68 protein-coding genes (1 of these 68 running past the window's edge) are annotated in these 57,671 nt (G+C 28.1%); 57 read left to right on the top strand and 11 right to left on the bottom strand.

What is annotated here, in order from left to right; translation table 11 throughout:
- The 14 genes from KGF45_RS12095 to KGF45_RS12030 form a co-directional block, all read left to right on the top strand.
- Positions 1–316: the 3' end of a MinD/ParA family protein gene (locus KGF45_RS12095; RefSeq protein WP_227827758.1), read on the top strand. 563 nt of this gene lie to the left of the window's left edge; 316 of the gene's 879 nt are visible here — the last part of the coding sequence; its start codon lies beyond the left edge, outside the window; the stop codon is at positions 314–316.
- 13 nt (positions 317–329) lie between these two features.
- The gene (locus tag KGF45_RS12090; RefSeq protein ID WP_227842631.1) at positions 330–1,031 is read left to right on the top strand and encodes a FliA/WhiG family RNA polymerase sigma factor; all 702 of its coding nucleotides are present in this window, start codon (positions 330–332) and stop codon (positions 1,029–1,031) included.
- A 12-nt stretch (positions 1,032–1,043) separates the two neighbouring features.
- Positions 1,044–1,469 (top strand): DUF6115 domain-containing protein, encoded by a 426-nt coding sequence (locus tag KGF45_RS12085; protein ID WP_227827756.1) that lies wholly within the window; start codon positions 1,044–1,046, stop codon positions 1,467–1,469.
- A gap of 2 nt (positions 1,470–1,471) precedes the next feature.
- Positions 1,472–1,639, top strand: coding sequence for a flagellar protein (locus KGF45_RS12080; protein WP_227842630.1), 168 nt, complete (start codon positions 1,472–1,474; stop codon positions 1,637–1,639).
- A 40-nt stretch (positions 1,640–1,679) separates the two neighbouring features.
- Positions 1,680–2,453, top strand: coding sequence for a flagellar hook-basal body complex protein (locus KGF45_RS12075; RefSeq protein ID WP_227827754.1), 774 nt, complete (start codon positions 1,680–1,682; stop codon positions 2,451–2,453).
- A gap of 20 nt (positions 2,454–2,473) precedes the next feature.
- Entirely contained in the window at positions 2,474–3,235 is a 762-nt protein-coding gene (locus KGF45_RS12070) for a flagellar hook-basal body complex protein (protein WP_227827753.1), read from the top strand.
- 22 nt (positions 3,236–3,257) lie between these two features.
- On the top strand, positions 3,258–4,139 hold the full coding sequence (locus KGF45_RS12065; protein WP_227842629.1) for a FliM/FliN family flagellar motor switch protein: 882 nt from the start codon (positions 3,258–3,260) through the stop codon (positions 4,137–4,139).
- Between the two features lie 2 nt (positions 4,140–4,141).
- Positions 4,142–4,516: a FliM/FliN family flagellar motor switch protein gene (locus KGF45_RS12060; RefSeq protein WP_227827751.1), complete on the top strand. Its 375-nt coding sequence runs from the start codon at positions 4,142–4,144 to the stop codon at positions 4,514–4,516.
- Positions 4,517–4,547: 31 nt separating this feature from the next.
- Positions 4,548–5,918: a tetratricopeptide repeat protein gene (locus KGF45_RS20480; RefSeq protein ID WP_227842628.1), complete on the top strand. Its 1,371-nt coding sequence runs from the start codon at positions 4,548–4,550 to the stop codon at positions 5,916–5,918.
- A gap of 112 nt (positions 5,919–6,030) precedes the next feature.
- Positions 6,031–7,971, top strand: coding sequence for a molecular chaperone HtpG (gene htpG, locus KGF45_RS12050; RefSeq protein ID WP_227827749.1), 1,941 nt, complete (start codon positions 6,031–6,033; stop codon positions 7,969–7,971).
- Positions 7,972–8,278: 307 nt separating this feature from the next.
- Positions 8,279–9,409 (top strand): iron-containing alcohol dehydrogenase, encoded by a 1,131-nt coding sequence (locus tag KGF45_RS12045; protein WP_227827748.1) that lies wholly within the window; start codon positions 8,279–8,281, stop codon positions 9,407–9,409.
- Positions 9,410–9,607: 198 nt separating this feature from the next.
- Positions 9,608–10,630: a spore photoproduct lyase gene (splB, locus tag KGF45_RS12040; protein ID WP_227827747.1), complete on the top strand. Its 1,023-nt coding sequence runs from the start codon at positions 9,608–9,610 to the stop codon at positions 10,628–10,630.
- Between the two features lie 181 nt (positions 10,631–10,811).
- The gene (locus KGF45_RS12035; RefSeq protein WP_227842627.1) at positions 10,812–11,720 is read left to right on the top strand and encodes an AraC family transcriptional regulator; all 909 of its coding nucleotides are present in this window, start codon (positions 10,812–10,814) and stop codon (positions 11,718–11,720) included.
- 17 nt (positions 11,721–11,737) lie between these two features.
- Positions 11,738–12,154, top strand: a complete 417-nt coding sequence (locus KGF45_RS12030) for a DUF3788 domain-containing protein (RefSeq protein WP_227827745.1) — start codon at positions 11,738–11,740, stop codon at positions 12,152–12,154.
- A gap of 128 nt (positions 12,155–12,282) precedes the next feature.
- On the opposite strand, the gene KGF45_RS12025 is transcribed toward KGF45_RS12030, so the two are convergent.
- Positions 12,283–12,891 (bottom strand): TetR/AcrR family transcriptional regulator, encoded by a 609-nt coding sequence (locus KGF45_RS12025; RefSeq protein WP_227842626.1) that lies wholly within the window; start codon positions 12,889–12,891, stop codon positions 12,283–12,285.
- A 286-nt stretch (positions 12,892–13,177) separates the two neighbouring features.
- On the opposite strand from KGF45_RS12025, the gene KGF45_RS12020 reads away from it, so the two are divergent.
- Positions 13,178–14,146, top strand: a complete 969-nt coding sequence (locus tag KGF45_RS12020) for an aldo/keto reductase (protein WP_227827743.1) — start codon at positions 13,178–13,180, stop codon at positions 14,144–14,146.
- Positions 14,147–14,242: 96 nt separating this feature from the next.
- Here the strand turns inward: KGF45_RS12020 and KGF45_RS12015 are convergent, their stop codons facing one another.
- Positions 14,243–14,635, bottom strand: coding sequence for a winged helix-turn-helix transcriptional regulator (locus tag KGF45_RS12015; protein WP_227827742.1), 393 nt, complete (start codon positions 14,633–14,635; stop codon positions 14,243–14,245).
- A gap of 141 nt (positions 14,636–14,776) precedes the next feature.
- Between KGF45_RS12015 and KGF45_RS12010 the strand changes: the two genes are divergently transcribed.
- A complete protein-coding gene (locus tag KGF45_RS12010; protein WP_227842625.1) occupies positions 14,777–15,172 on the top strand; it encodes a pyridoxamine 5'-phosphate oxidase family protein in 396 nt (131 codons plus the stop codon).
- A 413-nt stretch (positions 15,173–15,585) separates the two neighbouring features.
- Entirely contained in the window at positions 15,586–15,792 is a 207-nt protein-coding gene (locus KGF45_RS12005) for a hypothetical protein (protein WP_227827740.1), read from the top strand.
- A 408-nt stretch (positions 15,793–16,200) separates the two neighbouring features.
- Here KGF45_RS12005 and KGF45_RS12000 read toward each other — a convergent pair whose 3' ends face one another.
- Together KGF45_RS12000 and KGF45_RS11995 are read right to left on the bottom strand one after the other, a co-directional pair.
- Positions 16,201–16,410, bottom strand: a complete 210-nt coding sequence (locus tag KGF45_RS12000; RefSeq protein WP_227827739.1) for a helix-turn-helix transcriptional regulator — start codon at positions 16,408–16,410, stop codon at positions 16,201–16,203.
- Positions 16,411–16,414: 4 nt separating this feature from the next.
- Complete coding sequence (locus KGF45_RS11995; protein ID WP_227827738.1) at positions 16,415–16,726, bottom strand: DUF6442 family protein; 312 nt, start codon at positions 16,724–16,726, stop codon at positions 16,415–16,417.
- 213 nt (positions 16,727–16,939) lie between these two features.
- On the opposite strand from KGF45_RS11995, the gene KGF45_RS11990 reads away from it, so the two are divergent.
- Both KGF45_RS11990 and KGF45_RS11985 read left to right on the top strand, forming a co-directional pair.
- Entirely contained in the window at positions 16,940–17,059 is a 120-nt protein-coding gene (locus KGF45_RS11990) for a helix-turn-helix transcriptional regulator (RefSeq protein WP_227827737.1), read from the top strand.
- Positions 17,060–17,080: 21 nt separating this feature from the next.
- Positions 17,081–17,299 (top strand): hypothetical protein, encoded by a 219-nt coding sequence (locus KGF45_RS11985; protein WP_227827736.1) that lies wholly within the window; start codon positions 17,081–17,083, stop codon positions 17,297–17,299.
- A gap of 524 nt (positions 17,300–17,823) precedes the next feature.
- Here the strand turns inward: KGF45_RS11985 and KGF45_RS11980 are convergent.
- Both KGF45_RS11980 and KGF45_RS11975 read right to left on the bottom strand, forming a co-directional pair.
- Entirely contained in the window at positions 17,824–18,123 is a 300-nt protein-coding gene (locus tag KGF45_RS11980) for a hypothetical protein (protein ID WP_227827735.1), read from the bottom strand.
- A gap of 75 nt (positions 18,124–18,198) precedes the next feature.
- Positions 18,199–18,942: a phosphatase gene (locus KGF45_RS11975; RefSeq protein ID WP_227827734.1), complete on the bottom strand. Its 744-nt coding sequence runs from the start codon at positions 18,940–18,942 to the stop codon at positions 18,199–18,201.
- A 165-nt stretch (positions 18,943–19,107) separates the two neighbouring features.
- Here KGF45_RS11975 and KGF45_RS11970 point away from each other — a divergent pair, with 165 nt between their 5' ends.
- The 27 genes from KGF45_RS11970 to KGF45_RS11840 all read left to right on the top strand — a co-directional run bounded on the left by KGF45_RS11970 (position 19,108) and on the right by KGF45_RS11840 (position 44,112).
- Entirely contained in the window at positions 19,108–21,675 is a 2,568-nt protein-coding gene (locus tag KGF45_RS11970; RefSeq protein WP_227842624.1) for a sigma 54-interacting transcriptional regulator, read from the top strand.
- A gap of 182 nt (positions 21,676–21,857) precedes the next feature.
- Positions 21,858–22,310 (top strand): PTS sugar transporter subunit IIA, encoded by a 453-nt coding sequence (locus KGF45_RS11965; protein ID WP_227842623.1) that lies wholly within the window; start codon positions 21,858–21,860, stop codon positions 22,308–22,310.
- Positions 22,311–22,333: 23 nt separating this feature from the next.
- Complete coding sequence (locus KGF45_RS11960) at positions 22,334–22,831, top strand: PTS sugar transporter subunit IIB (RefSeq protein ID WP_227842622.1); 498 nt, start codon at positions 22,334–22,336, stop codon at positions 22,829–22,831.
- 2 nt (positions 22,832–22,833) lie between these two features.
- On the top strand, positions 22,834–23,235 hold the full coding sequence (locus KGF45_RS11955) for a PTS sugar transporter subunit IIA (protein ID WP_227827730.1): 402 nt from the start codon (positions 22,834–22,836) through the stop codon (positions 23,233–23,235).
- Positions 23,236–23,252: 17 nt separating this feature from the next.
- On the top strand, positions 23,253–23,741 hold the full coding sequence (locus KGF45_RS11950) for a PTS system mannose/fructose/N-acetylgalactosamine-transporter subunit IIB (protein ID WP_227827729.1): 489 nt from the start codon (positions 23,253–23,255) through the stop codon (positions 23,739–23,741).
- Positions 23,742–23,767: 26 nt separating this feature from the next.
- The gene (locus KGF45_RS11945; protein WP_227827728.1) at positions 23,768–24,523 is read left to right on the top strand and encodes a PTS mannose/fructose/sorbose/N-acetylgalactosamine transporter subunit IIC; all 756 of its coding nucleotides are present in this window, start codon (positions 23,768–23,770) and stop codon (positions 24,521–24,523) included.
- Complete coding sequence (locus KGF45_RS11940) at positions 24,523–25,386, top strand: PTS system mannose/fructose/sorbose family transporter subunit IID (protein WP_227827727.1); 864 nt, start codon at positions 24,523–24,525, stop codon at positions 25,384–25,386. The genes KGF45_RS11945 and KGF45_RS11940 overlap by 1 nt, the downstream gene beginning before the upstream one ends.
- Positions 25,387–25,432: 46 nt before the next feature.
- Positions 25,433–25,912, top strand: a complete 480-nt coding sequence (locus KGF45_RS11935) for an L-2-amino-thiazoline-4-carboxylic acid hydrolase (RefSeq protein WP_227842621.1) — start codon at positions 25,433–25,435, stop codon at positions 25,910–25,912.
- A 64-nt stretch (positions 25,913–25,976) separates the two neighbouring features.
- Positions 25,977–27,284 (top strand): M20 family metallopeptidase, encoded by a 1,308-nt coding sequence (locus KGF45_RS11930; protein ID WP_227842620.1) that lies wholly within the window; start codon positions 25,977–25,979, stop codon positions 27,282–27,284.
- A gap of 16 nt (positions 27,285–27,300) precedes the next feature.
- Positions 27,301–27,894: an L-serine ammonia-lyase, iron-sulfur-dependent, subunit alpha gene (locus KGF45_RS11925; protein ID WP_227842619.1), complete on the top strand. Its 594-nt coding sequence runs from the start codon at positions 27,301–27,303 to the stop codon at positions 27,892–27,894.
- A gap of 211 nt (positions 27,895–28,105) precedes the next feature.
- Positions 28,106–28,252 carry a DUF2185 domain-containing protein gene (locus tag KGF45_RS11920; protein WP_413926592.1) on the top strand — a complete coding sequence of 49 codons (147 nt, stop codon included), beginning with the start codon at positions 28,106–28,108 and terminating at the stop codon, positions 28,250–28,252.
- Between the two features lie 143 nt (positions 28,253–28,395).
- Complete coding sequence (locus KGF45_RS11915; RefSeq protein ID WP_227827722.1) at positions 28,396–28,599, top strand: hypothetical protein; 204 nt, start codon at positions 28,396–28,398, stop codon at positions 28,597–28,599.
- A gap of 240 nt (positions 28,600–28,839) precedes the next feature.
- Positions 28,840–29,934, top strand: a complete 1,095-nt coding sequence (locus KGF45_RS11910) for a helix-turn-helix domain-containing protein (RefSeq protein ID WP_227842617.1) — start codon at positions 28,840–28,842, stop codon at positions 29,932–29,934.
- A gap of 4 nt (positions 29,935–29,938) precedes the next feature.
- Positions 29,939–30,139: a PLD nuclease N-terminal domain-containing protein gene (locus KGF45_RS11905; RefSeq protein ID WP_227827720.1), complete on the top strand. Its 201-nt coding sequence runs from the start codon at positions 29,939–29,941 to the stop codon at positions 30,137–30,139.
- Positions 30,136–31,056 (top strand): ATP-binding cassette domain-containing protein, encoded by a 921-nt coding sequence (locus KGF45_RS11900; RefSeq protein ID WP_413894764.1) that lies wholly within the window; start codon positions 30,136–30,138, stop codon positions 31,054–31,056. The genes KGF45_RS11905 and KGF45_RS11900 overlap by 4 nt, the downstream gene beginning before the upstream one ends.
- Complete coding sequence (locus KGF45_RS11895) at positions 31,053–31,811, top strand: ABC transporter permease subunit (RefSeq protein WP_227827718.1); 759 nt, start codon at positions 31,053–31,055, stop codon at positions 31,809–31,811. The genes KGF45_RS11900 and KGF45_RS11895 overlap by 4 nt, the downstream gene beginning before the upstream one ends.
- A gap of 404 nt (positions 31,812–32,215) precedes the next feature.
- A complete protein-coding gene (locus KGF45_RS11890; RefSeq protein WP_227840052.1) occupies positions 32,216–33,289 on the top strand; it encodes a DUF362 domain-containing protein in 1,074 nt (357 codons plus the stop codon).
- Positions 33,290–33,357: 68 nt separating this feature from the next.
- Complete coding sequence (locus KGF45_RS11885; RefSeq protein WP_227827716.1) at positions 33,358–33,621, top strand: hypothetical protein; 264 nt, start codon at positions 33,358–33,360, stop codon at positions 33,619–33,621.
- Between the two features lie 196 nt (positions 33,622–33,817).
- The gene (gene bioB, locus KGF45_RS11880; protein ID WP_227842616.1) at positions 33,818–34,795 is read left to right on the top strand and encodes a biotin synthase BioB; all 978 of its coding nucleotides are present in this window, start codon (positions 33,818–33,820) and stop codon (positions 34,793–34,795) included.
- 219 nt (positions 34,796–35,014) lie between these two features.
- On the top strand, positions 35,015–36,037 hold the full coding sequence (locus KGF45_RS11875; protein ID WP_227840054.1) for a LacI family DNA-binding transcriptional regulator: 1,023 nt from the start codon (positions 35,015–35,017) through the stop codon (positions 36,035–36,037).
- 41 nt (positions 36,038–36,078) lie between these two features.
- A complete protein-coding gene (gene rbsK / locus KGF45_RS11870) occupies positions 36,079–36,972 on the top strand; it encodes a ribokinase (protein ID WP_227827713.1) in 894 nt (297 codons plus the stop codon).
- A gap of 47 nt (positions 36,973–37,019) precedes the next feature.
- Positions 37,020–37,976 (top strand): substrate-binding domain-containing protein, encoded by a 957-nt coding sequence (locus tag KGF45_RS11865; RefSeq protein ID WP_227827712.1) that lies wholly within the window; start codon positions 37,020–37,022, stop codon positions 37,974–37,976.
- Between the two features lie 50 nt (positions 37,977–38,026).
- The gene (locus KGF45_RS11860; RefSeq protein ID WP_227840056.1) at positions 38,027–39,538 is read left to right on the top strand and encodes a sugar ABC transporter ATP-binding protein; all 1,512 of its coding nucleotides are present in this window, start codon (positions 38,027–38,029) and stop codon (positions 39,536–39,538) included.
- A complete protein-coding gene (locus KGF45_RS11855) occupies positions 39,522–40,520 on the top strand; it encodes an ABC transporter permease (RefSeq protein WP_227827710.1) in 999 nt (332 codons plus the stop codon). Before KGF45_RS11860 ends, KGF45_RS11855 begins: the two co-directional genes overlap by 17 nt.
- Before the next feature lie 18 nt (positions 40,521–40,538).
- A complete protein-coding gene (locus tag KGF45_RS11850; RefSeq protein ID WP_227842615.1) occupies positions 40,539–41,801 on the top strand; it encodes a M20 family metallopeptidase in 1,263 nt (420 codons plus the stop codon).
- 19 nt (positions 41,802–41,820) lie between these two features.
- Positions 41,821–42,564 (top strand): glutamine amidotransferase, encoded by a 744-nt coding sequence (locus KGF45_RS11845; protein ID WP_227827708.1) that lies wholly within the window; start codon positions 41,821–41,823, stop codon positions 42,562–42,564.
- A gap of 162 nt (positions 42,565–42,726) precedes the next feature.
- Positions 42,727–44,112, top strand: coding sequence for a M20 family metallopeptidase (locus KGF45_RS11840; protein ID WP_227842614.1), 1,386 nt, complete (start codon positions 42,727–42,729; stop codon positions 44,110–44,112).
- 367 nt (positions 44,113–44,479) lie between these two features.
- Here the strand turns inward: KGF45_RS11840 and KGF45_RS11835 are convergent, their stop codons facing one another.
- On the bottom strand, positions 44,480–45,124 hold the full coding sequence (locus tag KGF45_RS11835; protein WP_227842613.1) for a nitroreductase family protein: 645 nt from the start codon (positions 45,122–45,124) through the stop codon (positions 44,480–44,482).
- 264 nt (positions 45,125–45,388) lie between these two features.
- On the opposite strand from KGF45_RS11835, the gene KGF45_RS11830 reads away from it, so the two are divergent.
- The 3 genes from KGF45_RS11830 to KGF45_RS11820 all read left to right on the top strand — a co-directional run bounded on the left by KGF45_RS11830 (position 45,389) and on the right by KGF45_RS11820 (position 46,482).
- Positions 45,389–46,003 (top strand): TetR/AcrR family transcriptional regulator, encoded by a 615-nt coding sequence (locus tag KGF45_RS11830; protein WP_227827705.1) that lies wholly within the window; start codon positions 45,389–45,391, stop codon positions 46,001–46,003.
- Positions 46,004–46,026: 23 nt separating this feature from the next.
- Entirely contained in the window at positions 46,027–46,179 is a 153-nt protein-coding gene (locus KGF45_RS20475) for a helix-turn-helix domain-containing protein (RefSeq protein WP_413841441.1), read from the top strand.
- Positions 46,180–46,341: 162 nt separating this feature from the next.
- The gene (locus KGF45_RS11820) at positions 46,342–46,482 is read left to right on the top strand and encodes a hypothetical protein (protein WP_227842612.1); all 141 of its coding nucleotides are present in this window, start codon (positions 46,342–46,344) and stop codon (positions 46,480–46,482) included.
- Between the two features lie 323 nt (positions 46,483–46,805).
- Here KGF45_RS11820 and KGF45_RS11815 read toward each other — a convergent pair whose 3' ends face one another.
- Positions 46,806–46,898 carry a helix-turn-helix domain-containing protein gene (locus tag KGF45_RS11815; protein ID WP_227842692.1) on the bottom strand — a complete coding sequence of 31 codons (93 nt, stop codon included), beginning with the start codon at positions 46,896–46,898 and terminating at the stop codon, positions 46,806–46,808.
- A 127-nt stretch (positions 46,899–47,025) separates the two neighbouring features.
- On the opposite strand from KGF45_RS11815, the gene KGF45_RS20470 reads away from it, so the two are divergent.
- The 4 genes from KGF45_RS20470 to KGF45_RS11795 all read left to right on the top strand — a co-directional run bounded on the left by KGF45_RS20470 (position 47,026) and on the right by KGF45_RS11795 (position 49,267).
- A complete protein-coding gene (locus KGF45_RS20470) occupies positions 47,026–47,097 on the top strand; it encodes a helix-turn-helix domain-containing protein (RefSeq protein WP_227842691.1) in 72 nt (23 codons plus the stop codon).
- 392 nt (positions 47,098–47,489) lie between these two features.
- Positions 47,490–48,329, top strand: coding sequence for a DUF5685 family protein (locus tag KGF45_RS11805; RefSeq protein WP_227842611.1), 840 nt, complete (start codon positions 47,490–47,492; stop codon positions 48,327–48,329).
- Positions 48,319–48,759 (top strand): hypothetical protein, encoded by a 441-nt coding sequence (locus KGF45_RS11800; protein ID WP_227827700.1) that lies wholly within the window; start codon positions 48,319–48,321, stop codon positions 48,757–48,759. Before KGF45_RS11805 ends, KGF45_RS11800 begins: the two co-directional genes overlap by 11 nt.
- Before the next feature lie 10 nt (positions 48,760–48,769).
- The gene (locus KGF45_RS11795) at positions 48,770–49,267 is read left to right on the top strand and encodes a hypothetical protein (protein ID WP_227827699.1); all 498 of its coding nucleotides are present in this window, start codon (positions 48,770–48,772) and stop codon (positions 49,265–49,267) included.
- 457 nt (positions 49,268–49,724) lie between these two features.
- Here the strand turns inward: KGF45_RS11795 and KGF45_RS11790 are convergent, their stop codons facing one another.
- On the bottom strand, positions 49,725–50,453 hold the full coding sequence (locus KGF45_RS11790; RefSeq protein WP_227827698.1) for an HAD family hydrolase: 729 nt from the start codon (positions 50,451–50,453) through the stop codon (positions 49,725–49,727).
- 125 nt (positions 50,454–50,578) lie between these two features.
- On the opposite strand from KGF45_RS11790, the gene KGF45_RS11785 reads away from it, so the two are divergent.
- Positions 50,579–51,667, top strand: a complete 1,089-nt coding sequence (locus KGF45_RS11785; protein ID WP_227842610.1) for a hypothetical protein — start codon at positions 50,579–50,581, stop codon at positions 51,665–51,667.
- Between the two features lie 323 nt (positions 51,668–51,990).
- On the opposite strand, the gene KGF45_RS11780 is transcribed toward KGF45_RS11785, so the two are convergent.
- A complete protein-coding gene (locus KGF45_RS11780; RefSeq protein WP_227842609.1) occupies positions 51,991–52,776 on the bottom strand; it encodes an EFR1 family ferrodoxin in 786 nt (261 codons plus the stop codon).
- A 122-nt stretch (positions 52,777–52,898) separates the two neighbouring features.
- Here KGF45_RS11780 and KGF45_RS20465 point away from each other — a divergent pair, with 122 nt between their 5' ends.
- The gene (locus KGF45_RS20465; protein WP_413841461.1) at positions 52,899–52,949 is read left to right on the top strand and encodes a hypothetical protein; all 51 of its coding nucleotides are present in this window, start codon (positions 52,899–52,901) and stop codon (positions 52,947–52,949) included.
- 328 nt (positions 52,950–53,277) lie between these two features.
- Here KGF45_RS20465 and KGF45_RS11770 read toward each other — a convergent pair whose 3' ends face one another.
- Positions 53,278–54,126: a hypothetical protein gene (locus tag KGF45_RS11770; RefSeq protein ID WP_227842608.1), complete on the bottom strand. Its 849-nt coding sequence runs from the start codon at positions 54,124–54,126 to the stop codon at positions 53,278–53,280.
- A 202-nt stretch (positions 54,127–54,328) separates the two neighbouring features.
- Between KGF45_RS11770 and KGF45_RS11765 the strand changes: the two genes are divergently transcribed.
- Positions 54,329–54,694 (top strand): ArsR/SmtB family transcription factor, encoded by a 366-nt coding sequence (locus KGF45_RS11765; protein ID WP_227827694.1) that lies wholly within the window; start codon positions 54,329–54,331, stop codon positions 54,692–54,694.
- 22 nt (positions 54,695–54,716) lie between these two features.
- Entirely contained in the window at positions 54,717–57,107 is a 2,391-nt protein-coding gene (locus KGF45_RS11760; protein ID WP_227827693.1) for a heavy metal translocating P-type ATPase, read from the top strand.
- Positions 57,108–57,671 lie beyond the last annotated feature (564 nt).

The following is a 57,671-nucleotide window of genomic DNA, read 5'->3' as shown; positions in this document are numbered from 1 at the left end:
CGGTATAAAGAGAAGTGCAAACATAATAATCAACAGAGTAATAAATTTAGAAGAGGCAAAATCTACATACAACAGAATAAAGATGGTTGTAGACAAATTTTTAAATCTTAATTTAGAGCTATATGGATATATAATAGATGATAAAAAAGTAGGAATATCTGTAAAAAAGCAGATACCATTTATTCTGGAATATCCTACAAGTAGCGCTTCAAAGTGTATTATATCTATAGCAAAGAGAATGGTAAGTCAGTCAAGAGAAGATATTGATGAGAGTAAGGGTCTACTAAGAAAAATGTTTAGTATATTTAAAAGCTAAGGAGGCGTAGTTAATGAATAGAGAAGAATTAATAAAAGAGAATATGCCTCTTGTAAAGAGTATAGCAAGAAAATTTTTTATACCTGGGAAAGGCTTTGAATATCAAGATTTAGTAAATAGTGGAGTTATTGGATTGATTGATGCAATAAATAAATTTGATGTTGAAAAAGGAGCAAAATTTTCTAGTTACTCTTATATAAAAATAAAATCAGCTATATTAGATGAAATTAGAAATCAAAGTCCAATCTCTAAGCACAATTTAACTAAAGTAAATAAATATAATAGAGTAGTAGAAAAATTACAGGCTGAGTTATTAAGAGAGCCAACTTCATATGAAATTGCAAATGAATTAAATATTTCAGAAAAGGAACTTTATGATATTGAAAATAATATAGATATGATAAATATTGTGTCATTAAACCATGTAATCTTTGAAGATACAAATGAAACTGTACAAGATACAATAAGTGACAGAGAGGAAGATATTCCAGCAAATGTAATAGAGGAAGAAGAAAAACTAGAAATTTTATCTCAAGCAATTTGTAATTTAAGGGAAAAGGAAAAATTGATACTTTCACTGTACTATTATGAAGATTTAAATCTAAAGGAAATAGGGAAAGTGCTGGGTGTTTCAGAATCAAGAGTTTCACAACTCCACAGAAAATCAATAAGAAACCTAAGAAACAAAATAAAAGAACTTAAATATTCTATATAGATGGTGATTGATGTGAGGATACAAATTATATTAATAGTAGTGTCTATTTTGATAATAGTAACTATAATTGCAAATTTACATAAGGAATCAAAAAATAAAGATAACAGATATTTTGACAAAATATTTGAACAGGAATATGAGGCAAATGATAGATTGATAGTTGCAGAAAAAAGAAGATTCTTTTTAGATAAAGTACTTGCTGAAATAAGAAGTAATAATCATATAAAAATTTATGAAAATTATAGCTTAATGAAAACCAATGAAGAAAAAAAAGAAGATATATTTATAGAATCAAAACAGGAAATAAAACAAGAAAATGAGCTATCTCTTAAAGTGAAACATCTTATAAATTCTGGTTATGATGATGTGGAAATATGCAAGATGCTAGATATTGGAAAGGGTGAACTGTCATTAATAAGGAGTTGTTACAAAATATAAGAATGTTATTATTTGATAAAAAAGTACTTTTAGGAATAGGGATTGGTATATTAATATCAACTTTATGTATAATGCTTTTTAGTAATAATGATATGAGTAAAGCAGAGATAGAAAAAAAGGCCAGAACACTAGGTATGAAATATGCAAGTGAGATGAAAGTTTTAGAATAAATAGTCTTGTTGAACAATTTACAAAAAAGGAGGTCATAATATGATAAGAGGATTATATACAGCAGTTTCTGCTATGATAACAAATCAACAAAAGCAAAATGTTGTTGTCAATAACCTAGCCAACATGGATACTAATGGATATAAAAGTAAACAGCTTTTAACCAAAAGTTTTGATGAATTGAAATTAGAAGGTTACAATAACTATGCAAATGGAACTAAACAAAAGCAAGAGATAGGAAAAATAAGTCCAGGTGTTTCTATGGATGAAACTATTACAGATTTTAACCAAGGTCCTATAAAACAGACTGATAATAAAATGGATGTAGCTATTCAAGGTAAGGGGTTCTTTTTGGTTAGTGATGCAGCTGGGAATCAGTTTTATACTAGAAATGGGAATTTTAGGACAGATAATCAAGGAGACCTTATAACTAGTGAAGGATACTATGTTCTTGGAACAAATACTGTTACTGGTGCTGTGGGTCATATAAATGTAGGAAATAAAAAATTTGAAGTAGCAAAGGATAATACAATATCACTGGACGGAAATGCTATGTACAAATTTAATATGGTAGATTTTAATGACTATAATAAGCTAAAAAAAGAAGGCGATAACCTATATTCTGGAGAAGGAGCTATAAAAGCAAATAATGCATATACAATACAAAATGCTATAGAGTCATCTAATGTGGATATGGTATCTGAAATCAACAATATGATGACAATTTCAAGAGAATATGAAGCAAATCAAAAGATAATTCAAGCTATGGATTCTAAATTAGCAAAAATAGCAAGCGAGATTGGTTCAGTAAGATAAATAATAGGAGGTGAATTTTTATGTACACAATGTTTTATACTAGTAAAACAGCTTTATCAGCAAATCAAAGTAAACTAGATATAATATCTAATAACATAGCAAATAATGATTCCACAGGATATAAAAAGCTAAATATAGAATATTCTGATTTAGTAGATGAAGTATTAAATAGACCATCATATCCCACAAATGGTAAAGATATATCAACTGGAACTGGTTCTAAAGTCTCAGCTCCTATGAGAAATTATGAACAAGGAGCATTAGCTCCAACAAATAGTAAAAGCGACTTGGCAATAGATGGAGAAGGGTTTTTTAGAGTAATAAGAAATGATGGTACATATGCATATACAAGAAATGGTGGATTTAATGTAGATGCTTTAGGTAAGATTGTAGATGATAATGGAAATATATTAGACGTTCAATTTGATGCAGGTTATAACTACAATAATACAAATATAAATAATACAAACTTAACAGTTTCAAGAAATGGAGATTTATCTGTAGATAATAAGAAAATAGGAAAGATAAACTTATATGAACCTATAGGAACTCAAAATTTTATATCTGAAGGAGATAGCCTATTTGTTGCAACTGATGCAGGACAAGTCAAACAAGTTGGAAAAGTGGATATAGTTCAGGGCTACAGAGAAAGGTCAAATGTTTCTTTACAAGACGAATTTGTTGACTTGATAGCTACTCAAAGGGCATTTCAAATGAATTCAAAAGGCATAAAGACAGCAGATGAAATGTGGCAAATAGCTAATAATTTAAGAGCTAAATAATTATGTAAGGTGAGGAATATTCATGTATGATATGAAAGATTATGATTTCGGCAAACCTCAGAGTTATTCAAGAGAAAATTTAACTTGTTTAAATTTTTTATTAGCTGAATTCTGTAAAAAATATAAAAACTATATAGTTTATGAACTTAAGTGTAATTCTAGTATGGTGGTTGAGAATATAGACCAAGTAAATTATCAAACCTTTTTAGATAGGGTAACATCTTCATGTTTAGTAGTACAAAATTCGATGGAACCTATTATGAAAAACTTTTCTTTTAGAATAGATAGAAGTGTAGCTGATATGTGGATTGATATAACATCTGGAGGAAATGGAGTTATAATAGATACTAAAAGAGAACTTACAGAACTTGATAAGAAATTACTTTTACATCTTATGGAGGATTTAGTAAGAAATATGCATTTATTTGAAGGCTTTGAAAACATACAAGTATTAGATACACACACACATATTAATTTACCACAATTGTGTTCACCAACTGCACCTGTATGTGTTGTAGATTTAAAAGTGCTAAATGATAATGAGTATATTGGTACGGTTTCACTTTGTTTCCCATACAATGGTTTAGAGGCCATGTTGGAAAATATTTCTGTAGTAGAATTTTTAGATATGGATGCAGGAGATAATTCAGAAGAATTCACTAAGAAAATCTATGATAGTGTATCTAATATAGAATTATCAGTTATTGCAGAGATAGGTAAAGTATCAATTAATGTTGAGGATTTACTTAAACTAGAAGTTGGAGATGTAATAGTAACAAATAAAAAGATAAATGATTATATAGATGTATATGTAGAAAATTCAAAATCATACACAGCAACACCAGGATTTATATCAAGTAAAAAGGGTGTGAAAATAAATGATGCTGTCAAAAAAGAGGTGTAATTATGGATAATAGCAATCTTATTTCAGATGAAGAAGCAAAAATGTTATTGAATGATAAAAGTGAAAAAGAAATTGGTGGAGATGATGAATTAGCTTTAGAAATTTCTGAAACTAATAGAAATAATATAGAGAGAATACTTGACCTTAAGTTAGAGTTATCTGTAGTTATAGGAAGAACTAAGATGAGTTTGAGAGATATTTTAAATTTAAATAAAGGTTCTCTTATTGAACTTGATACTTTAGCAGACCAAGATGTAGAAATACTAATAGACAATAAAGTACTGGCTTATGGAAAAGTGGTAGTGGTAGACTTAAACTTTGGTGTAAAAGTAACAAGTATAGTAAGTGAAGAGGACATGGTAAAATCTCTTGTTTAGAAACAAAATCAATTAATACTTATGGCATGAGGTGGTATTTATTTTAAACTTAAATGATGTAAAGAAAGATATATTAAAACTCAATAAAAAAGACTCATGTGCTCTATATAATGAATCTATTGATAATATAAATAATAATTGTATATCAAGTGGATTAAAATTTTTAAAAGAAGCAAGAGATTTAAGCCCAAATGATGTAGATATTTTAAATCTTATAGGTCTTATAAACCTACTAAAATGTAATTTTGATGAGGCTGTAGAAAGTTTCTATAAGAGTTCCATTTGTGAAAAAACTGCTCTGTGTGAAAAGTATATAAATATGCTTACATCTGAGGAGTTTTTAATTTTCTTTGAAAAATATAATCAGCTTATAAGATTCATAAACAAAGGAATGTACAAAGAAGCTATACAAGGTTTTAAATTTATAACTGAACAATACAGCGATTTAATAGAGCCTTATGAGTTGCTTGCTTTGATTTATGATAAAGAAGAAGAGTACATAAAATTTGATGAATGTTTAGAAGTGTTAAAAAGGATTGATAAAGAAAATCATTTATTAAACCAAGAGAATAATATATTAGATACATATAATAAACAAATCAAAAGTAATGCAGATGTAGATATTGATGAGAGTGAATTTTCACATAGAAATATTAAACACTCTAAATTTGATGAAACTAAAGATGTAGTTAAGAAAGATAATAGAACTGAAAAACAGAAAAATTTAACTTCTAATAAGAAAAAAAGTATTAAAAAAAATAAATATCTACATTTAGCAATAATATTAGGTATATTATTAATAGGACAAAATATATATAGTTCTTATAAGGTGAATAATTTAAAAAAGCAGATGTCTGAAAATACTAGTATTAAAAATGAAGAAAAACTAAATTCTAGCTTAAATGATAAAGAAAATAAGGATAAGACTTCTAATTCAAATAATAATGATAGAAGTGATGATAAAGAAGATGTAAACTCTGAAAAAAATACTGTAGATAATGAAAATGATAAAAATACTGATTTATTTACAGAAGATGAATTGATGTCTAAAGCGAATAATTTAAAGAAGGAAAAGAAAACAAAGTCTTCTATACAGTTATATAAAAAGGTAGTAGATACTGGTGGAAATAAAGGGAACACATCAGAAGCAACTTATCAAGTAGCTACTCTTAGTGAAAAATTAAAAGACTATAATACTGCTGAAGAATATTATAAAATGTATGTAGAAAATTACTCAGAAGAAGATGCCTATTTTGATGAATCATATTATAATTTAGGTATGATGTATTATAATAAAGGTGATTTAAAAAATTCTAAATTGACATTAAAAAAACTAGTTAATAAGGTTCCTAATAGTATGTATAATAACTCAAAGGTAAAGGAAATTTTAAAAGAAGAATAAAAAATAAATAAGAAAAATAAACTATTTCATTTTAAAATAATTTATTTATAATATATTGACATACTATTTTAAAAAATTTAAAATAATAATTATAAAATGAGGAGGGATAAAAATGGAGTTTGAAAAAGGAAGTATTTCAATTCATACAGAAAATATTTTTCCTATAATTAAAAAATGGTTATATTCTGATAAGGACATATTTATAAGAGAGCTTATCAGTAATGCATGTGATGCAGTAAGTAAATACAAAAGACTTGTATCATTAGGAGAAATATCAGAAAATAATCCATCAGAGTATAAAATTACTGTATCTGTAAACAAGGGTGAGGGTACACTTAAATTTATTGATAATGGAATAGGTATGACTGAGGAAGAAATAAAAAAATACATAAACCAAGTTGCCTTTTCAGGTGCAGAAGATTTCTTTAATAAATATAAGGATAAAATGGAAGAGTCAAATGACATAATAGGTCATTTTGGGTTAGGGTTTTATTCTGCATTTATGGTGTCTAAAAAAGTACAAATAGATACACTTTCATATGTGGAAGGAGCAACTCCTGTAAGATGGATATCTGAAGGTGGTACAGAATATGAAATATCTGAATCAGATAGTAGACATGACAGAGGAACTACTATAACACTATTTATTGATGATGATAGTAAGGAATTTTTAGATGAATTTACTGTAAGAGGAGTAATAAACAAATACTGTTCTTTCCTACCAGTAGAGATATATTTAGAAGATGTTGAAAGATTAGAAAGAGAAGCTAAGGAAGCTGAAGAAAAAGCTAAAAAGCAAAAAGAAGATGGAAAAGAAGAAGAAGTTATAGATTCAAAGGTAATTGAACCCTTGAATGATACTAATCCTTTATGGCTTAAATCTCCAAAGGATTGTACTGATGATGAGTATAAAGAGTTTTATAGAAAAGTATTCAATGTATTTGATGAACCTTTATTTTGGATACATCTAAATGTTGATTATCCTTTCAATTTAAAGGGTATACTTTATTTCCCTAAATTAAAAAATGAATTTGAATTGACAGAAGGAAAAGTAAAATTATATAACAATCAGGTCTTTGTAGCTGACAACATAAAAGAAGTTATACCAGAGTTTTTACTTTTATTAAAAGGTGTAATAGACTGCCCAGATTTACCACTAAATGTATCAAGAAGCTTTTTACAAAATGATAGAGATGTAAGTAAAATTTCTAAACATATAATTAAAAAAGTAGCAGATAAGTTAAAATCTCTTTGTAAAAATCAAAGGGAAGAATATAACAAGTTCTGGGATGATATACAAATATTTATTAAATATGGTTGTTTAAAAGATGAGAGCTTCTATGAAAAGGTGAAAGAATGTATATTATTTAAAACTATTGATGACGAGTATATAACACTTCAAGATTACTTAGAAAAATGTAAAGAAAAACATGAAAATAAAGTATTCTATGTAAGTGATAAAGAGCAACAATCACAATATATTAAACTATTTAAGGAATATGACCTAAATGCTGTGGTATTAAATTCATCAATAGACACTCATTTTATTTCATTTATGGAATACAAAGAAAATGGTGTTAAATTTAACAGGATAGATGCAGACCTTTCTGATGTATTAAAAGACAAAAATGAAAATAAAGATAGTGAAGAAAATAAAGAAGAGATAGCCAAGATAGAAGGATTATTTAAAGAAGCTGTTGGAGAAAGAGTAAAAAATTATTCTGTAGAAGGATTAAAAAACGAAGAAACTCCAGCTATGATTTTAGTATCTGAACAATCTATTAGAATGGCAGAAATGCAGTCAAGATTTGCTGGAATGGATTTAGGAATGAGTTTTGAGGAAGAAAAGACTCTTGTAATAAATGAAAACAGCCTGATTATCAAAAAATTAGTTTCTCTTAAAGATGATGAAGAAAAGAAAGATAAAGTAGCACTTATATGTAATCAAATAGCTGATTTAGCTTTACTTTCTAATAAAGAATTAAATCCAGGAGAATTAGATTCATTTGTACAAAGAAGTAATAAACTTATGAATATGTTAATAGAACTATAGACTTAAAATATAGAAAAATAAAGTTTTAAAAATGTGTAAAATAGAACAATGAGAAGAGTTATCTTAAGATGATTGAAATTATCTTTAGGTAACTCTTTTTTGTTTTTATAATTTTTAGTTAAGTTTTAAACAGTTAACTGTACTTCAACAAGAAATATATTTGATTAAATAGAGTTAACTTGATATGAAAGAAGATAATACATATAATTAAGTAAAAGATTATTTTATAAATTATGTTTCAATACATAATTACACTTTTATTAAAAAATAAAGTTATTACTAAAGTAGAAAAATAGGAGGTTTTAGCATGAATTTTAATTATAATTTGCCAGTAAATATTTTATTTGGAAGAGGGAGAATTAATGATGTAGGTATAGAAGTATCCAAATATGGTAAAAAAGTATTAATTGTAACTGGGAAAAACAGTACAAAGAAAACAGGGTTACTTGATAAGACAATAGATTTGCTAAAAGGTGCTAAAGTAGAATATGAAGTTTTTGATAGAGTAGAGCAAAATCCTCTTATAACTACTATATATGCAGGAGTAGAAGCTATAAAAGAAACTGGTTGTGATTGTGTTTTAGGCCTTGGTGGTGGAAGTATAATGGATGCAGCTAAAAGTATAGCTTTTTCTTATAAAAATCCAGGAGATTTGAATGATTACATATTTGGAATTAAACAAGGTGAAGAGGCCCTACCTATAGTTTTAGTCCCAACAACATCAGGCACAGGTAGTGAAGGGAATTGTTTTGCAGTGCTTACAAATTCAGATACTAAAGATAAAAAATCTATAAAAAAGAATAGCATGTATGCAAAAGCCTCAATAATTGACCCAGAGCTTATGGTAACAATGCCAAAACATATAATTGCATCAGTTGGATTTGATGCACTTGCTCACAACATAGAAGCATATCTTTCGAATGGAAGAAATCCTCTTGCAGATGTACAAGCTATCTATGGGATTGAACTTATATCAGAAAGCTTAGTAAATGTATACAATAATTCTGATGATTTAGAAGCTTGGGAGAGAATAACACTTGCAAGTACTATTGGTGGGATGACAATTGGTACAGCTGGAACAACTCTTCAACATGGCATGGAGCACCCTGTAAGTGGTCTTAGAGATGTAATGCATGGAAAAGGACTTGCAGCTTTAACTCCAACTATTATAGAAAGTTCATGGGATAGTGATATTGAAAGGTTTGAAAATATATCAAAAATATTGGGCGGAACTTGTGCAGAAGACTGTTCAGATGCAATCAAAAATTTCCTTAAAAAGATAGATTTAGATATAAAACTAAGTGACCTAGGTATTGTAAAATCAGATATTGATTGGTTAACTGATAATTGTATGAAAATATCTGCTGCAAATATTAAGAGACATCCAAAGACTTTTAATAAGGAACAAATAAGAGAAATATACTATAAATCTTTATAGATTAAATTTTAGATAAAAATTGGTTGTGTTGGTTGTTATAAGTAAATAAACTTATAATTAGTTAATGCAAAAAAATAAATTTATCTCAAATGTTTATTTTACTTTCTGATAAATAAAGGAACTTAAAAAAGGGAAGATTAACTAAGTAATATTTTATAAAAATCTTCATTTTAAAAACTTTAAGTAGAGGTGAAATAAATGTTTAATCCTAAAAGAATAATATTTGAAAAAGGCACCCTAGATACAAATATTGGGAAAAACATATACGATAAATTTAAGGATAAAAAAGATGTAGAAATAATTAATATATCATCAAATAGGATTAAGGAACATATTCCAGGTGAAAATCTATATGAACAATATAGGAGTGGAAAACAAACTATGGTAGTTGGGATTAGAAAAAGTCTAAAGTTTCAAACATGTAAACCTTCTGCTAACTATCAATTGCCACTTGTCAGTGGATGTATGGGAAGATGTGAATATTGTTATCTAAATACACAGTTAGGTGATAAGCCATTTATAAGAGTGTTTGTAAATCTAGATGAAATACTTGAACAAACAAAGAAATATATTGAAGATAGAAAACCACAGGTAACTATATTTGAAGGAGCAGCTACATCAGACCCTGTTCCAGTAGAACCATATACTAATTCACTTAAAAAGACAATAGAGTTTTTTGGAAAAGAAGAAAAGGGAAGATTTAGATTTGTTACTAAATACAGTGATATAGATAGCTTGTTGGATGCTGAGCATAATAATCATACAGAGATAAGATTTAGTATAAATACACCTAGAATTATAGATGGGCATGAACATTATACGGCTTCTGCAAATAAAAGAATAGAATCAGCCGTAAAACTTGCAAAAGCTGGATATCAGATTGGATTTATAATAGCTCCTGTATTTTTATATGAAGGTTGGAAAGAGGAATATAGAAGTCTGATTAGAAGCATAAAAGAAGCTCTTCCAAAAGATTTTGATAGAAAAATTATATTTGAAGTTATATCACATAGATATACAACTAAAGCAAAGAATAGAATATTAGAAATTTATCCAGACACATTATTGCCAATGGAAAATGATAATAGAAAGTTTAAATATGGTCAATTTGGATATGGAAAATATGTATATACTAAAGAGCAATTAGATGATATGAAAGAGTTCTTTCATAAGGAAATCAATGAAGTATTTAAAAATAGCTTAATAAAATATATAATATAGCAAATCTTATCTAAAGATTTGCTATATTTTATTTTTATATATTCTATGTTTATAATAAAGTGATAGGATTTAGTACTGTCATATGAGAAAATAAAAAAGGCACTGTCTATCAAGACTATTTTTTTAAGTTTTGATAATATAAAAATATAGGATTAATAAAAATATCAGGAGGAGTTATGATATGCATGCATGGGAATCTATTCAAATTACATTAGATTTAATAGAAGCAAACTTATCAGAAGAAATATCAATCAATGAATTAGCAAATAAAGCAAATTTATCACCATTTTACTATCAAAGACTATTTAAAAGATTAGTAAATAAGACTGTAATGGAGTATATAAAACTTCGTCGTCTTGCAAAAGCTTCTGAATACTTAGCAGAACATAAGAATCGTATACTTGATGTAGCTTTAAATTTTGGATTTGATAGCCATGAAACATTTACACGTTCCTTTAAAAAAGCATATGGATTAACTCCAGAAAAATATAGAAAAAATCCAGTAAAACTCAATCAATTTGTTAAGCCAGAGTTAATTTTAAATTATGTCATGGTGGATGAAGGTGTACCATTGATTACAGATGGTATAGTAATTGAAGTAAATCGTAAAAAATTAAGTAAACCAAGAACTTTTGTTGGTCTTGAAGGAGAAATACCTATTTGCCAACTAATGGGTGGCGAAACAACAGGTATTGCAATAGCAAAGGAATTATGGATGAAATTTGGTAGCCAAAAACATAATATACCAAATCAAATTCCAGGTGGAAATGATTTTGGTGCTCTTTATATGGGTAATGCAAAAGAAGGAAATTGTATTTATATGGCAGGAGTAGAGGTAGAGCCAGGTACATCAGTAGAAGGATATAGTTCTTTTGAGTTACCTGCTAGAGAGTATTTAGTATGTGGGTTTGAAGCAGAAAATTTTGATGAGTTAGTTGACTCAGCTGTTTTTAAAGCTGACAAGTTTATGGAGAGATGGATGAAGAAACATAATCTAACAACAACTGATTTTGCAATTGAAATGTATTATCCATCTACATCTGAAGTAGCATATCTGGAACATTGGATTGTTCCAGTTCCTATTAAATAGGGGAAAGGGTGGTAAATATGGATTGGCAAGATACATTTTTCCAAGATAATAAACCAACACTTGAACAAATTAAAGAATTTATTAATAGCCCATTATGGGACAAGTTAAATAGTGTATTAAGTTCAACATATAATGTGGAACCAAAACTTGAGTATAGTAAATGTTCAATGCAAAGAGGTTGGAATGTAAAATACAAAAAAAGAGGAAAGTCATTATGTACTTTATATCCTCAAGAAGGTTCTTTCAAAGCTTTAGTCATTGTAAATGAAAGTAATAGAGTAGAAGTTGACTTATTTATTAATACTTGTTGTGATTATATAAAACAATTGTACAATGAGATAAAATTTTTTAATGGAAGTAAGTGGTTAATGATTCAAATAGATAGTATGTCGACATTAAATGACACACTTGAGCTTATTAAATTTAGAGTTTAATATATAAAACAGGGTGACTTATATACTCATCCTGTTTTTATATATTAACTTTTAATAGCTTGTATGAATTTGAGAAGCTTTTGTATTTCAATTTTTAATGATATTATATAACTTATGTTTATCAATTATTATTGAAATTGATTTAAGATAGAGTTTAAATATATACTTTTTCCTTTATCAGTAAGAAACATAAAAATAATGCTCCATAAACAGTTTAGAGTGTTTTTTATACTATCATGTTCATCAAGTTCTTTAGTGCCAACTGGTTTATATATAAGTATTGTTAAAATACATTCAATAATATTTTCTATCTGATTAGGAATTGTACATTCTTGAATTAAATTAGAATTTTGTAAATTAAGAAAACTTTCTTTCAAGAATTCTTTAAGTTCTTTTATGAAGTCAAGTTGAAATTTATATATTTTAGGGCTTATTTGAGATAGTTGGTCATAGTGCTTAAAATAATATGCATTTTCATTTTGAATACTCAATGAATTTAAAAATAGCTCATTTAAATCCTGTAATGACTCAGGGATATCTATTTTCTTATAATTTTTATGTTTGTATGCAACTACTTCCTCAATTAAATCTTCCTTTTTTTTAAAATAATATGTTAAGTTCCCAACACTCATTCCTAAAGCATCAGCAACATTTCTCATAGATACATTATTATAGCCATATTCATTAAATAAATCACGAGCTTTAATTAAAATATCCACTTTTGTTTGTTTTGCCATATTGAATCCTCCAATAAAAATTTATAATAACTTTTATTTGACATTTTAGTACATTAGTACTACAATGTCAAATATAGTACAAATGTACTAAAAAATATTTAAGTCATTCTGAGATAGATAAATTAAAGATTTTGGTTTTATATTATAAATCTAAAATCTATAAAGACTAAGATATTATTTACATAAAAGTTGATGAAGAGGAAAAAGTATTTTATATTATCCTATGTTTTGATTAATCTTGTATTACTTTAAAAGTACATTAAATTTAATATTGGGAGGTTATAAAATGAAATATAAAAATAATAATTTGGAACTTTATAAACTTGGACTAGGTTGTGGAGGAATGATAAAGCTTGATAATAAATCTGAAAATATAGCTACAATTCATGAAGCTTTAGATAGTGGTATAAATATGTTAAATACAGCTGACTTTTATGGTGCAGGGCAAAGTGAAATGATAATAGGTGAAGCTCTTAAAGGCAGAAAAAGAGATGATGCTTTTGTATCTGTAAAAACTGGAGCTCTTGTTGCACCTAATGGTCAAATGTATGGTCTTGATGTTAATCCTTTTAACATAAAAAGTCATGTAGCTCAAACTCTTAAGAGATTAAATTTAGATTACATAGACCTTTATCAACCAGCTAGAATAGATTTAGCTATACCTGTAGAGGAAACTATTGGAGCTATTTCTGACCTAGTAAAAGAAGGGTATATAAAGTATATAGGTATCACTCAAGTTGATGCTGAAACTTTAAGAAGAGCTAATAAAGTTCATCCGATAAGCCTTATAGAAGCTGAATATTCTCTTTTCAATAGAGAAATAGAAAAAAATATATTACCAACTGCTAGAGAATTAGAGATAGGGGTTGTTGCTTTTGGTGCTCTTGCTCATGGACTTTTAAGTGGAGTTTGGTCAAAAGCTAATGGTCAAAGATATAACTCTATGATACCTTTGTTTTTTGATGAAAATATAGACAAAAACCTTGGACTCGTAGAAAATCTAAGAGAAATAGCAAATGAAAAAAAAGCTACTATTCCACAAATAGCTCTTGCATGGGTATTATCAAAAGGAGATGATATCATAACTTTAGTTGGGGCATCAAGAAGAGTGACGCTAAGGGATTCCTTAAAAGCCAAAAATATTAAACTAAGTGATGAAGATATTAGAAGAATAGAAAATGCTATAAATGAGAATGAAATTTTAGGTGCAAGTTTTCCTAACATGAAATTTAAGAATGGTAAAGTAGTTAAATAAGTTCTCATAAGCCACCCTTTAAAAGAGTGGCTTTTTACATTCCATTAAATAATCTAATAAACAAACTATAGTATAAGTTATTCAACAAATATCAATTTAAGTTATTTTTCTGCATTCCCTACAGTTAAGTCCACATGTGTTTTTTTCCTGCATATTGATAGCACCCCAATTAGCAAATTGTCGCAAAATAGGTACGATACTTTTACCCTTATCCGTTAATGTATATTCAACTTTTGGAGGAATTTCATTGTATTGTTTGCGATGAACAATACCATCAGACTCTAAATCTTTTAATGATTGAGCTAGCATAGTATTTGTAATTCCATCTAGTTTTCTTTTTATACTACTATACCTAATTGGATTATCAACTGCTAACATACATATAATAGGTAATTTCCATTTTCCACCAACAATATCTAATGCATAACGTATTGGACAAGTTAATTCTTCATCATTTTCAGTTATATTATTTTTATTATCTAAACTCATTTTAATTCACTCCTCAATTCCAATAGTATCTTTTTTATACTTTATCAGAAAAAACTGCATACTTGTTTTTTTCTTATTTTATATTAAAATTATATCAAAGGATAATCCTTAATACAACTATTTAAAAGGGGTGTAATAATTATGAAAGCATTAGATTTTTTAAACAAAGCAGGAGTTTATTATTTAGCAACAACTGATGAAAGTAATCAAGCACATGTACGTCCTCTTGGATTCGTTATGGAGTACGATGGAAAACTGACATTTTGTACATCTAACCAAAAAAATATGTTTAAGCAACTTATTTTTAATCCAAAGGTTGAAATTTGCTGTATCGACCAAAAATTTAATACCTTACGTATTTTAGGTGAAGCAGTATTTGTTACATCAAAAGAAACACAAGCTAAAGCACTTGAAATAATGCCAAGCCTAAGTAAAATGTACTCTGTAGGAGATGGTAAATTTGAAATATTCTCTATTGATAATGCAAAAATTAGTTGCTGTTCAATGAGTGGTAAAAAAGTTGATATAGAACTTTAATTATAGCTGAATCAACATTTATGACGAAAGTTAAGAAAACGTTACTACTAAGATATTAGAAATTTAAACCTAAAGACAATAAAAAGATTTTTAAGCAGTAAATGTGTAAAAATTTTTAGTTATTAGATTTATATTCCAACAATTACATATTGTTTTGAATAATTTCATAACAAAAATAAGAATAATTAAAGTTTATTTTATGATGGAGTGTAATTCCTTTTAAAAATATTTTAACTGTAAATGATTGCAAGTAATTTTTATTTAATATGAAGAAAATATTATGATTATAAAAAATTACTACTTATTATTTATATATTTTTGTATATAAATAATAAGTAGCATGACTTTATAAATTAATAGTGATAGAATATAAATTAATAGATAAGATATAATTTTAAAAGGAGTGATATAAAGTGAGTAAATATAGTTCTTTGTGGGAATATGTTGAGAAAAATGGTACTTCACCATTTAAATTAACTTTTGAAGAAATAAAAAATATTGCTGGAATAGAGATAGATCATTCTTTTTTGAAATATAAAAAAGAATTAAATGAATATGGATATCAAGTTGGAAAAATTTCTTTAAAAGAGAAGACGGTTATTTTTAATAAAATTGATTAAGGTGTTAGTAATTACATAGAATAAGATAGTTTGTATTGACTATCATATATAACTAAAAATAAAGTAAGTCTTATAATAAGACTTACTTTATTTTTAGTTGATGCTTTTTTAGTTTTATACCATAAGGTATAAAATTGTAACTATTAAAAAAGTTATAATTTCTATTACTATCGTTCTAAGTATGTTATATATTTCAATTTGGCTATTTATTTTGATTTTATATAATGCAAAAATCCTCTAAGGTTTTCACTTTTAACATTTAAATAATAAATATATAAACACTGGATGCAATATTAAGTGTAATTAAAGAATAGTTTGTTTTATTTATTGAAATCTTTTTATTTTAAGTTATATAAATAAAATATAGAGTTCTATACATTCTCTAATATTTTATGATTACATGAAGATTTACTCAAAGTAAAATAAATCTTCAAATTTTTTATCTAGAGCAATACATAAAATAAGTGCTAACTTTGCTGTTGGATTAAACTGACCTGTTTCTATTGAACTAATTGTATTTCTTGATACTCCAACCATTTCTGCCAGTTGGCTTTGGGATAATTTTTTCTCTGTTCTTGCTATTTTTAAGCGATTTTTTAATATCAATTCTTCATTCATATGCTTACCTCAATGATGATAAAATAAAATTAGTCAATGAGAAGATTGTCAGAATTAAGAAACCAAAAGCAAAAACTAAATTCTTTTTCTCATGTGTAAATTGGTATTTTGCTATATTTTCAGCAAATCCGAATGTCCAAAATAAAGCAGATACTGCATCACTTTTTTGTCCAATAAAGGCGTTAAATATTACAATAAAGCAGAATACACATATGAAAATTGAATATCCTACTTTTATACCCTTATTTTCAATATACTCTAATCCTTCATCTTTATTAGATTGACGACTTTTACTTAAAATTTCTTCTTTATTCATATAAGACACCTCCTATTTGTATGACAAGTTTACTTGGTATTTTCATTATATCATACCAAGTTTACTTGTCAATAGATTTGACAATAAAACTTGGCATAAATTCACCAGATTTATCTCTTTAAAATATATTTCAAACTCCGCTTTATAGAACAGCTGAGTTTAATACTTTATAATTGAAATACAATTATTTTTAACTTGAAAGGAGTTTAATATATGAATTTAGGAGACAAGATTATAAAACTAAGAAAGAAATATAATTATTATCAAGAATTGTTGGCTGAAAGACTAAATGTATCTAGGCAAACTATTAGTAAATGGGAATTAGGAGTATAACCTAGTTAAAGATAAAAAACAATGTATGCATACCTGCTTGCTAAACCAATAATGAAATTAAACAAACAAGTAGAAGAACTTTATAAGAAGTACATATGGTTAAGAAATCAATATGATGAATTTCAGTATGAGCACCAACAGCAAAGTAATGTACTTGAATCTAAATTTAAAAATGTAAGATTCTCTAAAAAACTATCAAAGAATATTAATTATGAATTGCGCATTCTAATGTATCAATAGTGAGGTAAAATAGTAGTGGGACTAATAAATTATGATTTAATCTTATCTAATGAAGATATTGAAATATCAGATAGAGATATGGAAAAAGTTATTAAACAAATGAGTATATGAAATATAATATTAATCTTTTATTTGAGGGAAATGAATCATTTGATGCTATAAAAGATAATCCAAGATTTAAAGAACTTATAAAGAGAATAAAAGAATTCAAATTAATTTAGAGTAAAGTCTATACAATAGATTTGTAATAGTAAATAATTACTTGTGATATAGATGAAGAATTTTAATTTACACTATAAATATTCACTTAAGGTACTATACTAAAACATTGATAATATAGTACCTTTTTTGTAAATACATAAAAAGTAGACAAATACGTAAATTATAGTCTATTTGTAGTTAATATGAGATTGGCATTTTCAATAGGATAATATTCCAAGGTATATTTTTCTTCAGCGGGGAAGTACCTATTTTTCTATTTACATTTTATATCTTCTAAATTACCTATATATCTATCATTTTCTTTATAATATTTTATCTCCATTTTTTATAGGAACTAAAATTTCATTTAGTAAATAATCATATCTCCATTGGATATTGTAATAACAATCCCACTCTTCTTTAGAATTATTATACCTGATAAACTTAGGATGTATAAAATAATAAATGTGTAAGATGTAAGAAGGATAATTCAAATTTTGCAATTGTAATTTTAGTGAATTAGCAAGTGTACTTTTACCTGACCCTCCTAAACCGTCAATACCAATAATATATATTTTATTAGAAATATCCTCATTTATTAGTTTATTAAATAGCCTCTTCATTATAATATCCTCATTTCATATAATATAAATAGTATTAAGATTTTTATAAGAGTTAAAGCAAGCATGTATTATTACTCAAATATTTGTATAATCAACATCTAGTAATTTACCTTTTTGGTGAAAATGATTAATAAGTTTTTTAGGATAATTCATTATTAATTCATCTGGAAAATTAATTTCTTTTAAGATATTCTCAGAATACTCATAGTTACCTATATCAAAACAAATGTGAGCATCTGAAGTTAGTATGATTTTAGCACCATATTTTTTGCAAAGTGTAGCAATATACTTACAATTATCCGAGCTACCATTTCTTGACACGCCTTTGATAGAACAATTATTTATTTCTATTAAGATATTCTTTTCCATGGCTAATTTAATGATTAATTCATAGTCGATTGGGTAGTTTGGGTTTCCAAGGTGGCCTAATATTTCAATATTATCATGCTTATTTATTGCATTTATTAAGGCTTTAGTATTATTCTCTAATGTATTTGGTGAAAAAACGGCTTCGTGAAATGACAAGATAAGATAATCTAATCGAGGAATGACAAAAGGGTCTAGATCTATGTTTCCTTCAGTGTCTAGTATATTTGCTTCACATCCTCTTAAGATTATAATGTTATTTATGATTCTTGGGATATTTTGAATGTTGTGAAAGTACCATTTGTGGGGAGAACCAGGCATCTTAGGACCATGTTCAGATGTACCTAGTATCTTAATTCCATTTTCTTTACAATAATTAATATTTTCTAACAAAGTACTATAGCCATGACCACTGACTATAGAGTGGGTGTGTAAATCTGATAAAAAATTCATATAAATTCCTCCTCTATAAAAGATGAGGGTAACGTAATTTATATTATAAAACGAATAGGAAATAAAATCAATAGTTACACAATTAGACAAAAATATTAAAATATTGTAGAATTAAGCTTAATAATAAATATTTAACAGTATTACTGCTTATATGGGAGGTTAACTATGATACAAAAGAAGCTATCAAGGAAAGAAAAAGTTTTAATTTGCTTGAAAAGGTTAACAGAAGAACACTTGAATCTTAATAATGGCATTAGATTTGGATTTGATGCAGAGTATATTGCTACTGAAGTAGGTATAAATAGAAGTAATGCTAGTAAGGAATTAAATCAATTAATAAAGGAAAGTATTATTATAAAGATAAAGGGAAAACCTGTTCAGTACTTATATAAAGAAAGTATTGAGAGTATTTTAGGAAAGAAACTAAATAAAGGGATATTTGATAATATTAACTCTATAAACGAATATAGTGAAAATGATGCTATCAAAGATGAGTATATTGTAGAGGGTATAAAAAAAGAGAACAATATTTTTAATTTAGTAGGATGTGATGGAAGTTTAAAGTCCCAAATAGAGCAAGCTAAAGCAGCAGTAATATATCCACCTAAGGGGTTGAGTACATTAATAATAGGACCTACAGGAGTTGGTAAATCTATATTTGCAGAATATATGTATAAGTATAGTTTAACTATAAAAGAAGATAGTGATAATGCACCATTTATCATATTTAACTGTGCTGATTATTCTGATAATCAGCAATTATTATTAGCACAGCTTTTTGGATATGTAAAAGGAGCATTTACTGGAGCTGATAAAGATAAGTATGGTATTGTACATGAAGCTAATAATGGAATATTGTTTTTAGATGAAGTTCATAGGTTATCTGCAGAGGGACAAGAAATGCTATTTCTACTTATGGATAAGGGTATATATAGAAGGTTAGGAGAGGCTAATAAGGTACATGAGTGTAGGATTATGATAATTGCAGCTACTACAGAAGATCCAGAAGTAGCAATGTTGGAAACGTTTTTAAGAAGAATACCTGTAACTATAAAGATTCCGTCTTTAGAGGAAAGAGGCTTTCAAGAGAGAATGAAGCTTATATGTTATTTTTTTAAAGAAGAAAGTATTAGGATTGGTGTTAAGTTAAAGGTTTCAAAAGAAGTTATTAAGGCATTTATTTTATATAAGTGTAAGGGAAATATAGGACAATTAAAAAGCGACATACAATTAATTTGTGCAAGAGCTTTTTTAGATTATATGACCTATAAAAGGGAATGTGTATATGTAAGACTCTCTCTTCTACCAAACAATATTAGAGAATCATTATATGGAAATAATAGAAAAGAGGAGTTTGTACAAAACTTCAGTTTTATTGGGAAAGATGATATTATTTTTTTACCAGAAGGAAAGAATTTTGAAAGTGAAAATTTATTAATAGAAAATAAAAAATATGATTTAGATTTCTATGGAATGATAAAAGAAACTTGGAATAAACTTCAACAAGAAGGTATTAAAGAGTCACAAATTAGAAGCGTTATAGATGAAGATATACAGAAGTATTCCTATAATTTAATGAATACTTTTATATATAATAGTAGTAATCAAACAGCTTATAACAATATTGTTAATGATTCAATTGCAACTACTGTGAAGTATATTTTACAAAAGCATGATAAATGGAGCAAAAGAGAAGGATTAGATAAATTAATAAAAGCTATAGCCTTACATATTCAGAATTTAATTGAAAGAATAAAGATTGGGAACATAGTAAAGCATCCTAATAAAGATGAAATTATGAAGGAAAGAGCATATGAATATAACATAGCAAAAGAAATATTATCTAACATGTCATTAATGTATGGAGTTGAGTTTCCAGAAGATGAAGCAATTTTTTTAGCAACGTTTCTTTATTTATCTTATGTGGGATTAAATGAGGAGAGTATAGCAATATTAGTTATAATGCATGGTGAATCTACGGCATCTAGCATGGTGAATGTAGCTAATACTTTACTGGATTGTAACCATGCAGTGGCAATCAATATGGGATTAGAGGATAGAGTTCAGGATATTTTAGTCCAAGCTGTAGAAATAGCCAATGAAATTGACAAAGGAAAGGGAATTTTAATTCTAACTGATATGGGATCTATTTTAACATTTGCTAAAGTTATTCATGATGCTACTGGAAAAGAAGTAAAAGCAATAGATATGGTAAGTACACCTATTGTAATAGAAGCAACTAGAAAGGCCCTAACTCCGGAAATGACATTAGAGAAATTATATTTTAATATTATAGAATCTATAAAGAAACATTATGGAGATATGGAAATTACATATGCTGAAAAAGATAATGGTGGTAGATATTTTGATAGATTACTAATTGATAATATTAGTAAAACTTTGACTTTTTTAAATGGGGAAAAGGCTTATTTTATATTAAAAGAAGTAATTAATAGAATTAGCGAACATTATTCTTTAGTAATTCAAGATGAACTTTTAGTAAAGTTTATATTTCATTGTTCATGTATGATTGAAAGAGTAATAATAAAAGAGTCTTTAGTTTATAAATCATATGAAGAAAGAATTAGTAGAAGTAAAGCATTATATTTAGTTATAAAAGAAAGTTTTAAGCTTGTAGAAGAGACATTCGATATAATCATTTCAGATATGGAATATGCAAATATATTAGATATATTTGAATCACAGTATGATACAGATAAATTCAAAAGTTGATACAAAACTTAAATATAGCCAAAAGGCTATCTTTTTTTTACTTCTTTTTGATACAGATTTGATACAGGTTTGAAAAAGATTTTGATACATATTGAAAGAGTAAGCTTTTTTTATAAATTAAGTAAAAAGATTTGATTAAATCCTGTAAAATAGCCATTTGTTATTGATACACATAAGTTGGCATGGCAATTGCTTATATAAAAAGTGACAAGAAAAGTGAGGTGAGATTGGTGATTGGGATAATAGTTATGACTCATGGGAGTTTTAGTGAAGAAATTATAAAAAGCTGTGAACTTATTGCAGGACCAGCAGAAAGAACAGCAGCAATTAAACTAAATAGGAATGATAATATTGAAGACTTAAATAGAAATTTTGTAGAAAAGTTAAATGAATTAGATGAAGGTGACGGAGTTTTAGTATTAGCTGACCTATTAGGAGGTTCACCAAGTAATGTAGCAAGTTTAAACCTTAAAAAAGGTGGAAAGTTTCATGCACTTACTGGAGTAAATCTTCCAATGCTACTTGAAGCTTTAATTAATAGAGAGGGAAAAAGTTTAGAAGAGTTAGCAGAGACATGCATTGAAGCGGGGAAAACTGGTATAAACCATATTAATAAAGTTCTTAGCTCAATGTAATAGAAAAAGGAGTTCGATTAAAAATGTCTTTAGTAAAATATTGCAGATGTGATGATAGATTAATACATGGTCAAGTGATATATAAATGGGTTAAGCATCTAGGTGTTAAAAAAATAGTAGTAGTAGATGATGAAACAACCAATGATGTTATTGCCAAAGGTTTGATAAAAATGGCAGCACCAAAGAATATTGATTTATCAATATTAACTGTAAGTGAATCAAGGAGGTATTTTTATAATAACCAAGCTGATGATAACGTTTTTGTATTAATTAAAAACTTAGATACTGCAAATAGAATGAGAGAAGAAGGAATTGATATTAAAAAACTTATTATTGGAAGAATACCTACAGGGATAGGAAAAAAGAAAATATCTCAAAATGTATACATTAATAAAAAAGAGTTTCTTTTAATAGATGAATTTATTAAAAAAAATATTAATGTATCAATTCAAATGGTACCTGATGAGGAAGAAGTAGAATTAAATCAAAGTATTAATCGCTATAAAGGAGAGTTTGTTTAGCAATGAATAAATATAAGGTAATCATACTCTGCCATGGAACGTGGGGAAAGGTATTAGTAGAAGAAGCAAATAAAAATTTTGGATTGTCAAATCAATACGAAGTTTTATCACTAAGCTCTGAAAAAGATATTTCTGTATTCATGAAAGAGGTTGAAGAAGTAGTAGATAAAGAGGATGTGAAAATTATAATATCAGATCTGTATGGGGGATCTACGTCAAGTGTTGCAATAGCTGTTGCTATAAGAAGAGGGATAGATGCAATAAATGGACTTAGCTTACAGACAATTTTAATCGTAGATGAAGAATTAAGCAAAGAAGATAAAGTACATACATTACCAGAAAGAATCGTCAAAAAAAATAATAACCTTTGTGTGGATTTAATTAAAGAATTTAAAAAAATATAAATTATGAGGTGGATATAATGGCAAAAATAACATTAGTAAGAGTAGATCACAGATTAATTCATGGACAAGTTATAACAAAATGGGTGAAAATCGCTCAAGCTCAAAAAATAGTAATAGTTGATGACTTCTTAGGTCAAGATGAATTTATGGCTGATGTATATAGAATGGCAGCGCCATCAGGAGTAGAAGTAGCTATTTTAACAGCAGAAGATGCAGGACAAGCATTCCAAAACAATATTTTAGGAGATAAAAATATATTTATTCTATTTAAGAACGTTGATATGGCAAATAAGGCGTATAAGGCTGGACTTAAATATGAAAAGATTCAATTAGGAGGTATTCCAAATGAAGCAGGAAAGAAGATGGTATTTACAGCTGTTTCATTAGGAAATGAAGATGTAGAACAACTAAATGAACTTAATGAAGATGGGGTTGAAATAGTTCTACAAGTTATACCAGAGGAATCATCTATGACATATGAAAATGCCTTAAAGAAGTTTAAATAAAAATTATAAATTAGGAGGAATTATAAATGGAATCTGTTTTGATGTTGGCAATTGTAACAGGATTATGGTATTGGTTTGCAGCAGGTCTTGCAGGGTATACCCTTTTCTCAACACTAAAGTCCCCTTTATTTATAGGTTTTAGCCTTGGATTACTTTGGGGCGATGTAACAACTGGTATGATTGTTGGTGCAAGTATAGAAATGGTTTATCTAGGAATGGTAGCAGCAGGAGGAAATATTCCATCAGATAAATGTTTAGCTGCTCTTATTGCAATACCAGTAGCACTTCAAACTGGTGTTAATGCAGAAGTTGCAGTATCTATTGCGGTACCTTTAGGTGTCATAGGAGTATTAGTTAATAACTTAAGAAGAACTGGTAATGCTGTATTAGTTCATAAGGCAGATAAGTATGCCGAAGAAGGTAATACAAAAGGTATCTGGAGATGTGCAACACTTTATTCTTTAATATTTGGGTTTGTTTTAAGATTTCCAATAGTTTTTGTATGTAACTTTTTTGGAGCAGATTTAGTTCAATCATTATTAGATGTTATACCACAATGGTTAATGAATGGATTAACAGTAATGGGTGGTATATTACCTGCATTAGGTTTTGCAACAACAATATTTACTATAGGTAAAAATAAATTCTTACCAATGTTTATTATAGGATTTTTTATGGTTCAATATTTTGAAATATCAATTACTGCAGCTGCAATATTTGGTGTTTGTATAGCTCTTTTAGTTACATTTATGAAAGAAGATAAAAGGGTGGGTGAAGTATAATGCAAGAAATAAAAAATAAAGAAGCTAAAGATGAGCAAGGTACAACTGAAGTTAATAAGATAAGAGTACTTACGAAGAAAGATGTAACAAAAACATATCTAAGATGGTGGTGGACAGCAGAATTATCTAACTCTTTTGAAAGAATGCAAGCATTAGCAGTTTGTGCAAGTTTCACTCCGGCTTTAGAAAAGTTATATAAGAAAAAAGAAGATTTAATAGATGCGTTAAAGAGGCACTTACAATTTTTTAATACTCAAGCTATATGGGGAGGGTTAATTCATGGTACAGTTTTAGCTATGGAAGAAGAGAAAGCTACTGAAGGAAAAATCCCAGGAGAAGTTATTTCAGGTGTTAAGAATGGGCTTATGGGACCTTTGGCTGGAATTGGAGATACTTTAGATTTTGGTACATTTCAAACAATATTCTTAGCTTTAGGTGCTTCGTTTGGAGCAGAAGGAAGTGTTATAGGTGCATTTTTCCCAATAATGTTTAGTATATTACTATTTTGCGAAGGTTATTACTTATTCCATTTAGGATATTCTTTAGGTAGAGATTCAATTAAGAAAATTCTATCAGGTGGTATTGTCAATAAGATAATTGATGGTGCTTCAATTCTAGGAATGTTTATGATGGGAGCATTATCTGCAACTACAGTTAAGCTTTCAACTCCATTATCATTTGATATTGGTGGTAAAGCAATTGTTGTTCAAGATACATTAAACATGATTGCTCCAGGTTTATTACCACTTGGTGTTGTATTCTTCGTATATTGGGGAATGAAATACAAGAAGTGGACAATAACTAAGTTATTAGTAATTTTAGTTGTAGTAGCATTAGTAGGATCATTCATTGGAATATTCTAATTTACAATGGTTAAAATATAGAATTTAATTTTAGGAGGAGAAAGAAATGTCAGAAAAAATGTATACAGAAAAGGAATATTTAGAAGGAATTAGAGGAGCAACAGGAGAAAGAGCAGTATGGTTCTATCTTCTTATGAAAGAAGCTGAAAAATTAGGAGTTAATCAAGATGATATATGTAAAGAAGCAATATATGGATTTGGTAAAATGAGAGGCCAAAAATATAGATTAGCAGATACTCCAGGAAAAATGGCAGAAATGTTATATAACAGTAAAGGACAAAAAGTGTTTGAAATGGAATTAGTAGAAAATACAGATGAGAATGGAGTTTTAAAATTCCATCACTGTCCATTAGATGCTGCTTGGAAAGAATATGGATTAACTAAAGAAGAAAGAAAAGAAATTTGTAGATTAGCTTGCTACGGTGATTATGGAAGAGTTGATTGTGCACAAGGTGTTAGATTAGAGTTTGCTCAAAAATGTGCTCATGATGATGAAGTTTGCGAATTAGTATTCACAAGAAAATAGTTTTTAATGCTAAAAGCCTGTTCTTTAAGGACAGGCTTTAAAAAAACAGAAGGTAGGTTGATTTATGGATATAAGCAGAAGCATAGATAATAGTTTAAATAGAACAGTAGAATTCCTAAAAGAATTAATAAAAATTGATACACAACAAGGTGAACCTATTTCACAATGTCCTTTTGGTATAGGACCTAAAAAATCTTTAGAGAAAACTTTAGATTACTGCACTAGTTTGGGTTTTAGCGTTAAAAATATTGATAATTATATTGGATATGCAGAAATTGGGGAAGGAGAAGAATTAATAGGAATTCCAATGCATTTAGATGTAGTTCCACCAGGAGATGGGTGGAGTGTAGAACCATTTTCGGGAGCAGTAATTGACAATATTATTTATGGAAGAGGTGCCATAGATAATAAGGGGGCTGTATCTATGCTTATACATGTATTGAAAAACATAGAGGATACGTACCCTACAATTAATAAAAGAATAAGATTAATTTTTGGGACAAATGAGGAAACAGGTATGGAGTGTATCAAATATTATTTAGATAAAGATGAAGAAATTCCAAGTATGGGCTTTACTCCAGATGCGATGTATCCAGTGGTTAATGGAGAAAAAGGAAGAGTTCATATAAGGATAGAAAAAGAGATTAAAATTGATAAAAGCAAACCTTACATAATAGTAAGGGGAGGAACTAAAGAAAATGTTGTTCCGTCTCATTGTACTGCAAAAATTATTAATGGAATTATTTCAGAGTTAACTACTAAAGGAGTAGCTGCGCATGCAAGTAATCCTGAAAAGGGAGAAAATGCTATATCTAAAATGATAATAAAGATAGTTGAAGATAATATGGATTTTCAGTATAGAGAAGATATAGAATTAGTTTCAAAATACCTTTGTAGTGACTATTATGGAGATGCATTGGGAATTAATCAATATGATGAGGTATTCAAAAGCACTACTTTAAATTTAGGAATATTAAAAATGAATGAGGAAAAAATCATATGTGAGCTAGATATAAGGTATGGTAAAAATATAGTTTTAAACAATATAATAGATAGATTCAAAAAGTTTTTTTGTAATGGTTGGAAAATAAAAGTTATTGCTCATAAAGACTTACATTATGTGGATGAGAGTAATTTAGTACTTAAAAAGTTATTAGAAGCCTATGAAGAAGTAACAGATGAAAATGGATATACAATTGCTATGGGTGGTGGCACATATGCAAGTTGGTTTAAAGATATGGTGGCGTTTGGACCTAAGTTCTTAGCGTATAAAACTGGCGGTCATGGAGCAGATGAAAGAGTACCAATAGAGCATATACGAAAGAATATGGAGATATATACCTTGGCTTTAATAAAACTATTAGAATTGTAAAAGGAGAAGAGATCTTATGTGCAAATATATAGATATCTTAAAAAGAGAGATAAAACAAATTCAACTTTATTTAAGTGCAAACATAATTAAGAATGCATTAGGGATAGGTATACCTGGAACTGGGAAAATAGGAATAGAAATAGCAGCTGCACTCGGTGGAGTTATTAAAAAATCAGAAAAAAAGTTAGAGATATTATATAATTTTACTAAAGATGAATTAGAAAAGGCTAATGAAATAGTTGATTTTAATGAAATAAAATTACATTTAAAAGAATATATGGGAAGATTATCACCACTTTGTGGAGCAGGTATTGCAGGGGCTACAGGAGCTTGTTGTGGAATGACATATCTACAAGGGGAGACGTTAGAAAATATAAAGAGAGCAATTAATAACATGTTAGCTGATTTATCAGGATTAATTTGTGATGGAGCAAAAACAAGCTGTGTATTAAAGATAGCTACTGCAACTAATCCAGCTATACAATGTTCAACATCATCAAATACTATTCCATCATCTAAAGATGGAATAGTATTTGATGATGTTGAAGAGACAATAAAGAGTATAGCAAAGTTAGTAAAAGAAGGACTTGCAAATACTGATAACAAGTAGGCAAAAGGTACATAGAAAATTGTTAATAAAGTACGAAATCTCTTGTATTTATACAGGGTACAGCGATTTTTATAGGTGTGACATGACATTTCACATAAATTAGAAGTTATAGAGGAAATAAGTATGAAATTATTAAAAAAAGATGATTTTATAAAAGTTAAGGTCGAAAAGTTAATTGAGTGGAATGAGCCAAATGGAGAAGGTTGTATATGTGTTCGCAATCAATACAATTTTTAACTATGATAAAGATATTATTCCATACTTACATGCAGATGTTGGAAGTGCATATATAAGAATAGATAGCAATAACTTTGAAGTTGATGATGGTTTAAAAGAAATCTTTATCCATGAACAATAATAAAAATTATAGTTTATACAATTTAATATGATGTATGTACAAGCAGTTAGTTTAAATGATTGACTTCTTTTCTTTTATAGATTTTTATATAACAGGTAATTATCAATACATGATAGTTGCCTGTTATGATTGGAGGAATAAATATGAATAATAACTTTATAAAAGAATTAAATGAAAAAATTGAAAAGTATTGTGTTTCACAGACAAGGCTTGCTGTTGCTGTTGGCATAAAAGATATTTTACACATCAATCCTAAATATATGTTGCAATGTGAATATGGAAAATATGGATATGAAAACAAATATATTATTGGTTATATTAAAAGATATTTTATACAAGACGTTTAAAAAACATGATAAATAAAAACTATATTTGGATATATTCATCTGTGATTTTGTATAATGATGCGGATAAAATTGGAATAATAAACAAATTATGTAAATTATGTTTAAAAATATATTTAAGCAGGTATCTAAGATATCTGCTTATTTGTTTCCCTATGGTTGATTTTTTCATCAAAAGTCAACTTTAAATCGCTTGTTAGGTTTATGGATTTAAGGATATAATTATACAAAGGAGGCGTTGATATGAATGAATTAAACATTGCAAAAACACTGATTTTAAAGCGTAAAGAAAAAGGAATTACACAAGATGAACTTGCAAATTATATAGGTATCTCTAAAGCTTCTGTGTCTAAATGGGAAACTGGGCAAAGCTATCCTGATATCACTTTTTTGCCACAACTCGCGACATATTTCAACATTACAATTGATGAATTAATTTGCTACGAACCACAAATGATTAAGGAAGATATTAATAAACTATATCAGCGATTGTGTAAAGATTTTACTGTTAAACCATTTGACGAAGTTATGGATGAAATAAGAGAAACCATAAAAAAATATTATTCATGCTTTCCTTTGATTTATCAGATGGGGATTTTGATAATTAATCATTATGACCTTGTAGATGAAGAAAAACGTGAACTATTAATTAGTGAAGCATTAGAAATTTTTATTCGAATACGAGAAACAAGTGATGATATAGAAATTTGTCGTCAGTCAAAAGGTATGGAGGCAACTTGTTATATCTTGTTAAATCAACCTATAGAAGTTATTGATTTATTTCAAGATAGCAATTTTCCCATGGTAAATGAAAGCATACTTCTTGCACAGGGACAAATGATGAATGGTCAAACTAATGAAGCTAATGAAACGTTACAGATTGGAGCATATCAGAATCTTACGTTATTAGTTCAAGATTTAGTGGGACTTCTGCAAAACTCAGATAAATCACAAATTAAAGAAATAGAAAGACGTATTTTAATAATTTCAGATACTTTTGACCTTAATGCATTATCTCCTGGTGTTATGTTTTCTGTATATTTGACCCAGATACAAATGAATTTAATACATGGAAATACTAAAGGAGCTATTAAGTCGTTACAAAGATATGTAGATTTGGCAATAAGTGATATATATCCAATTATGTTACATAGTGATGACTTTTTTAATCATATCGATGGCTGGATTTCTGAGATTGGAGCAGGTATTACACGTGATGATACAATTGTAAAGGCAGGTATTGTTGCGGCTATTAAGAATAATCCTATGTTCTCTGTATTAAATGAGAACAAAGAATACAGATTTCTTATAGAAAAATTATCTTTATTGGAGGAATAAAATTATGGAAAATTTAATGGAATATCTACCGCTTTTGCTTCCTGTTATTATTTTAAATTTAATACTTGTAATTACTGCACTTATTCATATAATAAAACATCCAAATTATAAAATTGGTAATAAGGCAATATGGATTCTTTTAGTATTATTTATAAGTATAATAGGCCCAATTTTATATTTCACTATAGGAAGAGGTGATGAATGATGAATATTGTTTCAATAAATGGGTTATCAAAAAGTTTTGGTAATCGAAAGATAATAGATAATCTAAATCTTACTGTACCAGAAGGGTCAGTTTTTGGATTTGTAGGTAAGAATGGTGCAGGCAAGACTACAACAATGAAAATGGTGCTTGGGTTACTTGAAACAGATAGTGGAACTATAAATGTTTGTGGTGAGAAAGTGATCTATGGAAGAATAAGTTCTAACCGCCATGTAGGTTATCTACCCGATGTTCCAGAGTTTTATAACTATATGAGACCACTTGAATATCTTTCTCTTTGTGGAGAAATTACAGGGCTTTCAAAACAAGAAATAAAGTTAAGAAGTGAAGAGTTGTTGTCACTTGTAGGACTTGGAAATGAAAAGAAACGAATAGGTGGATTTTCTCGTGGAATGAAGCAACGTCTTGGGATAGCTCAAGCATTACTTTCACGCCCTAAATTACTTATTTGTGATGAACCAACAAGCGCACTTGACCCTGTTGGTAGAAAAGAAATATTAGATATTATGCTTAAAATCAAAGACTCAACAACCGTAATATTTTCAACACATATACTGTCTGATGTTGAAAGAATTTGTGACCATGTTGCCATATTAAATAAAGGAAGCATTGCTCTTAGTGGTACACTTTCAGAAATAAAAAGTATGCACGGAAAAGATAGACTTTTATTGGAGTTTTCAAGTAATGATGAAATCCAAGCATTTAAATCTAGTAGTAGTATTAGATCCTTACTTAAAGATTCAGAAGAGACTAATATGGAAATTATTTTCCATGGTAAAGATATAAAATCAATACAACAAACAGTCATATCTACACTTGCAGAAATGAATCTTTGTCCAATAAAGATGGAATTAATAGAATTGTCACTTGAAAATTTATTTTTGGAGGTAGTAAAGTGAGAGAATACATAGCATTTACAAAAAAAGAATTTGTAGAGAACATAAGAAATTATAAATTATTTAGTCTGATTACTTTATTTTTAATATTAGGTATAAGTAGCCCTCTTTCTGCAAAATTTATGCCAGACTTGATTGCCCATTTTGCGCCAACTTTAAAAGTTACTGCTGCACCAACTGCTTTAGATTCTTGGACACAATTTTCTAGCAATATCTCTGGTCTTGGCATGAGTTTAACTCTAATTATTTTTTGTAATATTTTATCGAACGAATATTCCAAAGGAACACTTGTTATTATGCTGACTAAAGGATTGTCACGTTCGTCTGTAGTATTGTCTAAATTTTCTATTGCAATAATTATTATGACCATTGGTTTCTGGCTGAGCTTTTTATGTACTTATGGTTATACAATGTATTTTTGGCCAACTGCAAATCTTAATCATGTTGTATTTTCAGCATTTAACTTATGGATAATTGGTATTATGTATATTACTATATTAATTCTTGGATGTGTACTATTTAGACCAGCATTTGCAAGTGTATTACTTGTATTAGTAGCAACTATTGTTTTGAGTTTAATTTCTATTCCTAAACAGGTTGCACCTTATACGCCTAATTTTATATTATCAAAAAATATAGATTTGATTTCAGGTAAAGTGACAGCTCCAGAATTTATTATTCCAATCATTGTAACAATCATTATTTCAATAGTGTGTCTGTTATCAGCTGTTATTTTATTTAATAAAAAACCAGTTTAATGATATCTTTATTATAAATATAAATAGCACTGTATTGTGTGAAAATATACTTAGTAATGTATAAGAATATATCTAAGTAAAAAAGATTTGAACTTAAGTTTCAAGTCTTTTTTTGTTTTAGTCGTACTCATTATGTTTTATAATAATTAAATTATTACCTTAAGGAACTGTTTAAAAATAAAAAAGGAGATAGATTATAATCTAGTGATTATCAGTTATTTAAGATATGCTATAAGTATATAGAGCCTAAACTAGTAAAGAGTTAAAACAATGTAGTAAGGAGTTAAAATAATATTGTTTTTATTAAATAAAGATAAGAATCTTTAATTGTGGTAAAATATACTAAAAAATTACTTTAAAAGTGATAAAATTAATTCAAGTAAATATTTTAAAGGGGTGTAGATATGGAAAAGTCAAAAGTATATTTTTGTGATTTATATTCAAATTCGCAAAATAAGAATGTACCAAATAATGTGAGAAGATTGTTTGATAAAGCTGGATTTAAAGATTTAATATCAAAAAATGACCAAGTCGCAATAAAACTTCACTTTGGAGAAAAGGGAAATACTACATATATGAGTCCTGTTGCAGTTAGACAGGTAGTTGATAAGGTTAAGGATTGTGAAGGCAAGCCATTTTTAACAGATACAAATACATTATATACAGGGAGTAGAACAAATTCTGTAGACCATCTTACAACAGCTATAGAAAATGGTTTTGCCTATGCAGTGGTAAATGCGCCAGTAATAATTGCAGATGGATTGTACAGTAGAAATTATGAAAATGTACAAATAGATAAAAAACATTTTGAAAGTGTAAAAATAGGTGGCGAAATTTATAATTCTTCTGCAATGATAGTAATGAGCCATTTTAAAGGTCATGAAGCAGCAGGTTTTGGAGGAGCATTAAAAAATTTAGCTATGGGGTGCGCAAGTGCAGCAGGAAAGCAAATGCAACATTCTGATGTTACTCCTGGAGTAAATGAAAAGAAGTGTATAGGATGTGGAAAATGTGTTAATTCTTGCCCAACAAAAGCTATAAGTATAGTAGATAAGAAGGCAGTAATAGACTCTGATGTATGCTATGGTTGTGGGGAATGTCCGACTGTCTGTCCAACTAGGGCAGTAACTATACAGTGGGAAAGTGACTCAGATGTATTTGTTGAAAAAATGGCAGAATACGCTTATGGAGCAGTATCAAATAAAAAAGATAAGGTTGGGTATATAACTTTTGTTATGAATGTGACTCCACTTTGTGATTGTGTACCTTGGTCAGGTAGACCGATTGCACATGATATAGGAATATTAGCATCAACAGACCCTGTAGCCATTGAGCAAGCATGCTATGATTTGGTTTGTAAGGAAATGGGTCATGATGTGTTCAAACATGAGCATCCTCATGTAAATGGAACTAGAATAATAGACTATGCATGTGAAATGGGAATGGGAAGTAAAGAATATGAATTAATAAAATTATAAGAATAGATAGACTTAAATGCATATAATGATGTAAGAGGAATTTAAAAGTATCAAAGGAGTATGCATTTATGAAAATTTACTATGAAAAGGAAAATAGCAAGAAAGCAAATGTAAACAATATTCCAAGTGTATTTGCATTTAATTTTCTAAGAAATTTTTTAACAAGTAAAGAATATGAAGAAACTAGAAAAGAATATTTTATAAATAATCTAACAAAGAGTCAAGTTAATCAAGCTATGAAAGATTTAAAGTGGCTTTTTAGAGAGTATGAAGGCTTAGAGATTATTACAATGGAAAGCTTGGATGGAGTAAAAACAAGGATAGTTTTGTAAATTATTAAAAATACTGCTTTAATAATGATATGTATAATATAATTTGTTATACTAATGTCATTTTAAAGCAGTATTTTTTATTTTTAAATAGTAAACCTATATCTAAAATAAAGTTGACCATTAAATAGGAAATATGTAATACTATATATAATAAGTAAACTATGAAAGTTAAAAAGGTTGACTAATAGGAGGGCATATGAAAGAATACATAATCAAATTAAAAAATAAAGTTTTAAATGGAAAAGAAATAAGTTATAAAGAAGCTTTTAGTTTAATAAATATTGATACAAATAATAAACATGATTTTGATATTTTATTAGAAGCAGCAAATGAAATAAGAGAATTTTTTATGGGTAACAAGGCAGATTTATGTACAATAGTAAATGCAAAATCTGGGAAATGCAGTGAAGATTGTAAGTTTTGTGCTCAGTCATCTCATTATAAAACTGGTATTGATGAATATTCATTACTCAATTATGACGTGATTTTAAATAGGGCTAAAGAAATGGAAAGTAAAGGAGTCCATAGATTTTCTTTAGTTACAAGTGGGAAAGGAATGACAGGGGATGAGTTTAATAATATTTTACATATTTATGAAGGTTTAAGAGAGAATACCAGTCTAAAATTGTGTGCATCTTTGGGGATTATAGATTATAATCAAGCTGAAAAATTAAAAGAAGTAGGAGTATCTACATATCATCATAATGTTGAGACATCTAAGGATAATTTTGAAAGCATATGTACAACACATACATATGAAGAAAGAATAAAAACCATCAAAGAAGCTAAAAGAGCAGGTCTAGATGTATGTGTTGGTGGAATAATTGGAATGAATGAGAGTAAAGAACAAAGACTGAAGATGGCATTTGAAATAAAAGAGTTAAATGTGAAGTCATTTCCAATAAATATTTTAAATCCAATTGAGAATACTCCAATGGAAAATTATGATGTATTAGAACCAATGGAAATATTGAAAACAACAGCAGTATTTAGATTTATAATTCCTAATATATATATAAGATATGCTGGTGGAAGATTGTCCTTAAAAGGATATGATAAGGTAGGATTTAATGGGGGCGTAAATTCTGCAATTGTCGGTGATTATTTAACAACTGTAGGAAATGGTATTGAAAATGATAAAAAAATGATTGAAGAACAAGGCTTTAAAATTTAATAGAAATTGCTTAAATTAATTAATATACTTTTTAAGAATTAAAAAAGTATATTAATTTTTTTTGGAAATCGGCTAATATGCTAAATTTAAATTAATAGTCGAAAATATTTTGAAAAATAAGAAAAATATCAAAATTTGTATAAAGTAGTTGCAAAGCGAAAAAAGATGTGATAGTATCTAGGTAACCGGTTAAGTAAAACGGTTTCCTAAATTGTGGGGGTGAACTTCTTGAGTATAACTATAAAAGAGATTGGCGAATTGGCTGGTGTTTCCAAAACAACTGTGTCAAAAGTCATTAACAATAAAGATGAAAATATAAGTCAAGCAACAAGAGAAAAGATTTTAAAAATAATGAAGGAAAAAAATTATGTTCCAAATAAATTGGCACAAAGTTTAGTGACTAAAAGAACAAATACAATAGGACTTCTTATACCAGATATACGAAATCCATTTTTCACAGACGTATCAAGAGGTGTTGAAGATAAAGCTAATGAGGAAGGCTATAATATAATTTTATGTAATACAGATGAAGATGCCAAAAAGGAATATGAAGGGATAAGAACATTATCAGAAAGAATGATAGATGGAATTATCTTTGCAGCATCGTCAAATACAAACTGGAAAGAGGCAAATTACAAAGATATAAAAATACCAACAGTATTAATTGATAAGAAAATAAGTATGAATAAAGAAACCTTAAAAGGGATAGTCAAAATAAATAACTTTGAGGGTGCATATATAGCTACAAAACATTTATTGGATATTGGACATAAGAAAATAATATATTTAAGTGGTCCACTTCAAAATGAAATAGCAATAGATAGATTAGAAGGATATAAAAAAGCTTTAACTGAGTATAATTTAGATTACAATTCTAATTATGTATTTGAAGGAAAATATAAGATTGAATGGGGGCAAGAATTTATAAAAACTTTAGAAGAGATAGATTTTAATGCGATATTTTGTGCAAATGATTTGATTGCAATAGGTGTTATCAGAGGTCTTCAAGAAAGAGGATTAAATATACCAAACGATGTAAGTGTTGTGGGATTTGATGATATTCAAACTTCTAGTTTAATAAGTCCTCCACTTACAACAGTACGACAACCATCTTATGATATAGGATATAAAGCCAGTGAAATATTAATAAATTGTCTAAGAGGAGATAAGAAAGAATCCTTTGATGAATTAATTTTCAAACCAGAACTAGTGGTAAGAGCTTCAACGAAAGAAAGTAATTAACAGCAAGAAAGGCATAAATAGATATGTAAAGGAGTAATGTAATGGGAAACATAGTTGTCATAGGAAGTGTAAATATGGACATGGTATGTTCTGTAGATAAAAGACCAGAAAAAGGAGAAACAATACTAGGTAATAGTTTTTTTACATCACCTGGGGGAAAAGGTGCTAACCAAGCAGTTTCAGCATCTAAGTTAGGTGCAAATGTAAAAATGATATCTTGTATAGGGGAAGATAGCTTAGGCGAAGAATTGATACGAAATTTTAAAGAGAATAAAGTTGATTATAATTTGATAGCTAGAAATAATCAAAAAAGTTCTGGTGTTGCTGTCATAACACTATGTGAAAATGATAATAGTATTGTTGTTGTGCCAGGAACAAATGAGCTAGTAGATATAAATTTAATTAAAAAGAATGAAGAAGAGATAAAGAATGCAGATATAGTATTACTACAGTTAGAGATTCCAATAGAAACAATAAATTATGTGGTAAATTTCTGTTTTGAAAATAAGATAAAGATTTTATTAAATCCAGCACCAGCAATAAGATTAGATGAAGATATAATAGAAAAAGTAACTTATTTAACACCAAATGAACATGAATATAAGATAGTTTTTGACACAGAGGAAAGTATAGAAGAAGTATTAAAAAAACATCCAAATAAACTTGTAATAACAGAAGGAAAAAATGGAGCTAGATTTTATGATGGCAAAGAAGTAAAACATGTGTCTTGTATAAATGTTGATGTTCAAGATACTACAGGGGCAGGAGATACTTTTAATGGAGCATTGTCAGTAGCTATAACAGAAGGCAAAGACTTATATACAGCGGTAGGGTATGCTGTAGTAGTGTCAGGACTCTCTGTAACAAAATTAGGTGCTCAATCTGGAATGCCTTATAGGGAAGATGTTGAAAAATATTTAGATATTAATAAATAAAAATTAAAATTGTTCAAATCTAAAACTATTAAAAATGGAGGGTAATTATGAGAAAAATTTTATCTTTAGGAATTGTTGCAACACTAGCAGTAGGAATGTTAACAGGATGTTCAATGGATGGACCAAGTAAATCAGAAAAGAAGGATAGTTCAGCTAAGAAAGATTTAACTATAGGAGTATCTACAATAACTCTTCAACATCAATTTTTTATAGACATTGACGAAGGGATAAAAGAAAAAGCTAAAGAACTAGGTGTAAAAGTCATAGTAAATGACCCAGACCAAGATGTAGCTAAACAAACATCAGCTATAGAAGATTTTATACAACAAGATGTAGATGGAATGATAGTACTTGGAACAGACAACTCAGCTATAGTACCAGCTGTAGAAGGAGCATTTGAAAAAATGCCTGTAGTTACAGTAGATGCTGTATTAAATACTGAAAATATTACAAGTTATGTTGGAACAGTTAGTTATGATGCTGGTAAAAAATTAGGCGAATACACTAAAAAGTACATAGATGAAAACTTAGGTGGGAAATCAGAAATTGCAATAGTAACAGATTTAAAATCTCAAATACAAATGCAAAGAATAGATGGATTTAAAGAAGCATTAAAAGGTTCAGCTAATGTTAAAATATTAAACTCACAACCAGGATATGATAGAGAAGAATCTCTTAATACTGTAGAAAACTTAGTTCAATCTAATCCAAATGTAGATATAATATATGCAACAGCTGAAAATAGTGTATTAGGAGCTAAAGCTGCACTTGAATCTGCAAAAAATAAGGATGTTAAGATTGTAGGATTTGATTTAACTGATGAAGCAGCAACTGGAATAACAGATGGAACTGTTCTTGCTATGATTCAGCAACAACCTAAAGAAATGGGACGTTTGGCAGTAGAAGCAGTAGTAAAGGCTATAAAAGGTGAAAAAGTAGAGAAAAATATACCAGTACCAGCTTTACTTTATGATAAAGAAAATATAAAAGACTTTAAGAATTAATAAAAAATAAGATTATTTAAAAGAAATCCTATCTAAAAAGGAGTGTCATTATGAGTAATATAATTCTAAAGTTAAGTAATATTGCTAAGGAATTTCCTGGAGTTAGGGCGTTAGATAATGTTAATTTTGAGTTATTTCATGGCGAAATTCATGCACTACTGGGTGAAAATGGTGCTGGTAAATCAACAATGATAAAGATTTTAACTGGTGCACATGCAAAGACTTCTGGTAAATTTATTTTTGAGGGAAAAGAAATAGAAAATATATCACCGGATATTTCTAAAAAAATAGGTATAAATGCCATATATCAAGAATTAACAGTATTTGATGAATTGACAGTAGCACAAAATATTTTTATGGGAAAAGAAATAAGTGGCAAGGTCTTAACTAATGATAAAAAAATGAATGAAGAATCTAAAAAGATTTTTGACAATATGGGAATAGATATAAATCCAAGTAGCTTAGTCAAAGAACTTAGTATAGCTCAAAAGCAAATGGTTGAAATCGCAAGAGTTTTATCATCAGAAACTAAGGTCTTAATAATGGATGAGCCAACATCTTCAATAAGTAAAAAAGAAACTGAGATACTTTTTAGACTTATAAATGATTTAAAGAGTAGTGGAGTTAGTATAATATATATTTCTCATAGAATGGAAGAACTTTTTGAGATTTGTGACAGAATAACTATAATGCGAGATGGGAAAACGATTTCGACTTTGAATACCAAAGAAGTATCATCTGAGGAAGAATTAGTTAATTTAATGATAGATAGAAAATTAGACCAATTTTTCCCTAAAAGAAAAGTAGAAATCAAAGAAGAAATTATGAGGGTAGAAAATCTAACTAAAAACAATGTTTTTAATAATGTCAGTTTTAACATAAGAAAAGGCGAAATCTTAGGAATAGGTGGACTAGTTGGAAGCAAGAGAAGTGAAATCGTAGAAGCTATATTTGGACTTAGAACATATAACTCTGGGAAAATATATTTAAATAATAAAGAAATTAAATTCAAAACACCATCAGATGCAATTGAAAATGGTTTAGGGTTGATAACAGAAGATAGAAAAGGTACTGGATTATTTTTACAGATGAGTGTCAAAGAAAATACAACTATGGCGGGATTAAAGAAAGTATCTAAATTTAAATCAGTTATAGACAGAAAAAAAGAAAAAGAAGTTTTAGAAAAATACATAGAAGCTTTAAAAATAAAGACTCCACATATGAATCAGGTTATACAGAGTTTAAGTGGTGGTAACCAACAAAAAGCTATAATAGCCAGATGGCTTTTATTACAACCAGACATATTAATTATGGATGAACCAACTAGAGGTATAGATGTAAATGCTAAAGCAGAGATATACAATCTAATGGGTGACTTGGTAGAGGATGGTGTAAGTATCATAATGATATCTTCAGAGATACCAGAATTGATATCAATGAGTGACAGAATAATGGTTATGAGAGAGGGTCATATAAGTGGCTTTTTAGAAGGTGAAGAAATGGTTGAAAATAATGTATTAAAATTGGCTTTTGGAGGTAAAATTAATGAGTTCAATAACTAAGCATAAAGAGAATACTTCATCTCCATTATTATCAAAATTAACAAGTGTATTTAAAGACCAGGGGAGTGCAGCTATAGGACTTGTAATAATTTTTATAATAATGAGTGTAGCTTCATCTAATTTTTTAACTTTAGATAATTTAATTAATGTTGGAAGACAAATATCAATAAATGCAATTCTTGCAGTAGGGATGACTTTTGTAATAATTACAGGAGGAATAGACTTAAGTGTAGGAGCAGTAATTGCTTTAGTAGGTACATTCTGGGCTACAACAGTAGTAAATTATAATGCACCCATATGGGTAGGCATGTTACTTGCATTAGCAATTGGAACAATACTAGGTGTCATAAAAGGTGCAATTATTTCAACACAAAAACTACCACCATTTATCGTAACTTTAGCTATGTTGACGATAATAAGTGGAGCAAGTTTTGTGTTTACAGGAGGGAGACCTATATCAGTAAACACAGATGCATTTAAGATGCTGGGTAGAGGATATGTTGGACCAATACCAATACCAGTTATAATTATGATTATAGTTGTAATAGCAGGACATTTTCTCTTAAAAAGAACTGATTTTGGACGCCATGTACATGCTGTAGGTGGGAATGAAGAAGCAGCTAGACTATGTGGAGTAAAGGTAAATAAAGTTATAGTTAAAGTGTATGCCTTAGCTGGATTATTAACAGCCTTAGCTGGAATAATATTATCTTCACGTTTAGCATCAGGTTCACCAACTGTTGGAGATGGAGCAGAATTGGATGCTATAGCAGCGGTTGTGCTTGGAGGTACTAATATGATGGGTGGTTCTGGTTCTATAGTAGGTACATGTATAGGTGTTGGAATAATAGGAATATTGGGAAATGGATTAAACCTATTGAGTGTATCTTCATATAATCAGATGATTATAAAAGGTTTGGTAATGTTATTTGCTATATGGATAAATAACATAAAATTAAAAAAGTCAGCTAAAGCAAAATAATAAATCTTGGGAGGAAATATGAAAAAAATTCTCTTAGATACATTAAATAGTAACAAACAAGAATATATAGATTATTTAAAAGAGCTTGTAAGTATCAAAACCGAAGATGTAGGTCATGGAATACTAGGTGGATTTGAAAAGGAAGGTCAAGAATATATTGAAAAACTTGCAAATTCCATAGGGTTTAGTGTAAATAGACAAGAAATGAGCGAAGATTTAATTAAAAAGGCAAAATACATATATAAAGAAGGTAATCTAGGTCACAATTATGATGATAGATATAATTTAATATGTAAGTACAGTGATAATTTGCCTGGTAAGACAATAGTTTTTAATGGTCATGTAGATACTATGCCACCTGGTGATATAAAAAAGTGGAGATATAATCCATATTGTGCTACAGAAGATAAAGGCAAGCTTTATGGACTTGGAACTGCAGATATGAAATCTGGCCTAATAGCCTCAATATTAGCTGTAAAACTTATAAAAGATAGTGGATTAAATATACCTGGCAATATAAAGGTAATGTCAGTGGTAGATGAAGAAGGCGGAGGAAATGGAACTATAAATGCAGTTATGAATGGCATTGATGGAGACTATTGTGTAATTTGTGAACCATCAGAGAAGGACATAATAATTGCACATATGGGATTTGTATTCTTTGAGGTTGAAGTTAAAGGTGTATCTCTCCACTGTGGAAGCAAGTGGGAAGGTGTAAACGCTATAGAAAAAGCGATGTTATTACTTCAAGATATAAAAGAGTTAGAACATAATTGGCTTATGAAATATAAACATGCTTTATTACCTCCACCTACAATAAATCTAGGTTTAATAAATGGTGGAACAGCAGGTTCTACTGTACCAGATAAGTGTGTATTTAATTTATGTGTACATTTCTTGCCAAATACAATGAGTTATGAGCAAGTTGTAGACGATATAACTAAGGTTATAATGACAAGAGCTGATGGAGATTTATGGCTTAAAGATAATAAACCAGAGATAAACATATATCAATCAGGATTAGGTTTTGAGACGGACAAGCAATCTGAATTTATAGTTAATACTCAAAAGATATTAGAAGAAACCTTAGAAAGAAAGTTAAATATAAAAGGGTCAACGGCTGGAAATGATGCGAGACTGATGAAAAACTTAGCTAAAATTCCAACATTAATATTAGGTCCAGGTTCAATAGAACAATGTCATGCGATAGATGAGTATGTTGAAATTCAAGAGTATTTAGACAGTATACTTATGTATGCCAGTCTAATATTAAACTTATAAAAGTAGGAGGAATATATAGATGAAAAAAGTATTAATAGTAGGGGAATCATGGGTAAAAAATATAACTCATATAAAGGGATTTGACACATTTGTTACAACACATTATGAAGAAGCAGTAAAATGGTTAAAAGAAGCAGTGGAGTCTGGAGGCTATGAAGTAGTTTATATGCCTGCACATGTAGCAGCAGACAGCTTCCCATATAAATTGGAAGAGTTAAATGAGTATGATTGTATAATATTATCTGATATAGGTTCTAATACATTCTTATTATCTAATAGTACATTTATAGATTGTAATAGTAATCCAGATAGACTTGAATTAATTAAAGAGTATGTAAATAGTGGTGGAGCATTAATCATGGTAGGTGGATATATGTCATTTACAGGTATAGATGCAAAAGCTAGATTTGGAGAAACTGCTATCAAAGATGTATTGCCAATAACAATGATAGATAAAGATGATAGAGTTGAAAAACCAGCAGGAATAACTCCAGTTGTTGTTGATTCTGAACATCCAGTTTTAAAAGATATACCAAAGGAATGGCCACAGTTCTTAGGATATAATAAGACAATAGCTAAAGATAATTGTCCTGTACTAGCGACTATTGGAGGAGACCCATTTGTAGCTATTGGTGAATTTGGAAAAGGAAAATCTGCTATCTTTAGTTCTGATTGTGCACCTCATTGGGGTCCAAGAGAATTTACTGATTGGAAATATTATAATAAATTATGGGTTAATATGCTTGATTGGTTAACATGCTAAAAATTTTATAAATTTAAAAGACCTCTTACTTGATAAAATGAAACTTACAAGTCAAGAGGTTTTATTGTATAAAGTAGCTGTACAATAGAAAATATTTTTAAATCAGTTATTTTGGTTAGTAATTGATAAGTTATTAGAAATAAGGAGGTTTATACGATTAATATGAGTGATTTAAATAAAAAGTTTTTAGTTGAATATATAGATGAGATACAGGAAGAGTTAAGAGATATATCAGATAAAATATGGAAAAATCCAGAACTTCAATATAAAGAATATTATGCTTCAAACTTACAAAAAGAATATTTAAAAAAACATGATTTTAGTGTAGATGAATTAGAGGATATAGATACAGCATTTGTAGCTAGCTATGGAGAAGGTAAACCAGTTATAGCAGTTTTGGGAGAATATGATGCCTTAGGTGGTTTGTCTCAAAAAGTATCCATTACAAAAGAATCTATTTCAGATGGTGGTGCAGGTCATGGTTGTGGACATAATTTACTTGGTACAGGTTCAATAGGAGCTGCAATTGCAATAAAGGAATTAATCAAACTAAAAAAATTGAAAGGAACTATAAAATACTATGGATGTCCAGCAGAAGAAGATTTGTCAGGAAAAGTATTAATGATAAAAAAAGGCTTCTTTAATGGAATCGATTGTGCATTTAGTTGGCATCCATTTGATATAAACACTCCAATAAGAATTCCAACACTTGCTAATTATTCTGTAAAATTTAGATATAATGGGATTAGCGCTCATGCAGCACAAGCTCCTTATAACGGAAGAAGTGCACTTGATGCAGTGGAACTTATGAACATAGGTTGTAACTATTTAAGAGAGCATATATTTGATAGCTGTAGAGTTCATTATGTAACTACTAATGGTGGAGAAATGCCAAATATAGTTCCAGACTTTGCAGAAGTATGGTATTACATAAGAGGAGTTAAAATGGAGCATGTAAGAGATGTATTTGACAGAATTGTTGATATAGCAAAAGGAGCAGCATTGATGAGTGGTACTAGTATGGAATATAATATTATAAGTGGAGTATATGACTATATTCCAAATACAATATTAACAGATGTTTTATCACAAAACATGAAATTGATAGGGGTACAAAAGTATGATGAAGATGACTACTATTTTGCAAAAAAATTAGCTGAAACAGTGTCTATAGACAAAAGAATTAGTGTTTCTAGTGTATTGAGTGGAAACAAGGAGATTACTAAGATGAATCTACATGATGAAGTTACAGATGATACCTTTACTCATAATAACTGTATATCACTGTCATTAGATATTGGAGATGTTAGTTACATAACTCCCACAGCACAATGTTCTTGTTCAGTTTGGCCTATTGGTATTTCTGCTCATACATGGCAATCTTGTGCTAGTGCAGGTTCTGACATGGGATTTAAAGCGATGTTGTTAGCATCTAAATCTATAGCATGTTCAATAAATGATGTAATGCTTGATGAATCTATTGTAAATAAAGCAAAAAAGGAATTAAAAGATACTTTAGGCAGTTTTGAATATACTCCAATTATTTAAAAACTAATTTAATGTAAGTAAGATTGAATTGTATAAAATAGTATAAATATATATTGCGAGCCACAGGAATAATTAAATTCTAAGACACAAACAGAAGTAAAAATAATTGATTATGATGGATATACATATACTTTAAAAGAAATACAGGAAAATTATTTACCAGGGTTGAAGGAAAAGAATTTAATTTCATGCTCAATAAAAGGACTTATAATTTATAAGTCCTTTTATTATATTTATTCTTTGTTTGTAATTAATCTGATTATCTTAGGTTCAGTTAAATTATAGATTCCTCTGAGAAACAACATGTCACCTATTATTAAAAATATGTAAGAATAGTTTATAAATATTTGATTTTCAATATTATTTATTATATCCATTTTATGGATGGATGAGGAACGGCTCTGCCTTCCTTAGTTACAGATGCTGTAGGGAAACCAATTGTACAGGCATCAAATCCATATTCACCTGTTGGTATTCCTAAAATATCGCAAAAATCTTTATTATTACTTAATCTTCCTATTATACTAACAAGTTCAAAACCTAATCCTAAAGCAGTTGCTTTAAGCCACATATTCTGCATAACATGAGATAATGACTTTTGTTCTATGGCTGGTATTCCACGACGTTCTGCCACAATAATAAGATAAGGTGCTGTCCCTACACCAAGAACCCCTTTTTTAACTTGCATCTTTAAAGAAGTAATGAAGGATTGTAGAGTGATGTCGTTCTCCGCCTCCTTCTCATGGGTTGATATTTGAGTTTTAATAACATCAACAAGAATAGTTTTAATTTTATCCATTTGTAAACTGTTATTTGAGATAACAAAAAAATGTCTAAAATCTGTTTGCTTTGCTACTGCAAGTATTGCATAAGGTGCAAGTCTTCCAGTTTCAATTATTTTTTCAACTAGTTCTTTTGAAGGTATTTCTTTTGTAAAACTTCTTATGGATCTTCGAGTTCTTAACAGCATATCCAAAACTTCATTAGCATTGTTTTTATCTAAATTGTTCATTTTTATCCTCCATTAATACTATTCTTAAGATATCCTATAATGCATCCATATAAAGGCGAAATTTTCGGTCATATTAAACATTTACTTCAAATTAATTCGCTATTTTTTATGAACACGTTGTTGATTAATAACCTATATGTATATTATAATATTTATATTGATTTATGCAATGAACAATAATATTTAAATTGTTAAGTAATAAACATTTACTATAAAATTGTTAATTAAAATTAAAAAAATTTATATAGAATGAGGGAATAATTCATGAAAAAAGTATCTATTGATAGAAGAACAATACGTACTAAAAAAATGATTAGGTCTGCATTAGCAGAGTTAATAGACGAGAAAGGATTTAACAATATATCAGTTACTGACTTAACTCAAAGGGCGGATATAAATAGAGGAACCTTCTATCTGCATTATGTTGATAAGTATGACTTGTTAGAGAAGATTGAAAATGAAATAATACAGGAAATTGAAGAAGAGACTAAGCACCTTGATTCAGTCAATATGATGAATATAGATGCCTCAAATGAACCCCTTCCATTTATGGTAAAGCTTTTTGAATATTTTAGAAAAAATTCGGTAATTATTAAATCTATTTTAGGTCCCAAAGGTGACCCTACTTTTGAAAGAAAAATAAAAAGATTTATTGAAATCAATTTGTTTGAGAAACAAAAGTTAAAAAATTTTAACATAGATGAGGCAGTAATTTCAGAAGAATATTTTATACAATATATACTTTCAGCGGACTTAGGTGTAATTCAATATTGGCTTGAAAAAAACATGAAAGAATCTCCTGATGAAATGGCACTGATACTTGCTAGAATGTCGTTACTCGGTCCATTAAGGGCAGTAGGTATTCGTAAAGATTCATAAAAACAATTTTAATAGATATTATTTTGAAAAGTTTAACACAAGACACTGTTTCAGAAATGATAAAAATTACGCCTCAACACATGTCGAATTTTGAGACTGGCAATTCTAGTGTTAGCCTACCTACTTTGGTTGCGATTGATAATATTTTAGGCATATCAATCGACGAATTACAGTGAGAGACAATACTAGACTCTAAAGTTGTCCTTGAAAAAGAATTAAAATAAGTGATAAGTGATTGTAATGACTATGAGATAAGAATTTTAGCTGATATAGTCAAAGCTTCAAAAGAATCAATTAGAAAAGTTAAAATATTTCAATCAAATTTAAGGGAGTAATATATGAAAAATGAAAATATAAGTTATTTGGGATTAGGATTATGCTTTGGTGTTATTTGGGGTTCAGTATTTAAAAATTTAGCTATTGGTTTATCCCTTGGGTTACTTATTGGAGTAGCATTAGATAGGAAGAAAAATAAATAAAATTTCTGTAGTAGAGTATATCCAAAAATAAGAATTTATTTTTTTATAGTAAAATTAAAGTTCTTAGAATTCATTCAAATGTAGAAAAAACAGATGTCTGCTATTATCTAAGTATAAACTATATGTAAAATAGACTTGATAAAACGTATGTGATGATTATACTATCGTTTCCTGACATCTTATGAGGTTTTTAAATGGTATATCAGTAAGAATTATATTGTATAAAAATATAAAACTTATTGATGTACCATATGTAAATCTATAAAATAACTACTAAAGTAGCCTTCCGATAGTTATAAATAAACCCTTTAGAATTAATATTTTTATTTATCTTGCTTCCAACCTAATAACTCATTAGGAGAACACTTGAGAGCCATGCAAATTTTTTCTAATGAATCAAATTTAATAGATATCACAAGATATGTATTGTACACAATTTAATTATTGACAACCATTGTTGCATATAATTAATATAGTAAGTGTAAAATATTGGTAGCAATTAAAAATAGAAAACATATTAAAAATATTTCATACAAATAAAAAATAACCCAAAATCAACTTAGTAAAATAACTAATATAAGTCAAAGTTATATATCAAAATTAGAGAGAGAATGATTTTATCATAGTCCAACAGCAACACTGATACTTAAATTGACAAAAGCACTCGAAGTTGATGCCTTAAAGTTAACAAGATATTTTAGTGAAAAAGATATATTAAAACCATCAGAAAAATAGTTCTAAACAATGAATTATAATTTTATTAATGATATAATAATAATTAACAAAAAATAGAAAAAGAATGAGTTCATGTTTGATGGCATACACTCATTTTTTCACTAATAAAACAATAGAGCCAATTAAGTATACATTTATGTAAGTCACAATACTTTTTATAAACCACAAAGAAGTGTTGAGAATATAAAAGAGTTAAATGTGATATTTATAGATATAGATTGTTACAATACAAATTATAATTTATATAAAAAGTAGTACAAAAAGGAGTATTTATGTTTGGATATGTTAAAATAAACAAAATGGATTTAACATTTAGAGAATATGACCATTACAAAGCTTATTATTGTGGGCTATGTAAATATTTAAAAAGAAATCATGGAGAAATTTCTAGATTTTCTCTGAATTATGATATAACCTTTTTAATTATTTTATTAACAGCAGTATATAAGCCAGAGTCTACAAATACAGAAGAAGTGTGTGTAGTTAGCCCATTTAAGAAGAAAAAGATAATTACAAATGATATTACAGAATATGCAGCAAGTATGAATGTTCTTTTAACGTATTATAAATTGGAAGATAATTTAATGGATGATAAACGCATAAAAGATAAATTAGCATATTATATATATAAAAACAAATTAAACTTAGCCTATGAGAAATATCCTGAAAAAGCTGAGTATATAAAGCAACAATTAAATGAATTAAATAAGTTGGAAAAGGACAAAAATATAAATATAGATGAAGTGTCTAATGTCTTTGGAAATATAATGGGAGAAGTATTTGCGTATAAAAAAGATGAAAATGAGAGAAATCTAAGAATGATAGGTTTTAATATAGGTAAATATATATATTTATTAGATGCATACGAAGATTTAGACGAAGATTTTAAGAAAGGAAGATATAATCCTTTTATAGAATATATAGATAAAAATGATGAGTTAAAAGAAAAAGTTAAAAAAATAATTGTAACATCATTAGGTTTTTTAGCTAGGGGAATTGATAATTTAAATCTAAATAAAAACGTTGGAATAATAGAAAATATAATTTATTCTGGGGTTTATTTAAGATACATGAATATATTAGAAAGTAGAGGTGAAAATAATGTACAGTAATACTTATAATAATGAAAATTTTATGAGAGCAAGAGCTTTTATGGAAAATAGTGAATTTAAAAAAGCCTATGATTTTTTAAAAACATTAACTGACAAATGTGCAGAGTGGTATTATCTAACTGGTTTTTCTGCGATGAATATTGGATATTATGAAGAAGGAGAAGACTTCTTAAAGAGAGCAAAATTCATGGAGCCTGAAAATCAGGAATACAATGATGCACTTAGAAGTTATACACAATATAGAAATGAATATAACAATAGAGCTGATAATTATAATAGAAGAAGACGTAATGATTTAGATGGATGTTGTTGCTGTTGTTGTGATGACTGCTGTTGTTTAGGTGATGATTGTTGTGAAAACTGCGCTAAACTTTGGTGTCTAGATTCATGTTGTGAATGTTTTGGTGGAGATTTAATATCTTGTTGTTAGGATGATAAATATGAGTATAAAAGTTGCTTATGGAGGAGTTTTATTAGCATTAAATGTAATACTGTTAACTCTTACAAATATTATTCCTGTAAATACATTGTTTATCATGGGGTTAGCATCACTTTTAGTATCAATTGTAATAATGGAATGGGGATTTAAAAGTGGCATTGCTTTTTATATAGGTTCTGTAGTATTAGGATTTATAGTAATGGCAAGTAAATCTCAATGGATTGTATATTCCCTTACTTTTGGGATATATGGTATTGTTAAATATTTTATAGAAAAAGATAGGTCAATATATATTGAGTATCTTATGAAATTAGTATTTGCAAACATAATGATATTTATATTGTATTTTATATTAAGGACAATAGTTTATATTCCAATAAATATTATTATAGTAGCCTCATTTGAGGTAGCCTTTATAATATACGATTATGTATATAGTTCCTTTATCGATTATTACAATAATAGACTAAGAAAGATGTTATTTAAAAATAACAACTGACCTAATGTTTTACTTTAGAATGATTTTAATTTGTATATGAATAATACATTTGTGAAGGTACATTGAAATATAAAAATAAAATTAACATATGTATGAGTTTGTTTAATAAAAAAGACTTTGATTTTTATGTCAGAGTCTTTTTGTGTTGTCATCTAGGATTTAAAAATTTTGATAATAGCAATTTTTTTATTTAAAATAGGGAGTCGCCACCTGAGAAACAAAATCTATAACATGTTAAAACTGTTTTTCTTAAAGATACTATCAAAAGAAAATAAGATACTGTTAAGGACAAAAACATAACTTGAATAGCAGTGATGAATGTTGTCTTATTTTAAGATAAAAAAATTATAATATAGAAAATTTATTAAAATAAAAATAAAGGATATCATTCTAATGATGACATCCTTTATTATAATAAGACTTTTGTTATATAAGTCTTTAAAATAACTAATATAAATTAAATATCCACTATATTTACATCTGTAGATAAAGAATATATAATGTCTTTTCTTTCTACTATTATTTCAACATTTTTAGAAATTTCCTTGTTAAGTGATATTTGAGCCAAAAGTTCTTTTGTAGGATTTATTGCGATTGGATTTCCAACTCTTTTTAGCATATTTATATCGCCATTAGTATCTCCATAAGCGTACGAATTTGATAGGTCTAAATCATATTTTACAACAAAGTCATTTATAGCGTTATTTTTACTTATAGAATCCCACATCGGTATGACTGTTCCTGTAAATATATTATCTTCAAACACATAATCACTTCCTAAAAAGTCAGTTACATTGTACTTCTGAGCCATTTTTTCAACTAAAAATCCAGGACTACCAGATATAAAGATAACTATATGACCCTGATTTAAATGCCAATCTATTCTTGAACGTGTATATTTATAAACTCTATCTGCCTTTAATTTAATTACCTGGTCACTTGTAAAATTAATGCAAGTTTTATCTAAGCCTTTTAAGGAGTCAACATAAAGATTACATATCTCTAATAGGTAATCATCATAGTTGCCTTGCCTTTTATCCCAATCCATAAACGTATCTCTAGCGTGTTTATACCAATTTTTTTGGTCAATTATATCATATTTAATTAATTTCTTAAAATGTTCAACCATAAGAGAGTCCCTATAAAGAGTACCATCTATATCAAAAAAAGCTGCTATATTTTTCATAAAAACCACCTCAATTAATCATTTCCTTATATTATATTATAAATTGTACCTAAGTTGTTAAAATATATGTATAATAATTTATATATTAAAAAATAAAGATTTTAAATTTTAAAGGACGTGATTGTATGAATTTTAATTTTTCAAAGGTTACAAATTCTAGACTTATGGGGAGCTTGGGTCTTATAATAAATTGGATAGACAATAAAAAAAATCACTTTTGTCAATATTTTTTATTGGATGCAGAAGGGTTAGGTTTGGCGGATTATGTGAGTTTGAAAAATCCAACACAAGAAGAAGCTTATAGAGAAGAAGAAAGATTAATGGGTGGATTTGGCTCAGATAGAATTGGATTAACAGAGGAGGAATCTCTGTTTTTAGTATCTTATTTTGGAAATAAGAATATTTGTTATAACAAGATATTACCAGGAGATAAATGTGAATACATTGACATTATAAAAAATTATAAAACAGATTTAACTATAGAAAAATTATATAATAAAATATGTAAAAGAGTTGATGAGGAAGTTGAATTCATAAACTATATGACTATGAGGTTTATAGCATGGGACAGAGAAAGTTTAAGATACTTTTCTGGAAGTGACGAGATTGCAAATATGCATATTACAAATATCAATGGTACATTGCTTAAAAATACAGTAAGCAATAAAGGACAAGGTAGGTATATTAGCGAGGCTTTATATGAAGATAATGATGGGTATTATACATGTAAAATAGCCTTTTGTATAAGTAAATGTAATGAGACTGGCTTTAAAATTAATTCTATGCTAGTAACAGATAAAGAGCCTATGTACGACTTTGAAGTTTTTGATGAAATTTCTAAGAGTGAATTTGTAAGTGTATATAGTGTAAGTTCACCTGAGGAGTTTGCAAAAGTATTTTATGAAGAAAATCCGTTCTTATTAAAAAGTAATATGAATGAAGGGATATTTTTTACTAGATTTAATTTTAATAATGACCATGTTAAAGAAAATGTATATATAATAAATAATGATATGAAAGCTATATATTACTTAATGGGAAACAAGTTTTTTATAGGGACTTATAGTGATAATGATTGTAATTGTATTAATGAAATAAGTCAGTCTAATTATAGCAAATACATTAAATTCGAGGAGAAATTTTTCTTTGAGCAAAATGCTTTATACGATTTTGCAGAGTCAGATTCAATAGACTTTTATGACTTTTTGGAATAATATATGATTTTGGACATTATTTAAGCGAGATTAACTGAATTTAATCTCGCTTAAATTTATTTCTATAATATTGGGGGAATATTATGAGGAATACATTTATTATTGTGGTCAATTATTAAAATTTTATACAATTTATATAAAAATATTTTATTTCTTTTTTTAATAATATTTGTCAATATTGGTTTTTAGCATACCGTATCTAAACATATTACTAGATATATAGGGAATAAGATATATTTTATGGTGAAGCTATGAAGATTTATAATGAAAATAAAATAATATTAAAGAGTTATGAATGATAGTTATAATAAAATTACAAGCTTTTATTTATTTGTAAATATATTAGAATCATACCAACTATCAAGACGGATGAACTTAAATGGCTGATGTATATAGACTGATTGTTCAGGACAATTATAAATACATCTCATGCACAAACAACAACTCCAATTAAATTTGACTTTATCCTTGGTAATATTTATATTATGTTTAGGACAATTATTGGCACATTTACCACAGTGAGTACAAGTATCTTTAACATAGAAGAACTTACCTAAAATACGAGCACCATACCACTCTAATCTACCAAAAAAAGCTAAAAATTTTACTGAAGTTCTACTAGTTGGTAGATGTGAGATTCGATTTATTAAATTATGTACAGTAATAGGTATTTTTTTATCTGCTTCATTAATAAGCTCTTTTGTTTTTTGGTCATCATATTTAACCATAAAATTTGAGGGCATAGCAAACAATTTATTATAAAATACTTTGAAACCTTTAGCATTCAATCTTTTGATTAGTAAATTGGATGAAGCATAATTTATATAATGTTCTTCTCCAGCTGTATGAATTATGAATGTATCCATAGAGTCTATTTTTGGTAAGTGTTTTACAAAGTCTAATACAATTTGAGGTGCGTTAAAGGAATGTACTGGATAAGCTATTCCTACTGAATCATATGATGTTAAATGAATATTAGACATCTTGATATTTTCAATTCTTCTGCAATCAACATAAGTCTGTTGATTTTCAAATTCTTGTTTTATTCTATTTACAATATATCTTGTCATACCAGTTCCAGAGAAGTAAAATACACATATTTTATTCAAAACAATACCTCCTATAAATAAGATAATAACTTGTTAGAGTCATTATAACATAGAGCTAGTAAACTTAAGTTGAGAAATATCTAAGAAATCCAAAAAACCATGAGAAAGGGTGTAGTCCATGTATCCTTGACAATCTAAACAAGAAGAAAATGCCAGCATGTTTTTTTGTATAGTTAATGAAGATATGCATGATGTAACTGACTATTCGATTGAAGGATTTGTGAGCTACTTACATAAACATCAAACAAATAGTGATATACAGTGATATTTTTTAAGTATTAAGTTAAATGTAAATAAAAAATCAGATAAAATTTTATTTTATCTGATTTTTTATTTACATTTATTTTATTAGATTATGTTAATATTTTTTGACTAAATAAAAGGATATTCAATCAAAATTTTATACCTATAATAATATTGGGGGAATATTATGAGGAATACATTTACTATTATGTTCAATTATTAAGGTCTTATACAATTTATTTAAAAAATAAAAATATTTTACATTTCTTCCTCATCAAACTCCTCAATATTAGTTTGTGGCATACCTTGTATAGACATATTACTAGAACCATAAGGAGTCGGATACATGTTAGAAGGCATATTACTAGGCATAACTACAGGCATACCATTCATTGTATTATGACATATAACACCTGGTATCATCATAAGTACATTAGGAGGCATATTTTGATTACATGATAAGTTAGGAATACCCATGTTATTCATATTATACCCCATATTATTCATGTTGCCAGACATGTTGTTAGGCATACCCATATTATTCATGTTACCAGACATATTGTTAGGCATACCCATATTGTTATTCATGTTACCAGACATGTTATTAGGCATACCCATATTATTATTCATATTACCAGACATATTATTAGGCATACCCATATTATTATTCATATTACTAGACATGTTATTAGGCATACCCATATTGTTATTCATGTTACCAGACATGTTGTTAGGCATACCCATATTGTTATTCATGTTACCAGACATATTAGTAGGTACACCCATATTATTAGATGTATTATAGTTCATGTTGTTAGGCATATTGTTTGGATTAGATGTGTTGTAGTTCATATTTCCAGATGTATTATTTGTGTTAGGCAAGTTGTTTGGAGAATTACTACTTTTAGGATAATTATTTACGCTATTAGGATAAATGTTACTTATGTTCTGATTATTAGGTATTTTTGTATAACCACTAGGGATTTGTGGGTCATTTCTCAACTCATCTTGGGGAATTTCTTCGTTAGTAATATAATCTGCATAATTAGCAGGGTCTAAGTAAGGCATGTAACTAGTATCTAAGTTCTTTTTTTTCTTATTACTCATATTAAACTTGCACCTCCTAGAAAAACTATAAAAAAGTTTACAAAAACTTATTCTAATAATATATATATTAAAAAAGTCCATAATATGTGCATTCTAATTATTATTAAATAAATAAAAAAATATTGTTGCGAAATCAGATATAATAGCATATAATGAACATATGAACAGTTATTCATATATTAAAATAACGGAGGATTATACAATGAGAGAAGAGATAAATGATTGTAGTTGTAATATAATACATGAGGAAATAGTAACAGAAGCTAAGTCAACTATGCCAGATGAAGAAATGTTATATGATTTAGCAGAATTATTTAAAGTATTTGGAGATACTACTAGAGTAAAGATATTATATGCATTATTTGCAAATGAAATGTGTGTATGTGATATAGCAAGTTTATTAAATATGACTCACTCTGCAATATCTCACCAACTTAGAGTATTAAAACAGGCTAGGTTAGTAAAATTTAGAAGAGATGGAAAGACAGTATATTACTCATTAGATGATAGCCATATAAGTCAAATATTTGACTGTGGATTAAATCATATTAGAGAGACTTATAAATGATAAATGAGAGGAGTGAATATATATGGAAGCAAATAATATAATTAAAAAGGAATTTATATTAGGAGGATTGAATTGTGCACATTGTGCAGAAGAGATTAACAACAAAGTTTCTAAGCTACAAGAGGTTAAGTCTTCTAATCTAAATTTTATAAATAAAAAACTTACAGTAAATATAGAAAATAGTTTTGATGAAGAAAATACTATAGAAAAGATAATAGAGATAATAGATTCAACAGAACCAGGACTTAATATACAAATAAGCTCTAAAGACAATACAATAGCCAACAAAACATCAACTAAAAAGGAGCTTATATTAGGAGGATTAAATTGTGCACATTGTGCAGAAGAGATTAACAACAAAGTTTCTAAACTAAAAGAGGTTGAATCTTCTAATTTGAATTTTGTAAATAAAAAACTTACAGTAAACATAATAAGTACTTTTGAAGAAGATTCTGTTATAAATAAAATAAAAGAAATAATAGACTCAACAGAACCAGGACTTGATATACAAGTAGAGTCTTCTGATAAAACAAAATCTAGAACGATTGAAAAGTCAGAAACTGTGAGCGATACAAATAAAAAAGAATTAATTCCACTTATAATAGGAGCTCTTGTATATATTTTTGGTATATATCAAACAGCAACAGGATTTGAAAGTCAATTTAGCAATATAGTATTTATAGTTGCTTATGTGATAGTAGGTGGAGATGTACTTTTAAGAGCAATAAGAAATATATCAAAAGGAAGAGTATTTGATGAAAACTTCTTAATGGCTCTAGCAACAGTAGGGGCATTATTAATAGGAGAACTATCAGAAGCAGTAGGAGTTATGCTTTTCTATAAGGTAGGAGAGTATTTACAAGGTGTTGCGGTTGGAAAGTCTAGAAAGTCTATAACTTCACTTATGCAAATAAGACCAGATTATGCAAACCTAAAAGTTAACTCTGAAGTTAAAGTAGTATCTCCAGAAGAAGTAAATATAGGTGATATAATAGTAGTAAAACCTGGTGAAAAAGTGCCATTGGATGGTGTAGTAGTAGATGGAGTATCTATGTTAGACACTTCTGCACTTACAGGTGAGTCTGTATTAAGGGAAGTTGAAAAAGGAGACGAAATTTTATCAGGTGTTATAAATAAGAATGCTTTACTTACTATTGAAGTTACAAAGAGCTTTGGAGAGTCAACAGTTTCAAAAATACTTGACCTTGTTGAAAATTCTAGCATTAAAAAATCAAAAACAGAAAATTTTATATCTAAATTTTCAAGATACTATACTCCAGTAGTAGTTATAGCTGCTTTATTGATAGCATTTGTACCACCACTTGTTATTTCAGGTGAAGTATTTAGTGATTGGCTATACAGAGGGTTGATATTCTTAGTTGTTTCTTGTCCTTGTGCATTAGTTTTATCAATACCACTTAGTTTCTTTAGTGGGATTGGATTTGCATCTAAAAATGGAATACTTATAAAGGGAAGTAATTACTTAGAGGCTTTAAGAAGTGTAGATACAGTAGTGTTTGACAAAACAGGAACCCTTACTAAAGGTGTGTTTAATGTAACTAAGTTAAATCCTGTGGGAATATCAGAAGAAGAATTATTGCAATATGCAGCTCTTGCAGAAGTAAATTCAAATCATCCAATAGCAAAATCTATATTAAGCTACTATAGTAAGAAAATTGATTTAAATACAATAGATAGTTATGAGGAAATAGCAGCCTATGGAATTAGAGTAAAATACAATGGTGAACTTATATTGGCAGGTAACGAGAAGCTTATGAAAAAGGAAAATATATTCTATTCACCAGCTAAAGAAGTTGGAACAGTAGTGTATATTGCTGTTGATAAAATGTATAGAGGTTATATAGTTATATCTGATGAGATAAAAGAAGATAGTAAAAATGCCATAAGAAGTTTAAAATCAATAGGAGTAAAAGAAGTTGTAATGTTAACTGGAGATAATGAAAAAGTAGCAAAAAATATCGCTCAAGAGTTAGGATTAGATACAGTTTACTCTAATTTACTTCCTAATGAAAAGGTAGATAGACTAGAAGAGTTGTATGAAGGTAGAACAGAAAAAGAAAAAATAGCTTTTGTAGGTGATGGAATAAATGATGCACCAGTTTTAGCTAGAGCAGATGTTGGTATAGCAATGGGAGGTCTAGGTTCAGATGCAGCTATTGAAGCAGCAGATGTAGTACTTATGACAGATGAACCAAGTAAAATATCTAAAGCCATTGAAATAGCAAATAAGACTAATAAGATAGTATGGCAAAATATAATATTTGCTCTAGGTGTAAAAGTTATAGTTATGGCACTAGGAGCTGGAGGAGTAGCTACTATGTGGGAGGCTATATTTGCTGATGTAGGGGTAGCACTTATTGCAGTACTAAATGCTATGAGAGCTATGAGATAATATGTAAGTTAAAAATAAATAGATTTTATTAAAAGATTGATTATAAAAGAAGAAGTATTGATAAGTTTATTCTAACTGTATTAATACTTCTTCTTTTATGATTGTATTTATTTACATCTATTTCTATATTCTTATTTATTGTCTGTATTTTCTACTGTATTTTTTCAATTTATATAGGGATAATTCTATTATAACTGTTGAATTTGTATATAGAAATATTTAAAATATTAATAATTAAGATAAACAATTGTGATTTTTTATAAAAAAATATAAATATATTAAAATTGATTGAAGCTATGGTATTACTACATTATAATGGAATATGTGATAATGAAAATTAAAAAATTTAAAAAAATAATTTGAAAAGTATTGACGAATTATTTTTAAGGTGATATAGTATTACTTGTCCTTAAGAAAAGGGCAAACATGGAAAATGAAAAATGAACTTTGAAAATTAAACAGTAGGTTAATTTATAAAACAAGAAACAAACCATAAAGCCAGATATTTTGATAACAATAGTATCTGAGCCTGATAAACTTTTATTTGAGAGTTTGATCCTGGCT

The organism is Clostridioides sp. ZZV14-6154, from assembly GCF_020657785.1.
Lineage (GTDB): Bacteria > Bacillota > Clostridia > Peptostreptococcales > Peptostreptococcaceae > Clostridioides.
Note: the sequence above shows the minus strand (reverse complement) of the source record. Positions and strands in the feature narration are given on the sequence as shown.

What these genes read in the sequence shown, in the direction of transcription:
- KGF45_RS11760 (WP_227827693.1), top strand. Translation starts at nt 54,717, where the DNA reads ATGGAAGCAAATAATATAATTAAAAAGGAATTTATATTAGGAGGATTG.
- KGF45_RS11995 (WP_227827738.1), bottom strand. Translation starts at nt 16,726, where the DNA reads ATGAATAAAGAAGAAATTTTAAGTAAAAGTCGTCAATCTAATAAAGAT.
- KGF45_RS11955 (WP_227827730.1), top strand. Translation starts at nt 22,834, where the DNA reads ATGAATAAATATAAGGTAATCATACTCTGCCATGGAACGTGGGGAAAG.
- KGF45_RS11910 (WP_227842617.1), top strand. Translation starts at nt 28,840, where the DNA reads ATGAATGAATTAAACATTGCAAAAACACTGATTTTAAAGCGTAAAGAA.
- KGF45_RS12075 (WP_227827754.1), top strand. Translation starts at nt 1,680, where the DNA reads ATGATAAGAGGATTATATACAGCAGTTTCTGCTATGATAACAAATCAA.
- KGF45_RS12065 (WP_227842629.1), top strand. Translation starts at nt 3,258, where the DNA reads ATGTATGATATGAAAGATTATGATTTCGGCAAACCTCAGAGTTATTCA.
- KGF45_RS11830 (WP_227827705.1), top strand. Translation starts at nt 45,389, where the DNA reads ATGAAAAAAGTATCTATTGATAGAAGAACAATACGTACTAAAAAAATG.
- KGF45_RS11990 (WP_227827737.1), top strand. Translation starts at nt 16,940, where the DNA reads ATGAATTTAGGAGACAAGATTATAAAACTAAGAAAGAAATATAATTAT.
- KGF45_RS12045 (WP_227827748.1), top strand. Translation starts at nt 8,279, where the DNA reads ATGAATTTTAATTATAATTTGCCAGTAAATATTTTATTTGGAAGAGGG.
- KGF45_RS11820 (WP_227842612.1), top strand. Translation starts at nt 46,342, where the DNA reads ATGAAAAATGAAAATATAAGTTATTTGGGATTAGGATTATGCTTTGGT.
- KGF45_RS11770 (WP_227842608.1), bottom strand. Translation starts at nt 54,126, where the DNA reads ATGAGTAATAAGAAAAAAAAGAACTTAGATACTAGTTACATGCCTTAC.
- htpG (WP_227827749.1), top strand. Translation starts at nt 6,031, where the DNA reads ATGGAGTTTGAAAAAGGAAGTATTTCAATTCATACAGAAAATATTTTT.
- KGF45_RS11970 (WP_227842624.1), top strand. Translation starts at nt 19,108, where the DNA reads ATGATACAAAAGAAGCTATCAAGGAAAGAAAAAGTTTTAATTTGCTTG.
- KGF45_RS11785 (WP_227842610.1), top strand. Translation starts at nt 50,579, where the DNA reads ATGAATTTTAATTTTTCAAAGGTTACAAATTCTAGACTTATGGGGAGC.
- KGF45_RS11800 (WP_227827700.1), top strand. Translation starts at nt 48,319, where the DNA reads ATGTACAGTAATACTTATAATAATGAAAATTTTATGAGAGCAAGAGCT.
- KGF45_RS12070 (WP_227827753.1), top strand. Translation starts at nt 2,474, where the DNA reads ATGTACACAATGTTTTATACTAGTAAAACAGCTTTATCAGCAAATCAA.
- KGF45_RS11805 (WP_227842611.1), top strand. Translation starts at nt 47,490, where the DNA reads ATGTTTGGATATGTTAAAATAAACAAAATGGATTTAACATTTAGAGAA.
- KGF45_RS12030 (WP_227827745.1), top strand. Translation starts at nt 11,738, where the DNA reads ATGGATTGGCAAGATACATTTTTCCAAGATAATAAACCAACACTTGAA.
- KGF45_RS11975 (WP_227827734.1), bottom strand. Translation starts at nt 18,942, where the DNA reads ATGAATTTTTTATCAGATTTACACACCCACTCTATAGTCAGTGGTCAT.
- KGF45_RS11840 (WP_227842614.1), top strand. Translation starts at nt 42,727, where the DNA reads ATGAGTGATTTAAATAAAAAGTTTTTAGTTGAATATATAGATGAGATA.
- KGF45_RS11890 (WP_227840052.1), top strand. Translation starts at nt 32,216, where the DNA reads ATGGAAAAGTCAAAAGTATATTTTTGTGATTTATATTCAAATTCGCAA.
- KGF45_RS12020 (WP_227827743.1), top strand. Translation starts at nt 13,178, where the DNA reads ATGAAATATAAAAATAATAATTTGGAACTTTATAAACTTGGACTAGGT.
- KGF45_RS12010 (WP_227842625.1), top strand. Translation starts at nt 14,777, where the DNA reads ATGAAAGCATTAGATTTTTTAAACAAAGCAGGAGTTTATTATTTAGCA.
- KGF45_RS11950 (WP_227827729.1), top strand. Translation starts at nt 23,253, where the DNA reads ATGGCAAAAATAACATTAGTAAGAGTAGATCACAGATTAATTCATGGA.
- KGF45_RS11850 (WP_227842615.1), top strand. Translation starts at nt 40,539, where the DNA reads ATGAAAAAAATTCTCTTAGATACATTAAATAGTAACAAACAAGAATAT.
- KGF45_RS12025 (WP_227842626.1), bottom strand. Translation starts at nt 12,891, where the DNA reads ATGGCAAAACAAACAAAAGTGGATATTTTAATTAAAGCTCGTGATTTA.
- KGF45_RS11855 (WP_227827710.1), top strand. Translation starts at nt 39,522, where the DNA reads ATGAGTTCAATAACTAAGCATAAAGAGAATACTTCATCTCCATTATTA.
- KGF45_RS11915 (WP_227827722.1), top strand. Translation starts at nt 28,396, where the DNA reads ATGAATAATAACTTTATAAAAGAATTAAATGAAAAAATTGAAAAGTAT.
- rbsK (WP_227827713.1), top strand. Translation starts at nt 36,079, where the DNA reads ATGGGAAACATAGTTGTCATAGGAAGTGTAAATATGGACATGGTATGT.
- KGF45_RS11930 (WP_227842620.1), top strand. Translation starts at nt 25,977, where the DNA reads ATGGATATAAGCAGAAGCATAGATAATAGTTTAAATAGAACAGTAGAA.
- KGF45_RS11905 (WP_227827720.1), top strand. Translation starts at nt 29,939, where the DNA reads ATGGAAAATTTAATGGAATATCTACCGCTTTTGCTTCCTGTTATTATT.
- splB (WP_227827747.1), top strand. Translation starts at nt 9,608, where the DNA reads ATGTTTAATCCTAAAAGAATAATATTTGAAAAAGGCACCCTAGATACA.
- KGF45_RS11835 (WP_227842613.1), bottom strand. Translation starts at nt 45,124, where the DNA reads ATGAACAATTTAGATAAAAACAATGCTAATGAAGTTTTGGATATGCTG.
- KGF45_RS11960 (WP_227842622.1), top strand. Translation starts at nt 22,334, where the DNA reads ATGTCTTTAGTAAAATATTGCAGATGTGATGATAGATTAATACATGGT.
- KGF45_RS11885 (WP_227827716.1), top strand. Translation starts at nt 33,358, where the DNA reads ATGAAAATTTACTATGAAAAGGAAAATAGCAAGAAAGCAAATGTAAAC.
- KGF45_RS11945 (WP_227827728.1), top strand. Translation starts at nt 23,768, where the DNA reads ATGGAATCTGTTTTGATGTTGGCAATTGTAACAGGATTATGGTATTGG.
- KGF45_RS12035 (WP_227842627.1), top strand. Translation starts at nt 10,812, where the DNA reads ATGCATGCATGGGAATCTATTCAAATTACATTAGATTTAATAGAAGCA.
- KGF45_RS11985 (WP_227827736.1), top strand. Translation starts at nt 17,081, where the DNA reads ATGTATGCATACCTGCTTGCTAAACCAATAATGAAATTAAACAAACAA.
- KGF45_RS12090 (WP_227842631.1), top strand. Translation starts at nt 330, where the DNA reads ATGAATAGAGAAGAATTAATAAAAGAGAATATGCCTCTTGTAAAGAGT.
- KGF45_RS12000 (WP_227827739.1), bottom strand. Translation starts at nt 16,410, where the DNA reads ATGAATGAAGAATTGATATTAAAAAATCGCTTAAAAATAGCAAGAACA.
- KGF45_RS11935 (WP_227842621.1), top strand. Translation starts at nt 25,433, where the DNA reads ATGTCAGAAAAAATGTATACAGAAAAGGAATATTTAGAAGGAATTAGA.
- KGF45_RS11860 (WP_227840056.1), top strand. Translation starts at nt 38,027, where the DNA reads ATGAGTAATATAATTCTAAAGTTAAGTAATATTGCTAAGGAATTTCCT.
- KGF45_RS12080 (WP_227842630.1), top strand. Translation starts at nt 1,472, where the DNA reads ATGTTATTATTTGATAAAAAAGTACTTTTAGGAATAGGGATTGGTATA.
- KGF45_RS12060 (WP_227827751.1), top strand. Translation starts at nt 4,142, where the DNA reads ATGGATAATAGCAATCTTATTTCAGATGAAGAAGCAAAAATGTTATTG.
- KGF45_RS11965 (WP_227842623.1), top strand. Translation starts at nt 21,858, where the DNA reads ATGGCAATTGCTTATATAAAAAGTGACAAGAAAAGTGAGGTGAGATTG.
- bioB (WP_227842616.1), top strand. Translation starts at nt 33,818, where the DNA reads ATGAAAGAATACATAATCAAATTAAAAAATAAAGTTTTAAATGGAAAA.
- KGF45_RS11845 (WP_227827708.1), top strand. Translation starts at nt 41,821, where the DNA reads ATGAAAAAAGTATTAATAGTAGGGGAATCATGGGTAAAAAATATAACT.
- KGF45_RS11795 (WP_227827699.1), top strand. Translation starts at nt 48,770, where the DNA reads ATGAGTATAAAAGTTGCTTATGGAGGAGTTTTATTAGCATTAAATGTA.
- KGF45_RS11865 (WP_227827712.1), top strand. Translation starts at nt 37,020, where the DNA reads ATGAGAAAAATTTTATCTTTAGGAATTGTTGCAACACTAGCAGTAGGA.
- KGF45_RS11980 (WP_227827735.1), bottom strand. Translation starts at nt 18,123, where the DNA reads ATGAAGAGGCTATTTAATAAACTAATAAATGAGGATATTTCTAATAAA.
- KGF45_RS11900 (WP_413894764.1), top strand. Translation starts at nt 30,136, where the DNA reads ATGATGAATATTGTTTCAATAAATGGGTTATCAAAAAGTTTTGGTAAT.
- KGF45_RS11925 (WP_227842619.1), top strand. Translation starts at nt 27,301, where the DNA reads ATGTGCAAATATATAGATATCTTAAAAAGAGAGATAAAACAAATTCAA.
- KGF45_RS11790 (WP_227827698.1), bottom strand. Translation starts at nt 50,453, where the DNA reads ATGAAAAATATAGCAGCTTTTTTTGATATAGATGGTACTCTTTATAGG.
- KGF45_RS11940 (WP_227827727.1), top strand. Translation starts at nt 24,523, where the DNA reads ATGCAAGAAATAAAAAATAAAGAAGCTAAAGATGAGCAAGGTACAACT.
- KGF45_RS11765 (WP_227827694.1), top strand. Translation starts at nt 54,329, where the DNA reads ATGAGAGAAGAGATAAATGATTGTAGTTGTAATATAATACATGAGGAA.
- KGF45_RS12015 (WP_227827742.1), bottom strand. Translation starts at nt 14,635, where the DNA reads ATGAGTTTAGATAATAAAAATAATATAACTGAAAATGATGAAGAATTA.